This window comes from Ruegeria sp. CF4 (assembly GCF_056537345.1).
This window is the reverse complement of sequence record NZ_JBQFRJ010000006.1, coordinates 1-57,039: the sequence shown is the minus strand read 5'-3', so window position 1 is coordinate 57,039 and position 57,039 is coordinate 1. Positions and strand designations below refer to the sequence as shown.

The window sequence follows — 57,039 nt, the reverse complement described above, 5'->3', positions numbered from 1 at the left end:
CCGACTTCCGCCAGATGGCACAGGCCGAGGCCGCACACGCGGACGGCATCGACGCGGTGGCCATCGTGACCCCGAACCACATGCATGCGGACCCGGCAATTGCGTTTCTTGAAGCTGGGATTCATGTAATCTGCGATAAGCCACTGGCGTCCACAGTCAGGGACGCCGCGCGGATCAAGGCAGCGGTGGAAACGTCGCCTGCGCATTTCATTCTGACACATAATTATACCGGCTATCCCATGATCCGGCAGGCGCGTGACATGGTGCGCTCGGGTGATCTGGGCAAGCTGCGGCTGGTACAGGTGGAATACGCGCAGGACTGGCTGACCGAACCCGCCGCGTCCGATAACAAACAGGCCGATTGGCGGACCGACCCGGAGCGGTCTGGGGCCGGAGCCATCGGCGATATCGGCACCCACGCGTTCAATTTGGCGCATTTTGTGACCGGCGAAGTCCCCTCGCACCTTGCCGCCGACCTGTCCAGTATGGTTTCGGGCCGTCGGGTGGATGACAACGCCCACATCCTGTTGCGCTATGCCAGCGGCGCGCGCGGTATGCTATGGGCCAGTCAGGTGGCAGTGGGGAATGAAAACGGTCTGCGTTTACGTGTATATGGCGAATGCGGCGGCATTGAATGGTCGCAAGAACATCCAAATCACATGACGTTCACGCGATTTGGGCACCCAAGTCAGACCATGACGCGTGGTTCTGCTGCTACGTCCCAAGCATCGAGGGCAGCCACACGCGTACCCCCAGGACACCCTGAAGGCTATCTGGAGGGGTTTGCGACTTTGTATGCGGATGCCGCGGCCCTGATCCGGGGGGATCAGGGGGCGCAAAATCTGTTGCCAGGTTTGAACGATGGAATGCTGGGTATGGCCTTCATTGCCAGCGCCTTGAAATCTTCAAAACATGACGGGAGATGGATCGATATCCAATGAAAGAACCAATCTCCCACAGTTTCGGAGCTTGGCGTATCGAAGTGGTGCGATAGGAAAGATGCGCATGAAAATCAGGATGCCACAGCCAAGGTTGGGATCGCCATCAGGAAAAAGGGCCTGAATAATCGAACTGAAACCTCGCACTGGTACGCCTGCCGACGAGAGAAGATCATGAGGCACTACAGGTCTCCCAATCAGGGCACGATTTCTCTTAGCCTATGAGCAAACCACTGCTCTGCTCCGCCCAAAAAAATTTCACCGCTATTCCGTCAGATCTTAACGCTACGCCCGCGCCGATGCTTTCAATATTTGGCAAGAGTATACATCCGAAGTGATCGCATGATTATCGCTCAGGACATGCTCTTCGGCAAAAGATGAACAACCTGACAAAGCCCTTCAAAAAAGGGGGGCGTGGCCGAAAGATTGGTCGAACCAAGGGCGGCATGAACACCAAATTGTACGCGGTCTGCGACAGCCAGTGGCGTCCACTCAACTTGTTCGTCACTGCCGGACAGGTCAGTGACTACATCGGTGCACGGGCCATGCTCAGCAGCTTGCCGAATGTGGAATGGCTGCTCGGAGATCGGGGCTACGACGTCGGCTTGTACAGTAAGGCGTTGAAAGACAAAGGGATACGAGCCTGCATCCCTGGTCGGAAACAACGAAAAGCAACCGTTCAATACGACAAACGCTGCTACAAACGGCGTAGCCAAAAGCACAAGACTACTGGCGAGGACTCCGTAAAGTTTTGAATGTAGTCACTCTCGAAGATGCAGCTTTATAAGCACACTCACATTTGTTGTAGAACTGCCAATACTACAGCAATTGAACCTTTAACTCAACGCTCAGTTATGAACGACAGTCCAGACACGAGTTGCCTCAATCCAAGCGCTGCGCCTGCAAATATTGCGGCGAATGTTACGGGTGCGCTGTAGGCCAGAAGTGAGAAGGCAGATATGCCTTGCCCGACGCTGCACCCAACCGCGATGATCGCTCCTGGACCCATAATCGCCGCGCCTAGCATTTGCCGCTTGAGCTCACGCGGATCTTCGCAAGCTTCCCATCGGAAATGGCCTTTAGACCACGACCCCCAGAATGCGCCAATGAGAACGCCAGAAACTGATCCGACCGCAAAGGACAACGTGTTTCCAGACGCTGTCATAAGGTAGAGCATCGTGTCACCAAGGGGTGCAGCGAAGGTATGGGTTTGCACCGGCTCACCGTCGAAACCGTTTGTCGCAACCCAATTCGTACCAAGCCAGCCTGAGACGATCGCTAGTCCGACGACAGATCCCCAAAATACTTGCGCCGGTGTACGGCGGAAGCGCTGGTTCGCCAAAGCAAAGATCACCAAAGCGATGCCGATGACAGCGCCGATGAGCCAAGCTGGAATAGAGGTCAGCCGCTCGGTCAGGAAGCTAATGCTCTGCGGGTCACGCAGGTCCATTTCCACTGGAAAGGCCCAAACCCGCAGATATGCGAGCGGCCCGGACATCACGACGTAAGCAGACAGACCCATGATCAAAACGATGACAAATGATCTAAGGTCGCCACCTCCCAGCCGTGCCAGCGCGCCATAGCCGCAGTTTCCGCTGATGGCCATTCCGTAACCGAACATAAGGCCACCCACGATCGAACCGAGTGGGTTCCAGGTCTGCGCAAGGTACCTTGTTCCGACAGGATCAAGCCATCCCAACCCTATGGCTGCATGGCTGCCGACAATCGCAACACCGATTGCAATAGCCCACATGCGCAGCCGTCGGTCATCATCTGCGTAAAGGTAGTCTTCAATTGCACCCAACGTGCAAAAACGGCCGATGCGCGCAGCCAGCCCCAATACGATGCCACCAATCAAACCGATCAGAGCAACGGTATTTGCGTCTCCCAATGCTTCGAACATTGCCAGTCTCCTCCCAAAGCTGGCGGTTTTCTGAACGGCTTCTACTTCTCCCTGCAGAAAAGATCGTAAACGACTTCCAGAATTTGCGTCGATCGATCATCAGCCAATCTGTAGTAAATCGTTTTCCCCTCACGCCGCGTTTTCACTAAGCCTTCAAAGCGCAAGCGGGATAGTTGTTGAGACACGGCAGCCTGACGTGCCGAGAGCATTTCTTCCATCTGCGTGACAGATTTTTCCCCTGACGACAGATAACACAAAATCATCAGGCGCCCCTCGTGGCTGATTGCCTTGAGGAAACTTGACGCCGTCTGAGCATTCTCCATCATTCTGTCCATGTCTTCGGCGCACATGTCCTTGGAGAACACAGGCAGTTTCGAAGATTTGTCCAACAAGATCGCCTCGCTTTCTTGGCTTCACGCATTCAAAACAGTTTATGTAATCTGCCCCAATTTATCCAGAGGTCTCAAGCGGCGCCCCTGCGTCACGCAGCAAAACGCCCAGCAAACCCCAGAAAAAGTCTTCACCGGGATAGCCTTCGATCCGGCCGACTTCTTGACCGTTGTCCAGCAGAACAAAGGTTGGTGTGAAGTAGAGAGATCGCTCCAACGCTATGCCATCAGGTAGGGCCTCATGAATATCGACGCGCTGAAGCGGAGCGGCATTTCCTTCGGGTGTCTTGGGGTAGATCTCTGAAATTTCGGCGTCCCATCGGGCACACCACATACACCCTTCTTCTTCTGCCATCAGAAGCGCCATTTCTGCCCGTGAAATCCCGGGGCAAACAAGCAAAAAACTCGCAAGCACAAGCAGAAATAGGTGGCGCATCTCAAGCTCCGATTGACTGTAGCAATATATCTTTACTATTTTGAATGTGTGAATGATAGCGCGTCAGGACAGGTTTGACCATGCTCGACATTACATTTGCAGGAGCTTTGGTCGCAGGACTGCTATCCTTTCTGTCGCCCTGCATTCTGCCGATTGTGCCGTTCTATCTGAGTTATCTCGCAGGGGTTGGGATGGAGCAGATATCTGCGGGTTCGTCTATCTCCGCTGATGTTCGACGCAGGGCGACGCTTTCTGCAATCGCATTTGCAGCGGGGATCATAACGATCTTCATGGCGCTTGGGGCGACGGCTTCGATATTTGGACAGCTGGTACGAGATTATTTCGACATCCTGCGTTGGATCGCAGCGGCGATCATCATTGCGATGGGTCTGCATTTCCTGGGCTTCGTTCGTATCGGGTTCCTGTATCGCCAATTTCGTGCAGACGTCGGCGAAACATCAAACGTAAGTCTGATTGGGGCCTATGTCCTTGGATTGGCATTTGCTTTTGGTTGGACACCCTGTGTTGGGCCGGTCCTTGCCGCGATCCTGTTTACGGCGGCCGGAACCGAAACAGCCTGGCGTGGTGCGATGCTTCTGTTCGTATACGGGGTTGGAATGACTGCACCGTTTGTTTTAGCGGCCTTTCTGGTTCGCCCCTTCATGCAGTGGATGGCGCGGTTCAGGAAGCACTTGCCCCTCATCGAAAAGGCCATGGGTGGTTTTCTGATACTTTTCGGCGCCCTCATCGCAACCAACTCCATCAATCACATTGCACAATGGATGCTCGACCACATGCCATGGCTTGCAGCCATTGGTTAATTCGGGAGGAAGACATGAAACGAGCTTTGTCAGTTTTAATCGCTTGCCTGATAGGCGGGGTAGTTTCCGCCGCTGAGCTGGGCGACGACGGATTGCATAAGACACCGTGGATGCGCGACACGTTCAAAGACCTCCGCGAGGATCTTGAAGAGGCCTCAAGCGAGGGTAAACGGTTGGTACTATTCATTGAACAGCAGGGCTGCATTTATTGTAAAAAGATGCACGAAGAGGTGTTCCCCCAGCCTGACCTGGAGGCGTTTCTCGAAGAGAATTTCTTTGTCGTCCAACTGGATTTGCATGGAAGCACTACGGCCACCGACTTTGACGGGGAAGAGAACGAGCAAAGAGCGCTGATGCGCAAATGGGGGATTCTGTTTACTCCAACGCTTGTATTCCTGCCAGAAGAGGTGCCCGAGGGTGCCACAGCCATCGATGCCGCGGTCGCTGTAATGCCCGGAGCGTTCGCCAAGGGAACAACCTTAGATCTTTTCACCTGGGTCGATGAGAAACGATACGAACTTGATAATGGTGAAGATTTTCAGCGGTATCACGCGCGTCGCATTCAAGAGCGAAACAATGTTTCGCAAGATTGAGCGCTACTGTTATAAATAAAAAAATTCATTATAATGAATTTAATGTTGCGACAGGCGGTACTCGTCGACTACGGTACACAAAGGCTTTGGGTCGCAAGGCGCCGTCGGCGCGTTAGCAAATGGGAGGGATCATGAAGCTGAGACTCTTAATATCGGTCTGCGCAATGACGGGAGTTGCCGCATATGCGGCAGATACAGAGCCGAAAAACGTAACCTATGATGACTATGGCGCTATCGAGATCTCTTTGACCGGCGTTACAGGTGACGCGGCAAATGGCGCGCTTATCGTTGGCGACAAGTCAAAAGGCAATTGCGTGGCGTGCCACGCGGTCTCGGCCTTGGCCGACATTCCGTTCCATGGCGAAGTTGGACCGATACTGGACGGTGCCGGTGATCGTTGGACCGAAGCAGAGCTTCGCGGATTGGTCGCAAACGCAAAGATGACGTTCGAAGGCACGGTAATGCCGGCGTTCTACAAGGATGACGGCTATATCCGCCCGGGCGATGCCTACACCGGCAAAGCGCCAAGCGCGCCGTTGATGTCGATCCTGACAGCACAGGAAATCGAGGACGTGGTCGCGTTTCTTGCGACCTTGAAAGAAGAATGATCGCGCTTTCTGGCGTGAATTCTCGAAGATTCAAAGGAGATTGAAAATGGAACTCTCTCGCCGCGAGACTCTGGCCCTTGGGCTGGGCGCCGCGTTCCTGACAATTTTGCCGTTACGCGCAAATGCGGCCGCTGAAGATGCAATCGCCGCATTTACAGGCGGGGCAGATGTGGCTGACGGCGGCGTTACGCTGACAGCACCGGAAATCGCAGAAAACGGGAACACCGTACCAATCGAGGTTAACGCTCCGGGTGCTGCTGCAATTCTCATCGTGGCCGCAGGCAACCCCGAGCCGGGTGTTGCAACGTTCAATTTCGGCCCGCTGGCTGCTGAACAAGCCGCTTCAACCCGCATCCGTCTTGCCGGAACGCAAGATGTCATTGCCGTGGCGAAGATGGCAGATGGCAGCTTTGCCAAAGCGTCCGCGACCGTAAAAGTGACAATCGGCGGCTGCGGCGGCTGATCGCCACGCGCCCTGAAGAACAGGAGACTAACCAATGGCATCCGGTGTAAAACCCCGCGTCAAGGTTCCAAAGACAGCCGCTGCTGGTGAAACCATAACGATCAAGACTCTGATCAGCCACAAGATGGAAAGCGGCCAGCGTAAGGATAAAGCAGGCAACGTTATTCCGCGTTCGATTATCAACCGTTTCACCTGCGAGTTTAACGGAGAAATGGTGGTTGATGTGACTATGGAGCCGGCGATTTCGACCAATCCGTACTTTCAGTTTGAAGCAACTGTGCCTGAAGCCGGCGAGTTCGTTTTCACTTGGTACGATGATGACGGCTCGGTCTACGACGAGAAAAAAATGATCGAGATCGCCTGACGGCTCGACCACTAAGGAAGGTCAGCGCTGGTTGTGAATTCTGGCGCTGGTCCACCAAGGGAGGAACGCAATGAATACCAAGGCACTAACGGCGATCGCGGCAGTTCTGGTTTTCCCAGTGGCAGCAATGGCCGGACCGGATGACGACAATCTAGTAATCAATGACGAGCTGGACATGACCTCGATCACCGAGGCGCCAGCGCATGTCGAGAACTTCGATACGATCTACTCGGGCTGGCATTTCAGGACAGATGAAACCCAGGCGCTTCAAATTGATGATTTCGACAATCCGGCGATGATCTTCGTCGATCAGGCTGCCGATCTCTTTGAGACGGTTGATGGTGCCGCTGGGGAAAGCTGTGCCTCGTGCCATAATGGGGTGGAAAGCTTCAAAGGATTGCAGGCGTCCATGCCAAAGGTTGATGCCGAAAGCGGCAAGCTGGTGGTCATGGAAGATCTGATCAACAAGTGCCGTACGGATCGCATGGAGGCCGATGCCTGGAAATGGTCTGGCGGAGACATGCAGGGTATGGTCGCCTTGATCGGTCTGCAGTCACGCGGGATGCCTATGGATGTTGCTATTGATGGCGATGCCGCCCCGTTTTGGGAGCAGGGCAAGGAAATGTATTATACTCGCTACGGTCAGCTAGAGCTGAGCTGTGCCAACTGTCACGAAGACAATTGGGGCAATATGATCCGAGCGGATCACCTGAGCCAGGGTATGATCAATGGGTTCCCGACTTACCGTTTGAAGCAGGCCAAGCTGATCTCGCGCCACAATCGTTTCCGCGGTTGTATTCGCGATACGCGGGCGGAAACCTTTGCTGAAGGGTCGGACGAGTTCCGTGCGCTGGAGCTCTATGTTGCCTCGCGTGGCAACGGGCTTTCAGTCGAAACTCCTGCAGTACGTCAGTAACGAACGACCCGCGTGGGCGATGCCCGGCGCGGGTTTTTCATACGAATAACATTCACACATTTATATGTGTCATAGGAAAGCTGATAGATGATTTCTCGACGTGACTTCTTGCAGGTTTCAATGGCTGCATCGGCTTTGTACGGGGCGTCCGGGTTTGGCAAATGGGCCAGACTTGCTGCGCAGCAAAGCCTGACACAGGATCAACTACTGGATTTTGAGACCTTTGGTAACATCAGCCTGATCCATGTCACCGATATTCACGCGCAACTCAAGCCGATTTACTTCCGTGAACCCGAGATCAATCTTGGGATTGGCGATGCGCAGGGTCAGATGCCGCATGTTACTGGCGCCGCTTTCCGCAAGGCCTATGGCATCGAAGATGGAAGCCCGTCGGCATATGCACTGACCTACAATGATTTCTCGGCACTGGCGAAGGCTTATGGTCGGGTCGGTGGATTGGACCGGGTCTCAACGGTCATAAACGCAATTCGAGCGGACCGTCCCGATGCCCTTCTATTGGACGGTGGCGATACGTGGCATGGTTCCTATACCTGCTATCAGACGGCCGGTCAGGACATGGTCAATGTCATGAACGCGCTGAAACCCGATGCTATGACCTTCCATTGGGAGTTCACGTTGGGCAGCGACAGGGTTAACGAAATCGTCGAAGGTTTGCCCTTTGCGGCCTTGGGTCAGAACATCTTTGATGCCGAGTGGGATGAACCTGCAGAATTGTTCCAGCCCTACAAGTTCTTTGATCGGGGCGGTGCAAAGGTCGCCGTGATCGGCCAGGCATTCCCTTACATGCCAATCGCGAACCCGGGCTGGATGTTCCCAGAATATTCATTCGGTATCCGGGATGAGAACATGCAGGCAATGGTGGACGAGGTTCGCGATGCCGGTGCTGATGTCGTTGTTGTCCTCAGCCACAACGGCTTTGACGTGGACAAGAAGATGGCAGGCCGGGTGCAAGGGATCGACGTGATCCTCAGCGGCCACACTCATGATGCGCTGCCCGAGCCGGTTCTGGTGGGTAAAACGCATATCATCGCGTCTGGCTCGAACGGAAAATTCGTCAGCCGTGTGGATCTCGACGTGAGGGACGGGCAGATGATGGGGCTGAAGCACAAGCTGATCCCGATCTTCTCTGACGTCATTGCGCCCGATCCAGCGATCACTGCTCTGATCGACGAACAGCGCGCGCCATATGAAACCGCGCTGGGCGAGGTGATCGGCAAAACGGACTCGTTGCTCTACCGCCGCGGCAACTTTAACGGCACCTGGGATGACCTGATTTGCGATGCGCTGCTCAGCGAACGCGAAGCGGATATCGCGATGTCGCCCGGCGTCCGTTGGGGACCCTCAATCCTGCCGGGACAGGAGATTACGCGCGAGGACATCTGGAACGTCACATCGATGTCGTATCCCAATGCCTACCGCACAGAAATGACAGGCGAATTCATCCATGTGATCCTCGAGGATGTCGGTGACAACCTGTTCAATCCCGATCCCTACTACCAACAGGGCGGCGATATGGTTCGCGTCGGTGGGCTTGGCTACCGCATCGATGTGACCAAGCCACAAGGGCAACGGATCAGCGAAATGACCCTGCTCAAGACAGGTGAAGCGATTGATCCATCGAAAACCTACGTCGTGGCTGGTTGGGCTAGTGTCAACGAAGGCACTGAGGGTCCGCCGATCTGGGATGTCGTCGAAAACCACATTCGCAACCTTGGCACCGTCACGGTGCAAGAGAACACCAGTGTCGATGTTGTCGGCGCTTAAGAAACAGATGGAGACCTAAGAGATATGGATGACGCGTTCAAACCGTCCCGCCGGGCCTTCCTGAGAGGCAGCGCTGCGGTCGCCGCAGGATCCGTTGCAGGGGCAGCAGTGGCGGACACGCCCGACCCGCTGATAACAGAGCTTCAGGATTGGGCTTCTTACACGGGTGCCGGTGTCGATGAGTCACCTTACGGTATGCCAATCAGCTTCGAATCCCATGTCGTTCGTCGCAACGTGGAATGGCTGACCGCCTCTCCGATTTCGTCGATCAACTTCACACCGATCCACGCGCTCGATGGCACGATCACTCCGCAAGGGTGCGCCTTTGAACGTCACCATTCAGGCGCGATTGAACTGCGCAAAGAGGATTATCGCCTGATGATCAACGGGCTGGTCGATCGCCCGCTTGTGTTTACTTACGACGACATTGAGCGGTTCCCGCGCGAAAACCACGTGTATTTCTGCGAATGTGCGGCGAATACCGGTATGGAGTGGGCGGGTGCGCAACTCAATGGCGTCCAATTTACCCACGGCATGATTCACAACATGGAATACACCGGCGTTCCGCTGCGGACGCTATTGCAGGAAGCAGGCGCCGATATCTCACCAGACAAATGGGTCTATGTTGAAGGCGCTGATGCCTCATCCAATGGCCGCTCCATCCCGATGGAAAAAGCGCTGGATGACGTGTTGGTGGCTTTCAAGGCAAATGGCGAAGCGCTGCGGATGGAGCATGGATACCCCGTGCGACTGGTTGTTCCGGGTTGGGAAGGCAACATGTGGGTCAAATGGCTGCGCCGCATCGAAGTTGTCGATATGGCCGTCGAAAGCCGGGAAGAAACATCAAAATACACCGATGTTTACGCCGATGGCACAGCCCAGAAATGGACTTGGGTGATGGATGCAAAATCCGTCATCACCTCACCCAGCCCGCAAATGCCGATCAAACACGGGCCGGGCCCGCTGGTCATTTCCGGACTTGCCTGGTCAGGCCACGGGCAAATTACACGGGTCGATGTGTCCAAGGACGGTGGGATCACCTGGGAGACCGCGCGCCTTGGCAAACAGGGCGACAGCAAGGCTTTGACGCGTTTCTATCTCGATACGAACTGGGACGGAGCACCAATGCTTTTGCAGGCCCGAGCGATAGACGAGACCGGCTACGTGCAGCCAACCAAAGACCAGCTGCGCGAAAAACGCGGAGAAAACGCGGTCTATCACAACAACTGTATCCAGACTTGGTACGTAAGCGCAGAAGGGATCGCTGAGAATGTCGAAATCTCTTAGTCATGTTTTCCTGCCCGTATTTGGCGGCACGGCGTTGGTGCTTGCGGCAGCTGTGGCTTTCGCGAACCGAAACTACGGCCAGGCGAAGATAGAAACTTTGGAAACCCGGATTGGCCAGGTCGAAGCGCACGCAGCAACGGCCCAGGAAAAAGCGCAGGCAGAAGCCAATCGAGCAGCCGAGTTAGAGCTTAAGGTTGAAGAAATACAGGCTGCGGCGGCAGAACGGGCAGCGAATGGTATGAACCTGACCGCGCCCGTGCCCGACCGTGACGGTACCTTTGGGCTTGGGCGGCTCGCACTGGAAGAAGAGATCATGGCCTGGGACGTTGACGTCTTGCCTGATGGGCGTGGCCTACCCGTTGGATCAGGCGACGTCTGGACCGGTGAAGAGGTGTTTGTCGACCGCTGCGCGTCGTGCCACGGCGAATTTGCCGAAGGTGCCGACAACTGGCCTGTTCTGGCCGGTGGGTTCGATACGCTTGCGGACGACGATCCTGTAAAAACCGTCGGATCTTATTGGCCGCATTTGTCGACCGCATGGGATTACATCTCCCGCTCAATGCCCTTTGGTGAAGCGGGCACACTGACACCGGATGAGACCTACGCAATTGTCGCATACATCCTCTATTCCAATGATTTGGTGGATGACGATTTCGAGCTGAACAACGAAAACTTCGCCGATTTCGAGATGTACAACATGGACGGCTTTGTCGTCGATGTTCGACCCGAGACCGAGTACGCCGAATGGAGCGAAGAACCTTGCATGGAGAACTGCAAAGCAGAAACCGCCGTTACGATGCGCTCTGTCTTTCTGGTTGAAACCCCGCCGGAGGGTGGTTCGAACTCGGTCATGAATGATGCCAATCCGGATGAGTTGCCGACATTTACGGCAGAAGGGCCCACGTTCATTCCCGTAGCTGCGCCAAAGCCGGAAGAAGAGGCCGCCGCAACACCAGCAGTTCAGGAAGCCGCTGAGGTCGACGGGGCGGCAGAACTGGTTGCCGCTGGAGAGAAAGTCTTCAAGAAGTGCAAGTCCTGTCATCAGGTCGGAGACGGTGCAAAGCACAGCACCGGGCCTGCGCTGAATGGGGTGATCGGAGCCAATGCCGGATCGGTCGAGGGGTTCAAATATTCCAAAGCGATGAAGGCCGCTGCCGAGGCAGGGCTCGTCTGGACCGATGAAGAAATGACCGCCTTCCTCACGAAACCCAAGGAATACATGAAAGGCACTCGGATGTCTTTTGCAGGCCTTAAGAAACAAGGCGATGTCGAAGCTTTGATCCTCTATCTGAAGACGTTTGGAAGTTGACGATGCGTTGGGCGAACGCACTGGTTTGTGCCGTGTTCTTTGGGGCTATTGCCTCATCGACCTACGCGGCAGAAGACCTTGGCGATGCTGAGGCGGGGAAAGCAGTGTTCGCCCAATGCAAAGGCTGTCATCAGGTTGGGCAAGAGGCTGAAAACAAAATCGGGCCGCATCTGAATGGGGTTTTTGGGCGCAAGGCAGCAGGTCTGGATGGCTTCAACTATTCCAAGAGTCTCGTGCGTGCGGGAAACTCAGGTCTGGAATGGCATGCGGATACTCTTTCGGCCTATATCGAAAACCCACGCGCCTTTGCGTCAGGCACGAGAATGAGTTTTCGTGGCCTGAAAGATCCAGAAGACAGGGCAAATGTGATCGCCTATCTACGTGGATTCTCCGACAATCCTCAGGACATCCCCGAAGCGGATCCAACGGCGAAGGGCACGGACCATTCTGTCGACCCCGCGATCCTGGCGATTCAAGGAGATCCTGAGTACGGCGCATATCTCAGCAGCGAATGTACAACATGCCACCAGATCGAAGGTAACGATGAGGGTATTCCTTCGATCGTGTATTGGCCGGACGAGGACTTTGTCGTCGCGATGCACGCTTACAAAGAAAAACAGCGGCCACATCCGGTCATGCAAATGATCGCAGGGCGGCTGAGCAATGACGAGATCGCGGCTTTGGCCGCCTACTTCAATAATCCAAACTAACATTGCCCAACGGGAGGAAACGCGATGACACTCAACAGACGAGTATTTCTCGGAGCTGCCGGCGTAGTGGCGGCCGGGCTATCGGCACCGATGGTGTTGGCTCAAGGCAAGCCACGAGTCGTTGTAGTCGGCGGCGGTGCGGGCGGCGCAACTGCCGCTCGTTATATTGCAAAGGACAGCAAGGGTGAGATCGATGTGACGCTGATCGAGCCGTCGCGGACCTACTACACCTGTTTCTTCTCAAACCTGTATCTGGGCGGTTTTCAAGAGCTATCGGACATCGCCCACAGTTATGGCACGCTTGCCGCGAACTACGGTATCAACGTCGTGCATGATTGGGCCACAGGGGTGGATCGCGATGCCAAGACTGTGTCCTTGGCCGGTGGCGGATCCGTTCCGTATGACAAGCTGATCCTGAGCCCGGGTATCGACTTTGTTGATGGCGCAGTCGAGGGCTGGGACGTCTCAGCGCAGAACAAGATGCCGCATGCGTACAAGGCTGGTTCTCAGACTGAGCTTCTGAAAGCGCAGATCATGGCAATGCCCGAGGGCGGTACCTTCGCGATGGTCGCCCCTCCGAACCCGTACCGTTGCCCACCCGGACCGTATGAGCGGGTTTCAATGGTCGCGCATGTTCTGAAGGCGAACAACCCGACAGCGAAGATCATCGTTGCCGACCCGAAACCGAAGTTTTCCAAGATGTCGTTGTTCCAAGAGGGTTGGGCCAACCACTACGAAGGAATGGTTGACTGGATCGGCGAGGATTTCGGCGGCGGCAATGTATCCGTAAACGCGGATGCGATGACGGTGACCATCGACGGCGAAGAAACAAAGGTCGATGTCTGCAACGTGATCCCAGCGATGAAAGCCGGACGCATCGCGGAAATGGCAGGCGTGACCGATGGCAACTGGGCACCCGTGAACGCCGCGGATATGTCCTCCAAGGCCGATCCGGATATTTACGTTCTTGGTGACGCCAGCCAGCAGGGTGACATGCCGAAATCCGGTTTCTCGGCCAACAGTCAGGCAAAGGTCTGTGCGAATGCCGTGCGAGGTGCGTTGACCGGTTCCAAAGTGTTCCCGGCCAAATTCTCCAACACGTGCTGGTCTCTCATTGATACCGATGATGGCGTGAAGGTTGGTGCAACCTACGAGGCAACACCAGAAAAGATCGCCAAAGTGGACGGCTTCATCAGCCAGACCGGCGAAGATGCCGACCTGAGGAAAGCAACTTACGAAGAGTCGCTGGGTTGGTACGCCGGTATCACCTCAGACATGTTCGGTTAAGGCATTCGGGGGCTTTGGCCGGTGTCAAAACCCCCGATGAGCGATCTGAGAAAATGCGGTTCAGGAGGAGGACTAAAACCATGAAACACTTTATCGCTGCGGCCACGTTTTCAGCTGTTCTTGCGAGCCAGACATTTGCGGAAGAGGTCATCACCACCCCGTTTGATGGCAGTTTTGATGATGCAACATTCGCCGTCGAGTCCGCGATTGTGGGGCAGGGGTTGGTCATCGACTATGTGAGCCATGTTGGCGAAATGCTGAATCGAACAGGCGCTGATGTCGGTAGCGATAAACAGATATTCGCCGCCGCAGACATCTTCATTTTCTGCTCGGCGAAAATCTCGCGCGAGGTGATGGAAGCCGACCCGATGAATATCGGCTTCTGCCCCTACGGGATTTTTGTAGCCGAAAATGAAAGTGGCGTGATGGTGGGATACCGAAGCTACCCTGACGGGCCGATGCAAAAGGTCCAGTCCCTGTTGTCCGGGATCGTGGAAGAGGCTGTTGGGAACTGAAATGAACTACCAACAGTATTTTCGAGACCAATTGGAGCAGTTGAAAGAAGACGGAAACTACCGGATTTTTGCTGATCTCGAACGACAGCGTGGTGCATTTCCAACCGCACGCAGCTACGCGGAAGACGGTCCCGAAAAAGTCACTGTTTGGTGTTCGAACGATTATCTCGGTATGGGTCAGCACCCCAGTGTTCTTGCGGCAATGCATAAGGCGATTGATGAAAACGGTGCTGGGGCAGGTGGAACGCGGAATATCTCAGGAACCACTCACGCGCATGTTTTGCTGGAACAAGAGCTCGCCAACTTGCACCGCAAAGAGGCGGCATTGCTGTTTACGTCAGGTTACGTATCGAACTGGGCCGCTTTGGGAACTTTGGCATCCCGCATTCCTGGCGTCACGGTTCTGTCTGACGAGCTGAACCATGCCTCGATGATCGAGGGTATTCGCCACAGTCGTTGTCACAAGCGGATCTGGAAACACAACGATGTGGCGGATCTTGAACGGCACCTCGCTGAACTGCCTGCCAATGCCCCTAAGCTCATTGCGTTCGAAAGCGTCTATTCTATGGATGGCGATATCGCACCAATTGCCGAGATCTGTGATTTGGCGGACCGCTATGGCGCTATGACCTATTTGGATGAGGTTCACGCCGTCGGGCTTTATGGACCGCGGGGCGGTGGCATTGCGGAACGCGAAGGCCTGATGGATCGGCTAACCGTAATCGAGGGAACATTGGGCAAAGCGTTCGGCGTAGTCGGTGGATATATCGCGGCGTCGAAAGAGCTTGTCGATTTTGTCCGATCCTTCGCCAGCGGATTCATCTTTACAACTGCATTGCCTCCGGCCGTGGCCGCGGGTGCTGCTGCTTCGGTTCGGCACCTGAAGCAAAGCAATGCGGAACGACATCTACACCAGCAGCGTGTGCGTGAGGTTCGAGACAGGCTGGATGATCTGGGCATTCCGCATACGCCGAACCCAAGTCACATCATTCCGGTCATGGTCGGCGATCCGGTCAAGTGTCGCTTCATCTCTGATGTATTGATGCGTGACTACGGGATTTATATCCAGCCAATCAACTATCCAACCGTCCCCAAGGGAACGGAACGTCTGCGGATTACACCATCGCCGGTGCATTCCACCGAAGACGTGGATCGTCTGATATCTGCATTGGCTGAGTTGTGGACGCAATGCCAATTGGCGCGCAGGCCAATGGCCGCGCAATGACAACTTGACCGAAGACAAGGATTCACACGCGACGAAGTGAGGGTTTCTGTTCATGGAGAGGCTCATCGATCTGTTGGGAGACCCTGGCGCCTTGGCATTTGCCGGAGTGCTCGTCGGTGTCTTGTTCGGCGTGACTGCTCAGAAGTCTCACTTTTGTTTACGAGCATCGACCGTCGAAGTCGCCGAAGGCGAGTTTGGTCCTCGTCTTGCGGTTTGGCTGATCGCTTTTACTGCGGCGCTCACCTTAGTGCAGGCGCTTGTCTGGCTTGAATGGCTGGACCTTTCCGGGACACGTGCCATCGCGTCGACGGGCAGCCTTAGCGGTGCAATAATTGGTGGGTCGATGTTCGGCGTTGGTATGGTTCTGGCGCGCGGATGTGCATCTCGCCTTTTGGTACTGGCCTCTTGCGGTAATCTGCGCGCGCTCGTGACAGGATTGGTTTTAACCTTGGTGGCTCAGGCAGCTTACACGGGCATTCTCAGTCCTGCGCGCGAGTTGCTGTCCGGTATCTGGACCGTCTCAGGAGGCGCGCCGCGCGATCTTTCGGAAATACTTGGTTTTTCGCCAGCGACGTATACAGCCGTCGCAGCCTTGGGATTGGTGTTGGCAATTGCATTTGCATTCCACCGGAAGGTCACGCTTGCAAGGATCGTAACAGCCGCAGGAGTTGGCGTGGCTGTGGCGCTGGGCTGGATGATGACATTTGCCATCGCGCAAGCATCTTTTGAAGTTGTGCCTGTGTCGTCAGTCACGTTTACCGGGCCGGCCACGGATACGCTTATGGCGTTGGTTGCCGAGCGAAACGTCGTGTTGTCCTTCGGTATCGGTCTTGTTCCGGGTGTCGCAGTTGGTGCAGCAGGCTCGGCCTTGGTTGCAGGGGAGTGGAGGGTCGAACGGTTTGGTCCGGATACTCCGATGGAACGCTACCTCGTTGGAGCTGTCCTCATGGGGTTCGGTGCGATGCTGGCAGGAGGTTGTGCCGTAGGTGCCGGGCTTTCAGGAGGGTCCGCCCTGTCATTGACCGCATGGCTTGCCGTTTTTTTCATGTGGGTCGGGGCGATCTGCACGCATAGGTTATTGATGCGAATGCCTGTTCCGCAACGTTCCTGAGTTACTCGAATTCCATTTGTTCAAAGACGCGCCCGGCATTTTTCGTCGCCAGTTCCTCAAACGTATCCAAGTGGGCGTACGGTGACTGATCGACGTAATAAGCCTCAGCCAGATCACCGCCCGCATCCATATGCTCTTGAATCTTGCCGCGCAGATATATCAGGTAGTCGCGGGTATAGCGGCGCACCTGATCCATGTTTGTCGGATGGCCGTGCCCGGGAATGACATATGTAGCTTCCAAAGCCTCGAATTCGTTGTCCCAGCTTTCCAGCCAATCTGCGGTGTAGGTCTCCTGAAAAATCGGCAACATACGCTCGTGAAAGGCCATATCACCCGCGATGACAAGGCTCTGGTTCGGCAACCAGATCGAGATATCGCCGGGACTGTGTGCAGGCCCGAGATATTTTGCCTCAATCCGAAACTCACCCATTTCAACCACGTACTCATCATCGAATGTCTCGGTTGGGCCAGCCAGGAATGTCCCTTCTGCCTTGTCCTGATTGTATCGCTGCATTCCTTCGAGGATCTGAGGGCCGTATTCCTCGAATTCGGCTGCTGCATCCGAATGAGCGATGATAGGAATGCCGAGTTCTGACCAGTACGCGTTGCCCAGCATCGCGTGCCCCTGACCATTCTCGTTGAAGACAAGCTTGACCGGTTGATCTGTGATTGCCTGAATTTCCTTGTGAAGCGCTTCGGCAAGGACATAGGCAGCGCCGCCGTTAATAACCACCACGCCTTCACCGGTTACAATGAAACTGAGGTTGTTGTTGTGGCCAGAGTTTTCATAAGTGGGCGGAGCCGTCGCGCCAATGGCGGAATAGACGCCGGGGATGTACTCGACCGGCTTGGAATACAGCATGCTTTGCGGGTATTGGTCCGCAATATCCTCGCTTGCCCAAGCTGGTGTGGCGAAGGTCAAGGCAACTATGAGCGATCGCATCATGAAGGCTCTCCAATAAATCGATATGCGGAGTCGGTCTTTTCGACCCGGCCAACCCCTCCGTTCGGCAGGTGGAAGCCAATGATTTTCATTTGTTCCTGAGATATCTGATCCAGCAGCGAGTTCCGCGTGGATGCGGCGGCTTGGGGATCCTGATCAGTGCCACTGTGCCAATCGGGACGTTCAAAAGCCACGTGCGGATTTCCGAGCGCGTCGCCGACGATCATCGCAGAGTCACTGCCATTTCGAATTTCAAAGGCCATGTGACCGGGCGTGTGCCCAAAGCTTGCATGGGCGGCAATACCGGGAAGAATCTCTTGCCCATCATCAAAGAACGCGACCTGATGCTCAATTGCTTCCATACGCCGTTTTGCGCCCACGGCGAACGCAGCGCGATCTTCCCCGACCGAAGCCACTGTTGAAGGGTTCCACCAATAATCCCATTCATTGCGGCCAATATGATGCGTGGCGTTGGTGAAAAGCAGATCGTCGAAGTCATCCAGAACACCCCAGATGTGATCGGGGTGCGCATGGGTGAAGATCACGTGCGTGACGTCTTCGGGCGACAAGCCGATTGTTTCAAGAGTTTCCAAAAGCTTGCCGGATGTGGGTATGAAATCCGGGCCAGCTCCAACATCGAACAGGACCGTGTTTTCATCATCGCGATAGAGCGCCACGTTGCACTCTGGTTCGTACGTGGTCACGTCCACTTGTTTGCTGTTCAGAAGCAACTCGAGTTCTTCCTTCGGCATCGAGCCGAAGACCATTTCCGGCGGCAACGACAGGTACCCGTCTGACAATGTAGTAATCCGGGCCGAAGAACCGAGCTGAAACTCCGCCCGAACGATTTTGGATTGAGCGCCAAGCGCCGCGAGGCACGCGGCGCTGTACAAGAAAGTGCGTCGAGAAATTGCATTTCCACTCATATACAATCAATAAAATGAATATTATAATTTGTAAATGACGAAAGATGGAAATGGATGCGACGCGCGCCCTTCTGGATCGGCGTGTCACGGTTAGGAAACCGCAGGTGAGATCAGGGTCTCACTTCAATGCAGCGAACTATTCAGTTTCTACGCGGCCCTCCGCTCTGCAATTGATATCGCCAAATCAGTGAGCATTTCTGCAGCGTCCCTCAGAGTAAGCGGCAGTGCACGCGCTGTTATCGAATACGATCTCAAACATACCAATGAGATCGCGCCTCGATATGCAGCGCTTGGGCGGAAACCCGTGTAGCTGATCTGGGGCGCGATTCTGGGTTCAGAGCTTCATGTTCTAGAGAGCTGCCATTTCTCAATGGAAGACCAACTTGAAAAGATCGCAAGCTTATTGGTTGACTTCCTGAAGATGAATACATGACGCAGGACACCAAAAGCCGTCGCTAATGAATAGATCATGGGTGGATGTTTTGTCCCGCTTTCCTGACTTCCAATGATCCTTCGATCTATCAACCAGAGGCGACGAACCTTCTCAGCACGTTGTTCGTGATACGTTCGACCTGTTGATCCTTACGAACCAAGCCCGTGACCCATTCGCAGGTGCCGGCAGTAAAGACCTCTCCTTTACCGCGGTGCCAATGCAAGATTACGCCGTTTCCGCGCGCACTGCGATCTAATGTGACTTCCGTAACGGTTCCAAACAGGGCTTTTGCTTTAAACTTGGCCTCATCGTCGCCGATATACGCTGTCTCACCCCATGCCCCGTGGTCAGGTTCGATATTGGTCGCCAGCCCCATCGCCAGTATTTCCATGTTCGGGTCTGCACCGTCTGTTCCTGTGGCATAGGGCAGTCCATCCTGCATTCGATAGTCCACCCCGTCGACCTCATAGCCGAATATGCGCGACCCGGCCCCCAGCTGATCGCCATATCCGAGCTCGGTTCCTGCCATCGCCCAGTGACCGGGGCGGTAGACAGTGAAGCCACCGCTACCTTGCCCTACGCAGCGGCCCAAACACGCGTAAATTCCTTTTAGTCCATTCGCCCCAAAGGTTTTCGCACCGGGCCAGTTGACTGGTGGGACATCCCATGCGGCTGTCACCAGATGCTCCTGATCGGTTCCCAAAAGCGGATCTTGTTCGGCCTTGTATTTGTAACAGACCTGAGTACGGCCTTCGTCTTCAATGCGTGTCTGCCAAAGGAAGTTCCCGGCAAACCGTGCCACCTTGCCTCCGCCTTCGGTAAACCGGTCGACCGAATGTCGCATATTGGCTGACCAATATTCGTCATGCCCCACGAAAACTGCGCATTTATAGCGGTTCAGAAGATCCGGTTCGTCTTCAAGATCGTGCTGAGTGGCGATTTCGAATTCGAACCCCTCAGACTCAAGCCAGCGCGCGAAATGACGTTCGTAACTGGCCCAGCCTGCAGACGCATATTTCTTGGAATAGCCATAGGCATAAGCCCATTCCATATAGGGATAGCGCACCATAGTCCCGGGTGTGTGTGGCGTCTCGGGGACTGCACGAGGGGCGCCGTTGGGAAGCCTGCAGAAGCCCCGGCTCCATGGCCGTTGGGTAGAAACGACAGCTGAAAATTCGTTGCCGCCGGGTCCAGTGATTCCTTCGTAGTGGTTTGAGCCTCCCCAGCAATTGTAGGCAAGCCAGGTGCCCGTCGCGCAGATCAACACCATGCTCGGCGCAGTATTGCTGGAGGCACCACGTACGAGGATCAGGTGATGTTCCTCAACGCGATCACCGTTGCGCTCGGCGCTAAACGTAATCAGGTAGCCACCCGGTCGCCAGTTGGCTGGGATGGTGAACTTGTGACTAATCTGCCAATTGCATCCCTTGACCGAGCAATCGACAGGGGTTTCCTGATGCGAGCCCGCCAATCCTTGTTCACGTAACACAGGTTCATAATTTAACCCGTCGCGACCTACTTCCAGGTCCCATGTCTTAGCCGTAGTCGAAACATGCAGCGCCACTGTGTCACCCGGCGCATAGCTCATGCGGGGGGTATAGCCCCAGATTTCCAACACCGCATCATCCCGGGCCGGTCCGATGAAATAGTTATCGAGGATATGCCGCGCCTTGCTGCGGGTGCGGGGTGCGGTGGCTGGCGATGGCCCTTCTGAATTCGTCATTTTCCTATTCCGGTAGGTATTTTTCTGACCAGTCTTCGCTGGCCGCGCCGGATGCAATCATCGTTGCGATCCGCTCCTCGGGAAAGCCCAAATCCGAAAGAACACGGCGAGTGTCCGCGCCGTATTTCGGCATTGGGTCAGGAATGGTGATCTTTGCCCGGGATGGACGCACCGCGTTGGGAGCGACCAGATCGCACCAGCGCCCCATCGGATGCAAATCATGGCGGATGGCGCTGAACGTACTTCGGTTCAAATCAACCGCGCCTGCACTCTCCATCTGCAAAACCGCATCGCGCGTGTCGTGCAAAGAGCCCAACGGCATGACAGTGGACGAGGAACCTGCAAATGCGTCTGCCCAATGTGTGGCAGAGCGGATAGCGAAACGCTCAACCAAGGCATTCGACAACTGACATTCGGGCGTTTCCGCCAAATCCGCCAATTCGGCAATCATACGCAAAGCATTCTGCCGTTCTGTTGGCGCGGCAAAGAACATCCAACCGTCCGCGGCCCGGTAACAGTGATAGAATGGACCCCAGCCCAGCGCCTCTCGGCCAGTTGGTTCGTCAAAGGGTGCGCGGCCGTCAAAATCGTACATCAGCTGAGCCTGAATTAGATTGCCAGCTCCAGCTAGCGCAGCACGTGCGATGCCACCTTTGCCGGTCTGTTCTAGACGCAGCAGCGCCGCCCCTAACGCTACGCAGGCGCAATATCCGGTCAGTACGTCAATCGTGCCAAAATGGGCGTGTTCCTCAGGCGTTTGCATTCCGCCACCAAATCGTACCATGACCCCTGTCGCCGCCTGCGCAAGATCGTCATAGCCCAGATGGTCTGATTTCGGGCCGCGCGCGGGGCCGCCAAAGGCATCGAGCTGTACCAGGATCAGGCGCGGATTGATTGCGGCCAACTGTGCCTCGCCCAGCCCCAGCGCATCGCGTTGCTCATCCGTGCCATTCATGGTGATGACGTCACTGTCTGCAATCAGACGGCGCAGGGCGTCCTGCCCATCTTCACTGCGTAGGTTCAGAAGAATGCTATCTTTACCGCGATGGGCGTGCAGACCAAATACCACCGTATTCCAGGGATCCACTGAGGGCTCGACCGGTTGAACGGACGTCACCTTGGCTCCGAACCGGGCAAGGGTGGAGCCAATGGTCGGCCCTGCGATAACATTTGTCAGATCCAGAACTTTCAGACCATCAAGCCAGCCTCTGGATTCTGTACCGACACCTCCTGATCGCTTTGGCTCAGCAAGAATATCAGAGAGGGGTGCGCTGTCAGGCTCTGGGCCGGGACGTTTGTCCATGGCGTTCGTGTCACCTGCCAGCCAGGCCACATTACCCATTTGCCGCATCTTGCCATGGCGTGGGTCATCTACCTCAATAACCAGGCCAGAGGCCAGCGCGTGGGGATCGGCCATCCACTCCTGGCTGAACCGCTGCGCGGTGGCTGGCGCTTTTGCGGCGCCAAACAATGCCTCCCACTCATGCGAGGATCGCGTCAGAAACGCCGCTTTCATTGCGGAAGACACCTTTTCGCGGTCCCGGTCGCCGACAGGGTAATTGCGAAGCGACCATTCATCTGGCCAGTCCGCTTTATCCAGATAGGCATCGAAGTCGGGCAGTTCGTCGGCCAACTCTTCCAAGCCCAAGATCTTCAGCACCCTGCGGGGGTGCGTCTTCACGCTGCCCGCCACGACGTAGAATCCGCGCCCATCCGCACAGGTATAGGTGCGGTAAAACGGGTCGAGAAACTCCTCCAGTTCAGCAAAACTCAGGTCCAGCGGCAGCCCCTCCGCGGCACGCCGGTCCAGTTCTACCTCGCGCGGGGATTTGTAACGCTCAGGGTAATCCTCAATCTGTTCACAATTGTAGACGAGCCCTTCGAGCAACGCAGACGCAAGCGGAACCTCGATATGCTCGCCGCCATTGTCACCGCGCGCGAGCAGAGCGAATTGTACCGCCATAGCTCCGAAGTCTGCCCCGTAGGCTGACGCCAGCGTCAAAGGTGTAAACGACGGGTTGATCCCCATCAGACGGCGGTTCAATCCCATGTCGGTAAATTGCCCTGTGCGGGCGGCGATGACCGCTTCCCAAGCAGGCAGGTCGGCCAATGCGGGGTCCGTAGATGCGAAGCCCGGTAGTGAAAGCGAAATTATCCGTGGGTTGATCGCAATTAAATCCCGTGGCCCCAGCCCCAGCCGTTTCATAACTCCGGGGCGAAAATTCTCGATCACCACGTCCGAGCGGGCTATGAGATCGCGTGCCGTGGCAAGGCCCGTGCGCGATTTCAGATCAAGTGTCACCGCAGTTTTCCCACGTGAAAGCATATCTGTCGCGGGTTCTTTCAGCCTCGGCCCACCGGGCGGATCTATGCGGATCACTTCAGCCCCCAGATCGGCCAGCATCATACCAACGAGTGGTCCAGCCAAGTATTGGCCGAAATCGAGCACCCGGATGTGTTCCAGCGGACGAGTGGTCATGTCAAATTCTCCAGTCGTGGGAGCAACTCTCCCCGTTTTGAACGAGTTTAGGAGTGTGGGTGTCACCAATACTGCGCCGATCCCGACAAAAACTGCGCGAGTTTTGGCATGAGGCCGACCTGATCGTCTTCGCTACTGCGGTGTAGCTTGCGCTTTTGCGGTGCACTTTGCGGCCAATGATTGAGTGAATTGAAGACGTCGACAGGCGGCAGATCAGCGTCCGTGGTTCGAACCATGTGCCGGACATGTTTATACAATGCACAGAGGCTGAGGGCTCAAGAGGATGCCAGTTGTCGTGGGTGGATGACCTGATCTGCCCCTTGTCCGTGATAAGATAACGTGCCTCTGAATGACCAGTATATCCGCGCGATTGAGCCTATTTCGTAGGAACTGATGAATGAAAGGCATCGCAGCATCGGAATCTGCTTTGCACTTGTTGACCTAGTTTGGCGGTTTGTGCTCCAACAGGATCACTTCGTTCGGATATTGCGCGCCTTTGAAAGAGATCGTTAGGGCTTGCTTTAGTCAACTTTGAGCAAGCGGCCACCAGAATTGCCTTTTCGCCTGACAGATCGTCAAATCTCTGTAACAGATACCAAAGCAGTGATCAGCAAACGTGTCACTATCACCGTTGGCATCAAGGTCATCGGAAGAAATTTTCCGTTGACTCATTAACTCCGCAATTATATCCGCCGCTCAGCTTTCTAAAGAGAGCTTGACTTGGAGTATACGCAGATGAAATGGCTTCATCTTCATAACGCCGGACAGATAGAACCTGCGTAGTGCTACTCGGCAATTACGCTGAGCTGCTGTACTCTTATCTTCAATACATCTCAGAAAAGGTTTGTTCGAATGCCTGATGAACAGCCCGTTTCCGACTCCATTTACGGTATCGACCGTTGGGGCAAAGGTCTGCTCACCGTCCTTGCGAACGGTGATGTTGCTCTGTGTGATCCTGCCAATCCCGAGGCTGCGGCAGTAAGCCTGCCGGCGATCCTGCATGACTTGCAACAGCGCGGCATCGCCAGCCCGATGGTGTTGCGCGTCAAAAGTTTCCTTGAAGCGGAAATCCGGCATTTGAACGAGAGCTTCGCGCAAGCCATTTCAAGGACTGGATACCGTGCACCTTATCGCGGGGTTTTCCCGATCAAGGTAAACCAACAAGCACAGGTCGTGGATCGGATCATCGAATTTGGCCGCCAGTATGACTATGGCCTTGAGGCGGGATCCAAACCCGAACTTGTTATTGCCCTGGCTCATCGCTTGTCGAAAGAGGCGCTTATTGTTTGCAACGGGGTCAAGGATGCAGAATTCGTACGCTTGGCGATCCTGTCACGCCGTTTGGGATTTAATACAGTAATCGTCCTGGAGAGCCCAAAGGAAGCAGAGATCGTCATCGAAGTCGCGAAAGAGCTGGGGATCGATCCGTTGCTGGGGGTTCGCGTGAAGCTGACCAACCAGATCAGCGGCAAATGGCAAAGCAGTTCGGGGGATCGATCAGCTTTTGGCATGAACACCGACCAGTTGTTGCGCGTTGTGGATCGCCTGCGAGACGAAGGTTTGTTGCATTGTCTGAAGCTGCAGCATTCCCATCTGGGCAGTCAGGTCCCGGACGTGAACGATGTGCGCCGCGCCGCGACCGAAGCTTGCCGCTATTTCACCGAACTGACCCGCGAAGGTGCGCCCTTGACCCATCTGGATCTGGGCGGGGGTCTTGGCGTGGATTACACCGGTGAAAAACGAGCGACCGAAAACTCGATCAACTACTCGATGTCAGAGTACTGCGCCAATGTGGTGGAAACCGTGGCCTATGCCATGGATGAGGCCGAGATCGATCACCCAATTCTGGTGACGGAAAGCGGCCGGGCGGTCACGGCGACGTCGTCCATGCTCGTCTTCGACGTGCTGGAGAGTACGCTTTATGACGCGCCGGACGCACCGGCGGTTGAACCGGATGATAACCACCTGGTGTCGGATCTGGCCGCAATTTCGGGATATCTTGTGCCTGAACGGGTGCAGGAATGCTGGAACGATGCTCGGTTCTATCGGGACGAACTGCGTGCCTTGTTCCGCCGCGGCTACGTGGATCTGCGCCAGATGGCGCGGGCCGAACGCATCTATCTGAACCTCATGGCACGGATCAAAACGATCACCCCCGAGGCCGAGCAAAGCGGTGATCTGGAAAAGGAACTGCAGAAGATTGCGGATGTGTATCACTGCAACTTTTCGGTTTTCCAGTCGCTCCCCGATGTTTGGGCGATTGATCAGCTACACCCGATCGTGCCCCTCCAGATGCTGAACCAAGAGCCTGACCGGCGCGTGGTCTTGTCGGATATCACGTGCGACAGCGACGGAAAGCTGGATCAGTTCATACTGGCAGGCTCAACCTCGCCGTCCTTGCCTGTGCATTCTCTACCTGAAGCCAAGCCCTATTATCTTGGGGTCTTCTTCGTGGGCGCCTATCAGGAAACGCTGGGGGATCTGCACAATCTCTTTGGAGACACGAATGTGGTAACAATCGACTTGCGGGCCGACGGCGGGTTCGATCTGCTCCACGAACAGGAGGGCGATACCATTGCCGAAGTGCTTTCGTATGTTGAGTATGATCCGGCCGATTGTATCGCCGCCTTCCGCAAGATGGTGGACGAAGCGATCTCGGCAGGGAAGATCAGGGCTGATGAACGCAAGACGCTGATCGGGTCCTATCGCGACTCGATGAATGGATACACCTATTTTGAATAACCACGATCAGGAGAAACCCATGGGAAAGACACTTGTCGTAGGCGCCGGCGGCGTCAGCCATGCCGCAGTGCACAAGATGGCAATGAATGCCGATATCTTCACGGATATCACTCTGGCCAGCCGGACCAAGTCGAAATGCGATGCCATCGCGGCCAGCGTCAAGGAACGCGTGGGTGTGGATATCAAGACGGCACAATTGGATGCGATGGATGTCGCGTCCACCGTGGCGCTTATCCGTGAAACCGGGGCCGAGATTCTGGTGAACCTCGCGCTGCCCTATCAGGATCTGAAACTGATGGACGCGTGCCTGGAAGCCGGGTGCCATTATTTGGATACCGCAAACTATGAGCCCGAGGATGAAGCCAAGTTCGAATATCATTGGCAGTGGGCGTATCAGGACAAGTTCAAAGAAGCCGGGCTTATGGCGATCCTGGGTTCAGGATTTGATCCGGGCGTAACGTCTGTTTTTGCGACCTGGTTGAAAAAGCACAAGCTGGACACCATTCGTCAGATTGATGTGCTCGATGCGAATGGCGGGTCGAATGATCAAGCCTTCGCCACCAACTTCAACCCCGAGATCAATCTGCGCGAAGTGCTGCAGGAAGCACGCCACTGGGAAAACGGCGATTGGCGGACCACACCTGCCATGTCCCACAAGGTTGAGTTCGACTTTCCGGGCATTGGTCCGAAGAATATGTACCTGATGTATCATGAGGAACTGGAGTCGCTTTCGACTCACTTCCCCGAAATCGAGCGTGCCCGTTTCTGGATGACCTTCGGCGACGCTTACATCATGCACGCCAAGGTTCTGGAAAACGTCGGTATGACCCGCATTGACCCAGTGATGCATGACGGTAAGGAAATCATCCCGATCCAGTTCCTGAAAACACTGCTTCCCGATCCCGGTGATCTGGGCGAGCAAACCAAGGGCAAAGCCTGCATCGGCGACATTGCCACCGGACAGGCAAAGGATGGTTCGGGCGAGAAGACCTATTACATCTACAACATCTGCGACCACGAGGAATGTTACGCCGAAGTGGGCTCGCAGGCAGTGTCTTACACCACCGGCGTTCCGGCGATGATCGGCGCGGCGCAGGTTCTCAAAGGCAACTGGGTCGAACCCGGCGTCTGGAATATGGAGCAGCTGGATCCCGACAATTTCATGGATATGCTGAATGACCATGGTTTGCCCTGGCAAGTGCATGAACTGGACGGCCCGGTTGCGTTCTGATCCATAACAAGACCGCGCGGGAGGGACACCCTTCCTGCGCCCTGACCAGGTGGGACCCATGTCCGAGATGATGACGACACAGGCCGGCGATGCTGGTGCCTTTCGCGATTTTGACCTGAGCCGCGTTCCTTCGCCCTGTTTTGTCGTTGACGAAAAGGCTGTCGAGCGGAACCTGTCGATCCTAAAAGATGTCTCAGACCGATCCGGCGCGCATGTTCTGAGCGCACTCAAGGCCTTTTCCATGTATTCTCTGGCGCCTCTGGTGCAGAGATATCTCGGCGGCACCTGTGCCAGTGGTATCTTCGAGGCGCGATTGGGGCGCGAAGAATACGGGGGTGAGGTTGCAACGTTCTGCGCGGGCTACAAAGCACAGGACATGGCCGAGATATTGGCACTCTCTGATCATATCATCTTCAATAGCCCCGCGCAGAAAGACCGTTTCCTCGATCAGGCCCGGAACGCCAGTGTGCAGGTTGGGCTGCGGATCAACCCCGAGCACTCGGAGGGTGAAATTCCGAAATACGATCCTTGCGCGCCATGTTCCCGGCTCGGCACGCCTGTCAGTTCTCTGACGGACGAAAACATGGCAGGCGTGGATGGCGTTCACATGCACACACTATGTGAGCAGGGTTTTGAACCGTTGGCCCGGACATGGGCCGCAGTTGAACCTCAGCTGGCCCCCTATCTGCCTAACCTGAAATGGGTGAACTTCGGAGGAGGGCATCACATAACCCGTGCGGATTATGATCGTGACGCATTGGTTGCATTCCTTCAGGAGGTTCGAACCAAACATCAGGTTGACGTTTATCTAGAACCGGGTGAGGCCGTGGCGCTGGATGCGGGTATTTTGGTGGGTGAAATCCTCGATTTACCTGTCAACGGCATGAATCTCGCGATCACAGACATCTCGGCAACATGTCATATGCCAGATGTGATCGAAGCCCCGTATCGTCCCGCGCTGATGAATGAATCCGAGGCGGGAACAACCTATCGGCTGGGCGGTCCGTCCTGCCTCGCGGGGGATGTGATCGGAGATTACACATGGCCCGCTTCGCTGACCATCGGGCAGCGCTTTGCGTTTCTCGATCAGGCTCATTATTCGATGGTCAAAACCAACACCTTCAATGGTGTCCCGTTGCCTGCCATCGCTCTGTGGAATAGCGAGACCGACGCGCTGAAAATCGTGAAACAGTTTGGCTATGAAGATTTTAAGGAGAGGCTCTCATGAGTGTTTTTCTGGACAGTGAGCTTACCCAGGCGGAACGGGATGCAGCCGGACGTTTTCATGTCATTCCCGTACCGTTGGAGCGCACCGTCTCATACGGCTCTGGCACGGCATCCGGACCAGACGCAATCATCGAGGCATCCAACGAGCTTGAACGCCTGTGCAAAGGCAAGGAACCCTGCGGCGCAGGCATCTATACACACCAACCGATAGATTGCGAAGGGCCACTGCCTGAGGTGATGGAGCGCATCGCCGCCGCGACCGAAGCCGTCGCGAAAGCCGGCAAAATCCCCGTGACTTTGGGCGGCGAACACTCCCTGAGTTACGGCGCAGTATCCGGAGTAGCGCGTGCATTGGGCCAGCCCATCGGCATTGTGCAGATTGACGCCCATGCTGATCTGCGGATTGCCTATCAGGGTGAAAAACACTCCCACGCGTCGGTGATGCACCTGCTGGTCGAAGATGGCATTCGTCTGGCTCAGTTCGGTGTGCGCGCGCTTTGCCCACAGGAAGCAGAAAGTCGTTTGGCCAACAAGGTCTTTCACGTGGACGCCGAGGAACTGGTGACGGGAAACATCTTATCGGTGGAATTACCGGAAGACTTCCCCGAACTGATCTATGTGAGCTTTGATGTGGATGGTTTAGACCCCAGTCAGATGCCTGCAACGGGAACACCGGTTCCAGGCGGATTATCGTTCTATCAGGCATTGCACCTTGTAGAAAATGCGCTGAAAGGCCGACGCTGTGTCGGTTTCGACGTTGTCGAACTTGCGCCCAACGGCGAAGCGGCGTGGGATTTTACCGCGGCCCAGATCACCTATCGCCTAATGGCGGCGTGCGACGGTTGAGAACGGTCGCACGTAAGATCTGTTGGACCTGAATTCTGCTATGCACGGTGAAGCACTGGCGCTCGCAACCTGTTCAGGAAACGAGCTGGATTTCAGAGCGTAGCTTTCAGCCAACAGTTCAGCCACGCCCGCGATAAGGCGGAACACCCTGATCAGGAACCCAAACATTCTCGGGCAAGGGTCCGGTTTGCCAGAACACGTCGATCGGGATGCCACCACGCGGATACCAGTAGCCGCCTATGCGCAGCCAGCGCGGTTTCATAAACTCTTGCAGGCGGCGGGCAATCGAAATCGTGCAATCCTCGTGAAACGCCCCGTGGTTGCGGAAAGAACCCAGAAACAGTTTCAGCGATTTGCTTTCTACCAGCCAGTCGCCGGGTACATAGTCGATGACCAGATGGGCAAAGTCCGGCTGCCCGGTCATCGGGCAAAGCGATGTGAATTCGGGCGCAGTGAAACGCACATTGTAATACACGTCAGATTGCGGGTTTTGCACCCGCTCCAAAACGGCTTCGTCAGGATTGGTCGGCAGGACGGTGTCGCCGCCCAGTTGGGTAAGGTTGCTGTAGATATCGCTCATAGCCGTCTCCGTTCGTTATACGCCGCGTTTGTTGCCCCAGACCAGCACGTGCAACTGGGGCAAGATACGCGGGGTGAACCACCCAACGCTCAGGGTTTTGTCAATCAGCCATTCCAGCCGTCCGGTTGCCTGAGTCAGATCGACCGGCAGATCGGGGTCGGTTTCCGGGTTGCCGGGCTGCAGGTACAAGGGCAGATGCGGATAGCGGTTGGCTACATCCTGCGCCCAGGTGAAATCGGTCTCATCGAAGATTACGATCTTCAGAACGGTGTTTTCGGGGCGGACCGCCAGACAAGCCTCGAACATGGCCCAGTCCATCTGCTCACCGCTGCTGGGCGGTTTCGGGCTGAGCACCAGATTGGCCAGATCCGTGAACCAAGGTTTTGCGACCGAGCCTTGTGTCTCGCAGGCAAAGAGGTAACCCGCATCCGAACCGTGCCGGATCAGCGGTCCGAAGTCCTGAATGGCGGGGTTGCCGCCCGACAGGGACACGGTCAAAGGCTGCCCGCCGGACAGGTGTTGAACTTCGGTCCAGATATCCTCGGTGCTCATGGCCTTCCAATCGTGGCGAAAGGCGCTGTCGACCGCGTGCAGGCTATCGCACCACGCGCAACGGAAGTCGCAGCCACCGCTGCGCACAAAGACAGTGGGTTGTCCGATCAGTGCGCCCTCGCCCTGAACGGTGGGGCCAAAGATTTCTGCGATGCGCAGGGTCATGGCCGGTACTCGGCCCAGGTCTTGGGCGTCTCGGATACTTTCACTGCAGCCGTTTCCGGCCAGCGTGCGGTGCACCAATCATAGAAATGCCGCGCCATGTTTTCGGCGGTGGTCACGCAGTTCAGTACATCATTCAGGTGCTGATGATCGAACGTTTCGTCAATATAACTCTTGAGTGGTTTCAGTTCATGATAGTCCCGCACGAACCCGTCGTTATTCAGATCGCGCGAGGCCAGTTCGACCACGACGATATAATTATGCCCATGTAGTCTCGCGCATTGGTGATCGTCAGGCAGGTGGGTTAGTTGATGTGAAGCGGAGAAGTGAAATTCCTTGGTGATCCTGTACATCAGGCGCGTTTCCTCTCGACCGCCTGACGCCAGAACTCTGGGTCTGCATAGAGGGTTGGATCGGGAACGCCCGCCAGATCGAATGCTTCGCGCCGTTCAACGCAAGTGCCACAGCGCCCGCAATGCAGATCGCCGCCTTTGTAGCAGGACCACGTCTGGTCAAATGGCGTGTTAACCCGCGCGCCGTCCGCTACGATATCGGCTTTCGCGCGATGCACGAATGGTACATGCAAAGCGACCTGCGCGTAGCCGTCCAGAGCTGCACGTTGCATGGTATCGAAAGCATCGGTGAAATCAGGGCGGCAATCGGGATAGATAAAATGATCCCCTCCATGCACCGCAGTCGCCACCGTATCATCCCCCTGTGCCGATGCGATGCCGTATGCAATCGTCAGCATGATGGCGTTGCGATTTGGGACCACGGTTACCTTCATGGTCTCTTCTTCATAATGACCGTCGGGCACGTCCAGATCATCGGTCAATGCCGATCCGGTCAACGTCGCCCCGACCGAGCGCAGATCGATCAGATGATGGGGGACGCCCAGCCGTGTGGCACAGGCGGCGGCAAAGTCGAGCTCTTTTGTATGTCGTTGGCCATAGTCGAATGAGACCAGGCGCGATAGGTGTCCCTGGCCCGCCAGCACATGTGCCAGAGACACAGAATCCAGTCCGCCAGAGCAGACCAAAGTCGTTTTCATGATGTCAGTCCTTGTTTTGATAACCGGGTAGGCTGCGACCGGCGCGGGGACCGCTACTGTATTTCACAGTCAGGCTCAATGCCGTTTTGATCTCACGTATCGTGCTGTCGGTATCGTGATCATTTTCGACATGAGCGGTAGGATCCCCGGGCGACAAGTTCCAGATCGCCCAGGGCTGGGGGGAATTAGCTCACAAGTGCATTGTGACCAAAGTAGAGAAATTCGCGATCCATTCCTGCCACTTCACCGGCTTCAAGCGACAGGCTGGCCGAGTCCAGCATCTTGTAGCTTCTTTGCGATTTTACCCAATCGTCTGCATGCTGCAGAGTTGTCAGGGTATAGCTGGTCGTTTCGTTCAGGTAGTGGGTTGGAATAATGACTTTGGGTTTGAGACGCGCGACAATGTCATCTCCCTGCTTATAGTCCAGAATATGCTGTGATCCGTCCACTGGCAGAGTCAGTACGTCGACCTGTCCGATGGCATCCCAGAACTCCTGTGGCGGGTTGTGCCGATTGTCACCCCAGATCAGGGTTCGAATTCCTCCCGTTTCGACGAGATAGACCACCATATCCATATGGCTGACGTTGTCCGGTGGGCAGGCCTGAACGCCGAATTCACCCAAGGCGTTGGTCCAGTCATACCAGCCCGGAGCCCGGCAGACATGTTTGTCAGCAAAGCCTGTAATCTTGATGTCTGCGAATTCAAAATTTCCAACCATCCGGTCCAGCACCATGGTCGAGATTGGGCGATGAATGGCGTCGTGATCGAAATGCGTGTGCGTTGACATGCAGATGTCGACCGGGGTTTCCGGGAATTCATTCTTGAACCATAGACCCCATGCGCCCGAGGGATCATCGCGCCAGGGATCGAACAGAACGGTTGCCCCGCCCGGCGAAGTTATTTTGATTGCGCAATGGCCGAAATAGTCGATTCCGACTGCGCCATCTACCGACTGCCCGGTGGTCTTCTGCAACTCGATGACACCATTGTTGTTGCCGGGTTGAGTCCAATCGGTGGATTGCGCCTTGGCAGATGTGGTTGTCAGAAGTGAGGCCGCACCACCTACGCCAGCAGCACCGGCAGCCATAAAAAAGGAGCGTCGCGACAAGCCCGGCGCCAAGTCATCCTCGTTGCCGCGCAATAGTGTCGGTTTCAGGTTCAGATCGTCTTTTTCCATCGTTTAGATTTCCCTGTTGTCATCCGATCCGGTTCTGACCCGGACCTGACTTAGGGTAACCATCGGATGTCTTAGCCTTCGCATCGGAAAAACACGGGGAAAACATGGGGGTCATCCCCATGTTTTACTGCGCGGCCAACAACAGGCTACGCAGGTTCTTGCCGCTGCGCTTTAATCCAAGCTTGGCGCGAATGTTGTTTCGATGAAACTCGATCGTGCTGGGCTCGCGCGATAGCGTTCGCGCGATATCCTTTGTGGTTTGCCCGCGCATGATCAACTGCGCGATTTCCTGTTCGACAGGTGTCAAAGCTTCGAAGATCGTGGTCAGATGATCGCTCATCTCTGAAGTGATCGATTTGAGGTTTTCTTCAGCAAGTTCGAGATAAGCCTGCCCGGCAGGGTCGTGATCCAGCCGCCCGCGCAGTTTGGAGAGATATGGGACAACGAGACCTTTGATCTGGCGCAATATTTTTTCGTCATAGTCTTCGCGTGAGGTTTCCACGCTATTGAGCAATACGCGCAACGCAGCGTTCGCCTCTTCAAGATCCTTGGTGCGATTGGCGACACGTTGCTCCAACTGGTCCAACGTTGCCTGCAACTCTTTCTCAAGCTCGGTGCGCCGCTGGATCTCTATCAACAGCGCAAGGTCGTCTTCGATAACCCTGGCGAATTCCTGTAGCCCCTCTCGGAATAGCAAGGCGCGCCGATTTCGACGTGAATCCAGAACGCAGATTGTACCGAATATCGATCCATCCGGCCATTTCAGCGGATATCCGATATAGAATCGCATCCCAAGTTCCATATCATCATTGTCCTGCCATCTCGGATTGCTGGCGGCATCCTCGACAGTAAGCTCACCGTTGCATTCCAGAACGCCATAGCAATAGAGCTTTTCGTTTAGCGTGAAACGGCGACCGATCGCATAAGGGTTTCCTTCGTTGTGGCTGGTGACAAAGACCGAATGGTGCGGTTCATGCGTGCGCATGACAAGACTTGCGGGTACGTCCGCAACGCGTGCGATCAGATCGACGATCCGCTGCCATTTGGCGATGGTTTCCGGTGATATGATAGGGCGCACGATGTAGCTTCGATCAAATGGAACTCACTTGATCATAGACTAGCGGCAAAGCCCGAGAATCCAAACACCGTTGAAGATAATCCAAGGCGACGGTTAGTGGGTGGCCGATACGCCTAGTCCACCCTGCTGGACAAGCAGATCGACAATCGCATCAACGCCTTTCCTGTGACGAAGCGACGTCAGCAGAAAGGGCCGTCCATTTCGCATGGTTTGCGCATCGCGTTCCATGACTTCCAATGACGCACCGACATGGGGTGCCAAATCGGTTTTGTTTATGATCAGGATGTCTGACTTCTTGATCGCGGGACCTCCTTTGCGCGGGATCTCTTCACCAGCGGCGACATCAATCACGTAGATGGTCAGATCCGCCAATTCCGGGCTGAAGGTCGCGGACAGATTGTCGCCACCGCTTTCGATCAGAATAACATCAAGGTCTGGATGGCGGGCCTGCATTTCGGCGACGGCCGCCAGATTGATCGAGGCGTCCTCTCGGATCGCAGTATGCGGACAACCGCCCGTTTCCACCCCGATGATACGATCCCGAGGCAAGATCTGCATGCGCATTAGGGCTTCGGCATCTTCCTGAGTATAGATATCGTTTGTAATCACTCCAACCGACAGCTTGTCCCGCAGCGCCTCGGACAAGGCTGCCGTCAGCGTGGTTTTGCCCGCGCCCACGGGGCCGCCGATACCAACGCGAAGCGGGCCGTTCATGTTGCTCATGTTCTGAAGATCCTCGAATGTTGTGTTTCGTGTTTCATCGATGCGATGTCGGCCAGAAAACTGGTTGCGCTCAGGTCGTCCAGGCTGGCTGTCTGAGCGTCCGAGGCAACACGGGCGCAAACGGGCGTCATTTCGTGTACGACGCGCTGACTTTGTGTCTGCCCCAACGGTATCAGACGCGTCGCGCAAGCGGTGAGGTTGGACATGAAACTGTGCAGAAACATCTGAGTGGTTAGCTCGACCGGCAATCCCCGCAAACGCGCCGCACAACCAACAGCAACCGGGTAGGTCAGAGCGGCGAGATCCAGCGCCCAAACCGCTGCGGTCACTTCACAGAAGGCCTGACCCAGAAGGTGCGTTTCCTGCAATCGCTCGCATGAGGCACAGTACGCGCGCGCCTGCACGTCGACCTCGTGCAATGCTTCGGCCGATTGAGCTTTGTATGCCGATACCAGAAACACGCAGTCGGACCAGCCCGCGCCGAAGCTGATCACGTCCGCAATCCAGGCTTTGGTGTCGTCGGCCGTCTGAACATCACCGCAATCGATTGCCCATTCCAAACCATGGGAATAGGCGAAGCCACCCACCGGATAAGCGGGCGACAACCACTGGGTCAGCGTCAGGATATCTGCGTTAGTGGGCGTGACCATGGGTCCTACCATGACCATATGCGCCGCCCTCGGGTGTGAAGGGTTCAACCACTTCGCGGGTGGTCGCCCCCAATTTACCAAGCATATCCCGGATGACATGGTCACGCTGGATCAGCAGACGATCCTGTTCAATCTGACAAGGCGTATGGCGGTTGCCGATATGCCAAGCCAGGCGAAGAAGGTTACCTCCGGTCACTTCCAGCAATTGTTCCGGTGCAGCGATCACTTCGACCTTGCGACCGTCCTCCAGTATCAGGACACCGCCGTGATCCAGCGACAAGGTTTGGGCCAGGTCGACCAGAAACGCCTCTCCATCGTCGGTGGCAAGCATTTTTCGACGCAGGAAGCGCCCGTCATAGTCCAGCGAGACCTGCGCATGAGCCGGGGCATGTGAGTGATCGTGATAGATGCGGGCAGTTTTGATTTCAGGAGTCATCGGGGGCCTCTTGGGGTCTCAGAACATGAAATAGCGCTGCGCCATGGGCAGAACTTCGGCGGGCTGACAGGTCAGCAGCTCATCGTCGGCGCGGACCTCATAGGTTTCGGGGTCGACTTCGACATGCGGAGTCGCGTTGTTCAGCAACAAATCTTTCTTGCCGATATTCCGCGTGTTGCGGACCGCGACGGTCTGCTTGGCCAGTCCCAGTGTATCACCAATCCCCTCGGCTTGCGCGGCCTTAGAGATAAATGTGATCGCCGAGTGTTCGACCGAGCGCCCATAAGCGCCAAACATCGGACGGCTATAGACCGGCTGCGGGGTTGGTATCGAGGCGTTTGGATCGCCCATTTGTGCACAGGCGATTGTACCACCTAACAGAACCATCTCGGGCTTCACTCCGAAAAAGGCTGGGTTCCACAGGACCAGATCAGCGCGCTTGCCCTCTTCGATACTGCCGATCTCATGGCTGAGGCCGTGGGCAATGGCAGGGTTGATCGTGTATTTAGCGATATAGCGGCGAACGCGGAAGTTGTCGTTCTCGCCGGTTTCCTCGGGCAGGCGGCCGCGTTGTTTCTTCATCTTGTCAGCGGTTTGCCAGGTGCGGATCAGTACCTCCCCCACGCGTCCCATCGCCTGGCTGTCAGAGGCGATGATCGAGAATGCGCCCATGTCATGCAGGATGTCCTCGGCCGCAATCGTCTCGCGCCGGATGCGGCTTTCTGCAAAGGCTACGTCCTCGGGGATGGATTTGTCGAGGTGGTGGCAGACCATCAGCATATCGAGGTGCTCTTCGACCGTATTGACCGTGAAGGGCCGCGTGGGATTGGTCGATGAGGGCAGTACATGGTTCTCGCCGCAGATCTTGATGATATCCGGGGCGTGACCTCCGCCCGCGCCTTCGGTGTGGAAGGCATGGATGGTACGCCCTTTCATGGCGGCCACGGTGTTTTCCACAAAGCCGGATTCATTGAGCGTATCGGTGTGGATCATCACCTGAACGTCCATCGCATCAGCCACCGAGAGGCAGCAATCGATAGCAGCGGGTGTGGTGCCCCAATCCTCATGCAGTTTCAGAGCGCAAGCTCCGGCTTTTACCTGTTCCTCTAGTGCCGCAGGCAATGAGGCGTTGCCCTTGCCCGCAAAGGCAAGGTTCATGGGGAAGGCATCCGCCGCCTGCAGCATCCGCCCGATATGCCAGGGGCCGGGGGTGCAGGTCGTGGCGAGAGTGCCATGCGCGGGACCGGTTCCGCCGCCCAGCATGGTTGTGAGGCCGGAATGCAGAGCGTCCTCGATCTGTTGCGGGCAGATGAAGTGGATATGGCTGTCGAACCCACCTGCGGTCAGGATACGCCCTTCGCCCGCGATGGCCTCGGTGCCGGGTCCGATGATGATGTCGACCCCGGGCTGGGTGTCGGGGTTGCCAGCCTTGCCGATCTTGGCAATGCGTCCGTCCTTCAAGCCCACATCTGCCTTGTAGATACCAGAATGATCCACGATCAGCGCGTTGGTGATCACCGTATCCACAGCACCTGCGGCGCGAGTAACCTGTGACTGTCCCATCCCATCGCGAATGACTTTGCCGCCGCCGAACTTGACCTCTTCCCCATAGACGTCTTCGCGATGACCCGTTTCACTGAAGCGCGCGGCGGTCGCGCGATCCACGATCAGGTCCTTTTCAACCTCGATGATGAGGTCAGTGTCGGCCAGACGTACCTTGTCGCCGACCGTGGGACCGAACATCGAGGCATAGTCACTCCGACTTATCTTGCCCGGCATCTTTCAAAGCCCCCATGATGTGCATGTTAAAGCCATAGATGTGCCGACGCCCCTCATACGGCACCAGCATGACCTCGCGGATCTGTCCCGGTTCAAAGCGGACAGCAGTGCCAGCGGGTATGTCCGCGCGCATCCCCAAGGCAGCGTAACGATCAAAGTCCAAAGCCGAGTTTGCTTCGGCAAAATGGTAATGGCTGCCGACCTGCACCGGTCGATCACCGGTATTGGCGACAACGACATGGCGACTGCGTCGTCCGGCATTGAGCGTCAGAGAGCCTTCGGCCGGAATGATTTCTCCGGGGATCATTTGTTCAGCTTGATCATCAGCGCCACCATGGCCAGCGCTGCCGCCGCCAGACCAATACCAAGTGTGGCATAGTCGGTGCCGTGGGCGTGTATATGTGCGTCGGTATGGGCGGCGGCAGGACCGGCCAGGATCAGGGCAGGGAAGAGCATACGGGTCATATCAGAGTTCCTTCGTTAGCGAATGGGATTGTGAACGGTCACCAGCTTGGTGCCATCCGGAAAGGTGGCTTCGACCTGAACCTCGTGGATCATCTCGGGCACACCTTCCATGCATTGTGCACGGGTGATCACCTCGGCCCCCGCCTGCATCATGTCAGCCACGGACCGGCCATCGCGCGCGCCTTCGACCACCGCGTCGGAGATCAGAGCAATCGCCTCGGGGTGGTTCAGTTTGACGCCTCTTGCCAGCCGCTTACGGGCAACTTCGGCAGCCATGGCGACCAACAGTTTGTCTTTCTCGCGTGGGGTCAGGTTCATGTCAGAGCATCCAGCATCGTGGTAAGGTATCGTTGTTCAACCGGCGCAGAACCGGCAGCAGAGCCTTGCGCAGAGTGAAGCTGTTCTGGGCCAGCATCCGGATGACCAGAAGATCATTTCCGATCAGGCTGGCTCCGGCAGTATCGGGCAGCATCCGGCGCACAGTGTCTAACTGACCCTCGGCCGAGGGCCCGGCAAAGATGACCAACGCCATCGCAAGGGAGCCATTGGCTATGTTCTGCCCCGAGAGATGGCTGTGCAGGTCACCTGAGAACCGTATGGAATCCAGAAAGATAGGCATGCCATCGCGCCGGATTTCGATCCGGTCACGCAGGCGGATATCAGTCAGGGTCTCTCCCATCGCAGCGCGCCCGAAGACCAATGGCTCGACCAACAGCGTTGTTGTATCGGGTGCCATCTCGATAAGCAGTCGGCGGTCGAGAGCACAGCCGTTGAACAGGATCGTTTCCTGAGGTAACCAGTTCACCCGTGCACCTGACCCAACCGTCAGATGGTTGGTGACCTGGCCGGAGGGGCCGGGCTTGGCTTTGTAGATGCGTTCGCAGGCCTGAGTGGTCAGCGTAAGTGTCGTTCCCGTGGCAACTGTGCCACTGAACCGAAATGAGTCACCTCCCGTAACGCCACCGGCAGTATTCAGCAGAACCGTGTCCAATTCAGGCGAGAGCGCGCGGGGAAACAGACACTTAAACGAGCCGGATTGGTGCAGGACATCCAACACCGTTCTGTCACCCAGCCGCTTGGTGCTGAGGCTCACTGAGCCTTTCGCACGTGGCTGCACCCTTTCCGATGTGGGCAATATGGAGGCAAGTTGAGTAATATCGCACCCGCAACGCGTTGGTTCGAGTCCCGTGTTTCCGCGTTAGCGCGTTTGGAAACCACTCCTCGACAACGCTGGTGGCCACCAACCTGGAGTGCGTGGTTATTCGTTAAGCGCTTTTCGGTGGATCGCCTAAGAAATGGGCAAATTGCGCTTTAGCTACCGTCGTCTTACCTGCAATCCGGATTCAGGACCAATCGCATTCCGATTGCTGGCAGGTGACTAGAGCGGATGCAGACCAAGTTTGGACAGCAGCCGCTCTCGCTTCATCAGCCACCAGCCCGCCTCGACCGGCCAGCGGGCGTGACCGGTGTCCTCCCCCAGCTCCGCAGCACAGTGCAGGGGCCAGTTGGGGTCGGCCAACAGCTCACGTGCGAGGGCGATCATGTCGGCGTCGCCCCGTTCTATGACAGCGTTGCAAACCTTCGGGTCCCAAAGGAATCCGACAGCCATGGTGGGAATATCTGCCTGCGCCTTGATCTGCGCGGCGAAAGCCACCTGAAACCCTTGTGCAATGGTCATCCGCTGCGGCCTCTCTTTGCCGCCGATCCCGCCCGAGCTGCAATCGATCAGGTCGACTCCCACCGATTTGAGCGCTGCCGCGACCTCAACTGTGTTCTCGACGGTCAGTCCCGACTCCAGCCAATCGGTCGCCGACAGGCGAAAGGCCAGTGGCAAACCCTCGGGCCAGTTTCTGCGGATTTCGCGTGCGACCTCGACGGCAAACCGCATTCGATTCTCTGCATTGCCGCCCCATCTGTCCTGTCTCTGATTGGTCACCGGTGACAAAAACTGATGCACCAGAAAGCCGTGGGCCGCATAGATTTCGATCACCTTGAAACCGGCGGAATGGGCACGTCTCGCAGCGGAACCAAATGCGGAAATGACGGCTTCGATATCGCTTTGCGTCATTTCCCGCGGCGTCGGCCAACCTTCGGCATAGGGGAGGGCAGATGGCGCAATGGCCGGCCACGCCTCTTCGTTGCGTGCGCTTACATCCTCCTCATCCAGTGGCGTTTCGCCGTGCCAAGGCCGTCGCTCGGATGCTTTGCGCCCCGCATGGCTCAGCTGGATGCCCGGTACCGCACCTTCGCGCGTGATAAACTCAGCGATACGCCTCAGTGGTTCAATCTGGCTGTCGTCCCAAAGGCCCAGATCCCCTGGCGTGCGACGCCCGTCGCGGGTCACCGCCGTCGCCTCAGCATAGACCAGCGACGCTCCGCCCATGGCAAACCGTCCCAGATGCACAAGATGCCAGTCATTGGCCCGGCCTTCCACGGCGCGATACTGGCTCATCGGTGAGACAGCGATACGGTTTTTGAACGTCACATCACGAAGGTGAAAGCTGCTGAATAGTGTGGGCATCTTTCTCTGTCTCTGTCTTGTATTAGGAGGGTGGACGAGAGGGGGTCATCCAAACCTGATGGAAGACGCCAAGGTCATGCTAACCTTCTGGCTGCTCGGTGAGGTTCTCGGCTTGCGCATATGTCCTGTCTCGTAGCATGGCGTTTGATACCGAAAGCAGATGCGATTGCATGACCTCTGCGGCGGCCTGGCTGTCGCGTGATGCGATGTTGCTGAACAACAGTTCGTGCTGTTCGCCGAGGCGTACCAGAGTCGCGGACGAATATTGTGTCTCGCGCTGACGTGTCCATTCAGATTGCTTCCGTACAGCGCGGATCGAGTCATATACCGTCAGGAACAACGGATTGTGAGCCAGTTCCGCGATTTTGTAGTGAAACACATCATCGGCAACCCCGTAAGCCTGCGTATCGGCAGCATCCAGTGTGGCCCTCATGAGTTGTTCAAGCGTTCGCAATTCTTTGATCGAGGCGCGTTGTGCCGCTAATGCCGCCAATGCCGGTTCAATCTCCAGACGTACTTCCATGACATCACGGGGCATAACCTTGGCTGCAACGGCGCGGAACGGGCTTGCGCCAACGGCCGGGGGTGGTGACACGAACGTGCCTTGTCCGTGCCTGCGAAACACGGTGCCTTCTTCCTCGAGCTGATCCAGAATCCGACGCATACGGGCGCGGGTAACGGTTAGCGCTTCGGCCAGTGCGCGTTCGGGCAGCAACTTGCCGTTCTTCAGGAAATCGCCGGTTTCGATCCCAGCGCGCAGGGCGGCGGTCAGCTCAGTATCTGTTGGACAATTTCCCAAGTTCAGAACGCTCCGGTCAGGTCGTAAAACATGCGCAAAGACGTAAGCATCAGGAATGCACCAAAGGCAAGGCGTAAGGCACGTTGCGAAATCGTGTGCGCGATGCGGACGCCCACATGGGCAAAGCTGGTTGTCAGCGGGATGATCAGCGCTGCGGCGACCAGATTGACGTAACCGATGGAGAAAGGCGGCAAGCCGGATTGCCCCAGACCTGTTCCGGCATAGATCAGCGCGCCCGGCAGGCCGATGACAAAGCCGATTGCCGCCGAGGTGCCCACCGCGCGTCGGATGTCGTAGCCCAGAAAGTTGAGAACCGGTACGCAGACAGTACCGCCACCGATGCCCATCATCGCGGAAATCGCACCGGCAAACACACCGGTCGTAGCCCAGACGCGCGGAGAAAAACTGCGCGGCGGGCCGCTATTGCCGGGTTTGCGAAAGATCATGTCCAGCGCCACTAGAGCAGCAACCGTCGCGAAGACGGCGACCAGAATATAGCCGCTGACCACGCCGCCAAGCAGGCCGCCAATGATCACTCCAACCAGAATGGCCGGGGCCCAGCGTTTCAGCAGCGCCATGTCCAACGCCCCACGCTTGTAGTGCCCCCAGCTTGAGGACAGCGCCGTGAACACGATGGTTGCCAGCGACGTACCCACTGCAACCTGCATCGTCAGTGCAGGATTGCTGCCGGTCAATGACAAGGCAAAGTAAAGCGCCGGAACGATAACGATCCCTCCGCCAACGCCCAGCAAACCGGCCAGAATACCACCAAACACTCCGGCCGCACCTGCGATGGCGATCAGCGTTGCCAGAGTGGAAAGGTCAATCCCGCCCATATCTCACGCGGGGTCGCTGGCCAGCGAGCGGCTTACCCGCCCTTCGGCCTGACGTTTCGCGTCCGCGCGGGCAATCGCCTCTTCCAGCGCGCCCCGGTCGGGATTGCCCGAGAAATTCTGCTCGCTGGGCATCGCCTCCGCAAAATGTAGATACCGCTCAGCAGCCACATCATAAAGCCTGCGCAGTTCGGCCAGAGGGTCAGCGTGGTCGTCGCTGCGCATATCCAGCCATGCATGCGATTGCCCGCGATGAATGACAAGACCGGCGGCCTGTTTGCCGCGTTTGTCGCCCCCCGCGCGCTCGCCAGCCTCCATGGCCGCCATCAGGCGTTCTGGAAAGGGCAGGCCGGTTTCCGAGGCGTAGGTTTCGAAAGTGGCGTCCACGACATCCGGCCCAGCCAGCATGTTGCCTGCAACCGAATGTGCCTCACCGAGCCGATGCCCGGCCCAGTCGACGCAATCAGCCCCGGTATAGGCCGCAAAGTTGCCCTGTGCGTCCATTAGGTGGGCTTGTCGCGCGTCCCGACCTGAATCCCGGGTGACGAGATCATCCAGAACCGCCTGCGCAGCTTCGCCCGCCTCAAGCCGCCTGAGCCCTTCGGTTCCCCAGACCGGGTTCGAGAACGCCTGAGAGGCAATCGCACTGCGCGCACCAACGCACGGAACGCGCGCGCCGCAAGCGAAGAAGCGGCTGGCCACGATCAGGCCGATGGCTCCGGTCTCGGGGTCTTTTGCGATCAGGGAATACGTCATGTCAGCGTCCTATTGCATAAGCCTGCATCAGCCGCGGCGTTGCCGCCGCGCGCAAGGTTCCATCTTTTTCCCGAAGGGCTGCGGTGAGGCGCCCAACTGTCCAGGGCTCGGCCACGGTGATCTTGTGACCGCGCGCGCGCAGGTCCTCGATCACGGTCTCGCCAAAGGTTTCCTCGATCATCATCTCGCCGGGCGCTGTGGCGCGGGGATAGAACGAGCCCTGAAAATGCATCGAATGGAACAGTGGCGCGTCCATGCATTCCTGCAGCCCCAGCCCGAAATGCACGAAACGCAAGAACCAGATCAATTGCCATTGGTCCTGCTGATCTCCTCCGGGAGTGCCGAAGACCAGCTGGACCCCGTCCTTTTCCGCAAGGCTGGGTGTCAGTGTCGTACGTGGCCTGCGTCCGGGTGCCAGCGAGGTCGGCAAGCCAGGTTCCAACCAGAACATCTGTGCCCGGCTGTTGAGCGGAAATCCCAGCCCCGGGATGACGGGTGAGCTTTGCAACCACCCCCCGGACGGCGTTGCCGACACCATGTTCCCCCAGCGGTCGATCACGTCCAGATGCACGGTGTCACCGCGTTTCTCGGTCAGATGCGACATGGTCGGTTCACCCGCGCTGGCCCCGGTTCTGGCCGAGAAATCACGCGCTGCGCGAGCGACATAGGCGTCTGCCAAGTGTTCAAAACCGGGCACCCGGCCCGGGCGTTGATCCTGTGATGCATCCGGGCCGATCATGGCGCGGCGCTGGGCGGCGTATTCGTCGCTTAGCATATAGTCCATCGGGATTTCGCTATACGCCGGATCACCATAGTAAGCCTCGCGATCTGCATAGGCGAGTTTCATCGCCTCAATCACCGTGTGCACGAACTCGGCCCCGTTCGGGTCCATTGCGCCCAGATCAATCCCCTTGAGGATGGCCAAAGCTTGCAACAAGACCGGCCCCTGACTCCAGGCGTGAGTCTTATGAACGGTCCATCCGTGGTAGTTGTAGGTGAGTGTCTCTTCGTAGGTTGCTTGCCAGTCGGCCATGTCCTTACGCGCCATGACCCCGCTGTTGCGCTGGCCTGACACGTCCATGACCTTGGCATCGGCCAGATATTCGAAGATGCGATCCGCGACAAAGCCTTCGCGCCACACGCGCCGCGCCGCATCGATCTGCTCCAGACGATCTTTATGCGCAGCTTCGGCATCTGTCACAAGGCGTTCATAGGTCGCCGCCAGCGCCGGATTGGCAAAGTTGCTGTGCGGCTCGGGGGCTTTGCCGTCCGGCATCCAGGTTTCTGCGGATGTAGGCCATTCGTCTTCAAAGAAATCTGAAAGACCGTTGATGGTATGCGCCACGCGCGGAAGCACAGGGTGCCCGTCGCGCGCGTAGGCGATAGCGGGCGCCATCACATCGCGTAGCGGCAGTGAGCCATGATCGCGCAGCATCAGCATCCAACCATCGAAGGCTCCGGGGATCACTGTGGCCAACAGACCAGAACCGGGGATCAGATTCAGACCCAACCCGGTATAGTGTTCGATTGTCGCAGCAGCGGGGGCGGGACCTTGCGCACACAGCACCTCGGTCTTGCCGGTTTTGGCCGAGTGGAAAATCGCGGGCATGTCGCCTGCCGGGCCGTTCAGATGCGGCTCAACCACTTGCAAGGTCATTGCCGTGGCAACTGCGGCGTCAAAGGCGTTGCCACCCTTTTCCAGAATGCCAAAGCCCACAGCCGAGGCGATCCAATGGGTCGAGGTGACGACTCCGAAGGTGCCTCGGATCTCGGGGCGGGTGGTGAAATCTGACATGTTCTTTGTCTCCGAAATTCAGTGTTCGCGCGGGTCAAGCGCATCGCGCAGCCCGTCGCCCAGAAGGTTGAACCCCAGCACAACGAGGAAGATCGCGATGCCCGGCCACATGGCCATCCATGGGGCCTGGTTGAGGAAGTTCTTGGCCGTATTCAGCATCGATCCCCAGCTGGGTGCTGGAGGTTGTTGGCCGAGGCCGAGGAAGGACAACGACGCCTCCGCGATGATCGCGGTGGCGATGGTGAGCGTGGCCTGCACCAGCACCGGTGGCTGCACGTTGGGAAAGATGTAGCGGCTGAGGATCTTCGCCGTGGGCAATCCGATGGCGCGGGCCGAGGTCACATAATCCTCAGCCCGGACCGATAACACTTGTCCGCGGGTCAGCCGGATGAAGATCGGGGTCGCTGACAGACCGATGGCAATCATCGCGTTGGTCAGTGATGGCCCTAGAAAGGCCGCCAATGCGATCGCAAGGATCAGGAAAGGCGCAGCCAGCAGCGCCTCGGTGCAGCGTGAGATGATGGTGTCGGCCCATCCACCGAAATACCCGGCGATGATGCCCAGAGGTACGCCCAGCATCACCGCGATCCCAACGGAAACCACCCCAGCCAGAAGCGAGGCTTGCGCCCCCCAGATCATCCGGGCCAGCACGTCGCGCCCGATTTCATCTGTACCAAACGGATGAGCGGCGGTTGGTGGTTTGCGCACCGCGCCCCAATCGGTGGCCGCCGGATCAGGCACCGGCAGTATCGGGGCCAGTAGGGCAATCAACACAAAGAAGGTGACAAGAAAGCCGCCCAGCATGGCGCTTTTGTGGGTGCGGAATTTCTTCCACACACGGTTTTCGGGACGACGAGACAGGATAGGATCGGCAACGGTCATGTCAGGCAGCCCTCAGGCGTGGGTTGAGCAGCACATAGGTCACGTCTGCGAGCAGGTTCATCACGATGAAACCTACGGCGGTGACCAGTACGATGCCTTGCACCACGGCATAGTCGCGGTTGAACACGGCATCGACGACCATCTTGCCGAAACCTGGGATGGTGAAGATTTGTTCGGTCAGCACCGCTCCGGCGATCAGCTCGCCGAACAGCAGTGCGGTCAGGGTCACGATCGGCGTCAGCGCATTGCGGAAGGCGTGTTTCAGGACGACCCGGCGTTCATGCAAACCCTTGGCGCGGGCAGTACGCACGTAGTCAGATTTCAGCACGCCCAGCATGGCCGACCGCGTATGTCGCATCAGCGTTGCCGCCAGTGCGGTACCCAGCACAAAGGCGGGCATCAGCATGGTGGTGATGGATTTCACCGGATCCTCAGACAAGGGCACGTAACCCGAGGCGGGCAACAGGTCGAGCTTTACCGAAACAAGCAGGATCAGCATGATCCCCAGCCAGAAATTCGGAATGGATAGTCCGGACAGCGCCACGATGTTGGCCACGTAATCCGTGACGGTCCCCTTTTTCACCGCTGACAAGATGCCCGCCGGGATGCCGATCACCAGCGCAAACAAGATTGCCATAATGGCAAGCTGGATCGTCACCGGCAGCTTTTCTGCAATCAGTTCGGTCACTGGCTGATTGGTGCGCAGCGAAATCCCCAGATCGCCCTGCAACGCGTTGCCAACCCAGGTCAGGTATTGCACTGGGATTGGATCGTTCAGGCGATATTTCTCGCGCAGGAATTCCAGTACTTCCGGGTCACGCTCTTCGCCTGCCATCGCCAGCACGGGATCGCCGGGCAGCAGCTTTTGCAGGCTGAAAACGAAGATCGAGATCAGCAGGATCGTCGGTATCGCAATCAGGATGCGGCGCAGAATGAAAGACAACATGGCTTGGGCTTTCGATCAAAGGAACCCGCCCGGCCAAAGGACCGGGCAGGCCGTGAGCGGCTTATTTCTCCAGCTTCACGCCTTCCAGACGGATCATGCCGTCAGGATAGGGGGTGAAGCCTTTGAGCCCATCATCCAGTGCCCAGATCCATGTCTGGTGATAGAGGTAAACGATGGGCATATCCGAGGCCAGAATGTCCCGCGCGGCGTCATATTCAGCCTTGCGTGCGTCAAAGTCTGTCGAGGCACGGGCATTGTTCAGCATCTCGTCCACTTTCGGGTCCGAATAGTGGCTGTCATTGATGCCTCCGCCGGTGGTCATGAACTGATGGATATTGCCATCCGGGTCCACACGGCCCGACCACCCGATCTGGCTGGCCTGATAGTCACCTGCGCTCTGATCGGCGAGCAGTGTGGCGAACTCTTTGGACGTGATCTCGATATTGATCCCGGCCTCGGCGGCCATGGCCTGAACGACCTGCATCAGTTGCAGAGGGACGGTGGTGTTGGGGACCTGAACCTCAAGGTCGATCCCATCAGGATAGCCCGCCTCGGTCAGCAGCGCTTTGGCTTTGTCTATATCGCGTGCAGGCACCGGATGGTCGGCGTCATACCACGGCGATGTGGGCGGGAAAGGCTGATTGCCCGGCGCAAAGGCGCCTTCAAACACGACCTGATTGATCGCGTCACGATCCAACGCATAGCTTAGCGCCTGACGGAGACGTTTGTCGTTGCCCCAGGGATTATCGCCCTTGTCTCCGTTGTTCACGTTGATTGTTATGCCCTGATAGCCAAGCGAAACAGCGCTTTCGACATTAATGCCAGCGTCGCCCTCGGCCTGCGTCAGATCAGTCGCGGCCAGACGCTCCAGCATGTCGATGTCACCGGATTGCAGGTTGGCCAGACGTACGGTGGTGTCGGGGATCGGCAGGAAAGTGACACTGTCAAAGTGGATCTGATCCGCGTTCCAGTAATCCGGGAAACGCTCCAGCGCGATCCGGTCCTGGGCCACACGCTCCTTGAACTTGAATGGGCCAGAGCACACTGGGTTCAGCCCGAAATCTGCACCCGCAGCCTTCGCCGCGGTTGGAGAGACCATCATGCCCGAGCGGTCGGCGAATTGCGCCAGCAGAGTTGCATCAGGCGCGGCCATGTTGAAGCGAACCGTATAGTCATCGACCACATCAACTCCGGTCACCGACTTCAGTTCTGACTTGCGGCGCGATTCCTCAAGGTTCTGCGAGCGGTCGATATTGTCGGCCACGGCTTGTGCGTTGAAGGGCGTGCCGTCATGGAACACCACGCCTTCGCGTAAGGTCATGGTCAGGGACGTGCCGTCCTCGCTCCATTCCCAACCGGTGGCGAGTTGTGGGATCAGTTCCAGATCGGGGGTGATGTCGACCAGCTTGTCGCAGAGCGAGGCGTAGACGATGCGTCCCACGAACGTACGGGACTGATCTGGGTCGAGCACATCGGCGTCCGATTGCAGGGCGATGCGCAGATCGGCGGCCTGTGCGCTGAGGGCAGTCGCGCCGAGTAATCCGGCCACAAGACCGGTTTTCAAGACATTCATGATATTTCCTCTCTGTTTTTGGCAGAAGCCTGGGGAGATTGGACAGCCGCGCGATACAGCGCGAACCGCTCTTCTGCTCCGGCGCTGCGGCGTCGGGGCGGGGCCGGTTTTCCGGCCTCTGGTATGGTTTTCCAGTGATGGCAGGCGACGTGATGATCCGAATCCGCATCGTCAAGAACCGGGCTCTGGGCTCGGCAATCGTCCTGCGCAAAGGGGCAACGGGTGTGATACCGGCAACCCGATGGTGGAGACGATGGACTGGGCGTTTCACCTCTAAGCGCCATGTGATCACGGTCGCGGCCCGGCTCGGGTTCCGGTATCGCGGACAATAGGGCATGCGTATAGGGATGGCGTGGTTGTTCGAAAACCTGATCGGCAGGGCCGGTTTCGACCAACTGACCCAGATACATCACGGCGATGCGATCGCTCATATGTCGGATCACGGCCAAATCATGGGCGATGATTACAAGGGTCAGATCCAGATCCTGTTTCAGGTCATTCAACAGATTGATCACCTGCGCCTGTACCGACACATCCAATGCCGAGACCGGTTCATCCCCGATCAACAACCTTGGTCCTGAAGCCAGCGCGCGGGCGATGCCGATCCGCTGTCTTTGACCGCCTGAGAATTCGTGCGGATAGCGGTTGGCGTGGTCCGGCAACAACCCAACCTGAGCCAGCAACGTAGCCACCTTTTCACGGCGCGCGGTCTCGTCCAATTCAGGCGCATGCACCTCCAGCGGTTCGCCCACCAGCTTGCCGACGGTCATGCGCGGATTCAGCGACGAGAATGGGTCCTGGAAGACGAACTGCATCTGCTGGCGCAAAGGGGCCATTTCGCGACGGGCGAGGTCCTGAACCTCCCGCCCCTCAAACAGGACCTGGCCAGAGGTCGGCCGATCCAGCCGCATCAAAAGGCGCGCAAGCGTCGATTTTCCGCACCCCGATTCACCGACAATCGCAAAGGTTTCACCCTTGCGCACCGACAGCGAAACGCCATCGACCGCGCGCACTCTGGTTTTGCGTTCGAACAGCCCGGCACCCAGTGTGAAATGGCGTGTGAGGTTCCGCGCCTCAAGGATTACATCGCGCATCTGACCCCCTTGAGCTGTTCCAGTGGGGCGTAGTGGCAGGCAACCGCATGTTCGGAACCCATCTCTGACAAGATCGGGCGGTCTGCACACTCGCCAGTGGCAAAGGGGCAGCGCGTGCGAAACCGGCATCCAGTAGGCATATCGGCCAGAGACGGCACGGTTCCGGGCACGGTGATCAGCCGATCCCGCGATCCTGCCATCCGCGGGACCGAGCTCATAAGGCCGATGGTATAGGGGTGCTGCGGATCGTCGAATACCGCGTCGACAGGGCCGCTCTCGACGATCTGGCCCCCATACATGACAGCCACATTCGTCGCGATTTCAGCCACCACACCCAGATCGTGGGTGATGAACAAGGTTCCCATTCCGGTTTCTGTTTGAAGCTCTCGGACAAGATCGAGGATCTGCGCCTGGATGGTGACATCCAACGCCGTTGTCGGTTCGTCCGCGATCAGCAGCGAGGGGTTATTGATCAGCGCCATCGCGATCATCACACGCTGCCGCATGCCACCGGAAAGCTGGTGAGGGTATTCGTTCAACCGCTGTTCCGGGGCTGGGATGCCAACGCGGCGCAGCATGGCCAAAGCGCTTGCGTCAGCTTCGTCTCGGTTGCAGTTGCGGTGATGTAAAACGGCCTCGGTGATCTGATCGCCTATCCTGAAGGCGGGGTTGAGCGAGGTCATCGGTTCCTGAAAGATCATCGCCATGCGATCGCCTCGTGTCGCGCCGTCCAGCTGTTCGGTGCGCAGGTCATATGACCGACCTTCAAACTCCAGAAGGCCAGACGGAATATCGATGACGTCACGCTGCAGCAGCCCCATCAGGGCCATGGCGGTGACGGATTTTCCGCATCCGGATTCACCCACGATGCACAAAGTCTCGCCAGCAGATACCGACAGGTCCAAACCATCCACGGCTGATGCGGGTTGGCCGCGAAACGAGAGGCTGAAGTCAGACAGCTTCAGGATCTCGACTGACGAGTCAGACTTGGCGTTGGGGTTTTGGTTGGGCACAGCTCGCAACCTTTATAATAAACCAATATGTAATTGGTTGCAATTTTGGAGCGCAGTTGTCAATGCATCATTGCTGCTTTTTCACCATCAGGATCATATCTCGCCGATAGCGTCGGATGACCTTCGCTTTCGACTTATTCCTTCGGCAGATGCAGTTGCCCTTTCGAAAACCGGTTTTCTATATGCAGGTCGTCGCGCGCTCCCGGCTCTCTTTTTGGCAGGCAAAAACAGGTTCTGTCCGAAGCTCAGGCGCGGGTCTTTTTAGGGCGATGCCCAAGTTTGTCGGTTCTGAAATGGATTCTGTCCGAAACAGCATCTGCAACACAAGCCGAGTTGGGTGCAAACCAAAGACTGCAACGAACAGGAGCCTTCATGCGTTTTTCAGCTCTGCGACTTTTCAAGGAGGCTATGACCGGCCACAAGGGTTGGGGTCCGCAATGGCGTGACCCGGCGCCTGCGGATGCTTACGACTATATCATCGTCGGAGGTGGCGGACATGGTCTGGCGACTGCCTACTATCTTGCCAAGGAATTCGGTGGGGCCCGTATCGCGGTTCTGGAAAAAGGCTGGATCGGTGGGGGAAATGTCGGTCGGAACACGACGATTGTCCGGTCGAACTATTTGCTGGACGGCAATGAACCGTTCTATGAGTTTTCGCTGAAACTGTGGGAAAACCTCGAGCAGGATTTCAATTACAACGCGATGGTCAGCCAACGCGGTATTCTGAACCTCGTGCATTCCGACGCGCAGCGGGATGCGGCGCGGCGTCGGGGCAATGCGATGATCCTGAATGGATCCGATGCCGAGCTGTTGGATACCGAAGGCGTCCGCGCGATGTATCCGTTCCTGAACTTCAACGACGCGCGGTTCCCGATCAAAGGCGGATTGCTTCATCGTCGGGGCGGCACGGTGCGTCACGATGCGGTGGCCTGGGGGTATGCGCGTGGCGCGGATATGCGCGGCGTCGACATTATCCAGAATTGTGAAGTCACGGGCTTCCGTATCGAAAACGGTAAGGTCCTTGGGGTCGACACGTCCCGCGGCTTCATCGGTGCCAAGAAGGTCGGCGTCGCCGTGGCAGGCAGTTCCAGCCGCGTGATGGAGAAGGCCGGGATGCGCCTGCCGATCGAAAGCCACGTGTTGCAGGCTTTTGTCTCAGAGGGGCTCAAGCCCTTCATCCCCGGCGTGATCACCTATGGGGCGGGTCACTTCTATTGCAGCCAGTCCGACAAGGGCGGTCTGGTGTTCGGTGGCGATCTGGATATGTACAATTCATATGCGCAACGGGGCAATCTGCCGGTGGTCGAGGACGTGATCGAAAGCGGCATGTCGCTGATCCCTGCTTTGGGTCGCGCGCGCCTGCTGCGCAGCTGGGGTGGTATCATGGATATGTCCATGGATGGCTCGCCCTTTATCGACAAGACGCATATCGATGGGCTCTATTTCAATGGTGGCTGGTGCTACGGCGGCTTCAAGGCAACGCCGGCGTCCGGCTATTGCTTTGCCCATCTTCTGAAAACCGACCGTCCGCACGAAACCGCGACCGCCTATCGGTTGGACCGGTTCATGACCGGGCACATGATCGATGAAAAAGGGCAGGGCGCCCAACCGAACCTGCACTGAGGGGCTTATCAGATGATTATCAACCATCCTTTGCTTGGCCCGCGCGACGCGCAGGAGTTCACTTATCTGGGCGATGCGTCCCTCATCAACCGGCCCGACTGGCAGGCTGAGAATGCGGCGCAGGCGTTTCACGATTACCTCTACCTGCGCGACAACCCCGCGGGCGAACATCGTGAATTGTGGTTCCACGAACAGGGCGACCGGTCGTGGCTGGTGGTGACCCGCAACACGGTGACCCATGAAATTCTGAACGTCGAGCTGGCGCGCGATGTCGCCAAAACCGCAAGGAAGGCTGCCCAATGACACAACGCAATCGTCTGAACGGTGGCCTGATCAACCGTGACGCCAGCCTGAGTTTCAAATTCGACGGCAAGTCTTATCAGGGGTTTGAAGGCGACACATTGGCCTCGGCCTTGCTCGCCAATGGCGTGCGGCTGATGGGGCGGTCGTTCAAATACCACCGTCCGCGCGGGCCGCTGACCTCGGGTAGTGAAGAACCTAATGCGCTGGTCGAGCTGCGCTCGGGCGGACGGCAGGAGCCCAACACCCGCGCGACCGTGGTCGAGCTCTATGACGGGCTGAGTGCCAATTCGCAAAACCGCTGGCCGTCGCTGGAACGCGACTTCATGGCGATCAACGACCGGTTCTCGAACTTCCTGACCGCGGGTTTCTACTACAAGACGTTTATGTGGCCCAAGGCGTTCTGGGAAAAGCTGTATGAACCGATCATCCGCAAAGCCGCCGGTCTGGGTAGCCTGACCGGAGAAGATGACCCGGATCATTATGACAAGGGCTTTCTGCACTGCGATCTGTTGATCGTCGGCGCGGGTCCGGCGGGTCTGGCAGCGGCGCTGACTGCTGGACGTGCGGGTGCCCAGGTCATTCTGGCGGATGAGGATTTCCGTATGGGCGGGCGTCTGATTGCCGAGACTGGGGCTCTAGCCGATATCTCTGGAACCGACTGGGTTGCGCAGACTCTGGCAGAGCTGGCGTCGATGAAGAATGTACGGGTGATGCCGCGCACGACTGTCTTTGGTGCCTATGATCACGGCATCTATGGCGCGGTCGAACGCAACGCAGATCACCTGATTGCGCCTGAGGCGGACAAGCCGCGTCAGACCCTGTGGCGGATCTATTCCAAGCGCGCGTTGATTGCGACCGGAGCAATCGAGCGCCCGATTGCGTTCGAGAACAACGATCGGCCCGGCATTCTACTGGCCGGAGCGGTACGGGCCTACGCCAACCGCTGGGCTGCGACGCCCGCACAATCGGTTGTGGTGTTTGCAAACAACGATGATGCGCATCAGACGGCGCGCGATCTGATGGCGCGGGGCGTCAAGGTGCCGGCCATTGTCGATACGCGTCCCGACGCGCCCGATGTCGAGGGCACCGAAGTTCTGAAAGGGGCCGAGATCATCAACACATCGGGCCGCCTTGGATTGACCTCGGTGCAGGTGCGCACCGACAAAGGTTACACCCGCGATCTGCATTGCGAGGCGCTGGCGATGTCCGGCGGTTGGAACCCGAACCTGGGCCTGACCTGCCATCAGCGCGGTCGCCCGGTCTGGAACGATGATATCCATGCCTTTGTTCCCGGTGACGGCCTGCCCGTCGGCCAAATCGTTGCTGGCGCGGCCAAGGGCGATCTGACCACCGATGCGGCGCTGCAAGGCGGCGCGGCGGCGGCGGTAACCGCTCTGAGCGATTTGGGAATCACAGCATCCCCTGCCGATCTGCCCGCTGCGGCAGATGCACCAGTTTCGATCAGCCCGTTCTGGCACGTCAAAGGCTCAAAACGCGCTTGGCTGGATTACCAGAACGATGTCACCGTCAAGGACGTCAAGCTGGCGCAACAGGAGAACTTTACCTCGGTCGAGCACCTGAAGCGCTATACTACGCTAGGTATGGCGACCGATCAGGGCAAAACCTCGAACGTGGGGGCGCTTGCGGTAATGGCCGAGCTGACCGGCAAGTCCATCCCCGAAACCGGCACGACCATCTTCCGCCCGCCGTATACGCCTGTTGCGATGGGGGCCTTTGGTGGCCGCGCGGTCGGTAAGGAATTCCACCCGACCCGCCTGACGCCCAGCCACAAATGGGCCGAGGAACAGGGCGCGGTGTTTGTCGAAGTCGGCAACTGGCTGCGCGCCCAATGGTTCCCCCGCAAGGGCGAAACCCATTGGCGGCAATCAGTGGACCGCGAAGTTCTGCAGACCCGCAATTCTGTCGGTGTGTGCGATGTAACCACGCTGGGCAAGATCGATGTTCAGGGCGCGGATGCCGCGGCTTTCCTGAACACGATCTACGCCAATGGCTTCGCCAAGCTGCCTGTGGGCAAGGTGCGTTATGGTCTGATGTTGCGCGAAGATGGCGTGGCCTATGACGACGGCACCGCCGCGCGTCTGGCCGAGGACCATTTTGTCGTGACTACGACCACCGCCAACGCGGTTCTGGTCTATCGCAACATGGAATTCGTGCGCCAGTGTTTGTACCCGGATATGGATGTTCAGCTGATCTCGACCACCGAGGCCTGGGCGCAGTATGCTGTAGCCGGACCGAACAGCCGCAAGCTGCTGCAAAAGATCGTGGATCCTGAGTTTGACCTTTCGAACGAGGCGTTCCCCTTCATGGCCTGTGGTGAGATCACTGTCTGCGGCGGTTGTCGTGCCCGGCTGTTCCGGATCTCGTTCTCGGGCGAGCTGGCTTATGAGATCGCTGTACCCACGCGCTATGGCGACGCGCTGATGCGCGCGCTGATGGAGGCGGGCGAAGAATTCGACGTCGTGCCTTACGGCACTGAGGCGCTGGGTGTCATGCGGATCGAAAAGGGTCACGCTGCGGGCAACGAACTGAACGGCACAACCACCGCGCTGAACCTTGGGCTGGGCCGTATGGTCAGCACCAAGAAAGACTGCATCGGCAATGTGCTCAGCCGTCGTGAGGGGATGAACGCCCCGGAGGCGCTTGCGCTGGTCGGACTGAAGCCAGTGGATGCCAAGGACACCGTGCCAGCGGGCGGGCATCTGATGAACGCCACCGGGCCGGTCGATGCTGCCCATGATCAGGGCTATGTGACCTCGGCGGCCTATTCGCCGATCCTTGAAAGCTCGATCGGGTTGGGCTTCGTCAAAGGCGGTTTCGATCGCAAGGGCGAAAAGCTGCGCCTTGTGAACCCGTTGGAAGGACAAGAGATCATGGTCGAAATCGTCAGCGCTCATTTCGTGGACCCGGAAGGGGAGAAGCTTCGTGCATAAACTGAAACCCATCACCCCGCTGGGCAGCGACGCACCGCGCGTCGATACCATCGGCACGATCACCATCACCGAAGTAGTGGATCAAGCGCTGGCCTCGGTCGCCGCACGGACGGATCAGGCAGGTGCCGTGCAAAATGCACTGGCCGACAAGATTGGTGTGACATTGCCCGAAGTTGGTCAATCCACCGTGGCGGCACCCTATGCCGTGTTTTGGATGGGGCCGGATCAGTGGATGGTCACTGCACCGCATGACAGCCACGAGCTGCTGGCATCTGAGCTGAAACAAATCACCGGCGATGCAGCCTCGATTGCCGAGCAGACCGACGGATGGTGCCGGTTCGATGTGCAAGGTGCTGCCCTGTCCGACTTGTTCGAACGGCTGAGCAATGCCCCGGTTCGCACGATGGAACAGGGCGCGGCGATCCGTACCACGGCTGAGCATCTGGGCGTCTTCCTGTGGAAGCTGGCAGACGATCATGTGGCTGTCATCGGTCCCAGATCTTCAGCAGGATCCCTTCATCATGGTCTGCTGGCGGCGGCGAAATCCATCGCCTGAGCGTCAGCCCGAGGGCAGCGTATCGTCGCTGCCCGCCCGCGTCGAGTTTTTCGCGCGCCGGTCACTGATCGGCGCAAGTCCAAACGTTGCACGATTCAGTATGTGATCGACGACGGTATTGCTTTGGATGGGCTCGAAAACACGGTTCAGGCCGGTGGCAAAGAGCAACTGGTCCAGCTCTCTCGCCTTGATGGGCTTAACCGATAGCGCCGGCCCGAAGAACCGGTCTGCGCGGCCAAATTCAATCTCTTTTTTGTGGGTTCAACAGGTGTTTTTCAATCAGTTGAAAAGCATAGCCTATGTAGATTCTCTGTAGAAACCCGACGGCGACAATGTCTTCACGCTCTAGCGCTTTCGCCAGATCAAAGGTTTCCTGAACCACAGCGTCATAAGCGACGATGCCAACAATCTGTTCCATGCGATGCCAGACGCTGGACGACTGGAAATATGCCTGGTTCCAGAACTCGCGCAGCGAGCGGTTTCCAATCAGAGATGCGATCAGTGCCTGCAGCCGTTGATTCAGTTTTACATATTCCTGAGAGTCCAGCCGCTCTCGCAGCGCAACAGCATCTTCGTAAATCGCGCGCGCTTCTTCCCGATGATGCGCTGTAACAGTGATCGGCGACAATGTTCCGATCATCTGGGCCAGCTCCATCCTCATCTCATAGAGATGGCGGACACGTTCTGCCGAAAGCTCAATGACAACTGTACCAACCCCGTTGCGGGTTTCGATCAGTCCAAGATGTCCGATTCGCGCAATGGCATCTCTGACAGGTGTTCTGCTGACGCCGAATTCCTTGGCAAGCGCGGCCTCTTTCAACTGAGCGCCCGGTGGGTAATACGCAAAGCAAATGCGCTCCAGGATTTGCTCTTGGATCTCGTCTACAGTCACCTTTGGGGGCGCCGCGATTTCCGGATCTGCAATAGTCACTGTTCTGATCCCTCCTCGTGTTCTTAACCATTTCTGACCGCCAATCAGTAATCTCTCAACAACCGTCCGTATCCTGAAATCTGATCCTTGATGCCCGCTTGGCGCAACACATCCCAGGCCATGGCTTGATTCGAACAGACGACCGGCTTGCCAAGTTCGGCCTCAAGCTGATCGACGATTTCGACCGCACGCAATGCGCCACAGCTGATGAAGACGGCCTCTGCCTCGAGCGAATCCACGGATCGTGCCAATTCCATGATGGCATCGGGACGGACGCGGATCATGTCGCTGTCTTTTTCGAGGTTCAGACCGCGGATCGTGGTCACTTCAAAGCCGCGTTCTTCCATATATGTCTGTTCCTGGCGGTTTACTTCATCCAGGTAAGGTGTGCACACCGCGACCTTTTTTACGGACAGTGCATTCAGGGCATTGATCACGGCCGTGATCAGCGAGCTTGCCACTGCGTTCGGGGCGCCTTTTTGCAATTCAGCGAACACCTTGTCTTCGCCCAGAACAAGACTGCCCGAAGTGCAGGCATAGCTGATGACATCCAGGCTGCCATCCGGCAGCAGGGTTTCGGCGGCACGCGCCAAATCCTG

General features: G+C 57.2%; 56 protein-coding genes and 1 pseudogene (1 of these 57 only partly in view). 24 read left to right on the top strand and 33 right to left on the bottom strand.

All coding sequences use genetic code 11. The annotated features are described in order from the left end of the window. Window positions 1–941 carry the 3' portion of a Gfo/Idh/MocA family protein gene (locus tag ACR0NF_RS13890; RefSeq protein ID WP_480472246.1) on the top strand. Its footprint begins 172 nt before the window's first position, so the window shows 941 of its 1,113 coding nt (coding positions 173–1,113); its start codon lies off the left edge, out of view; it ends in the stop codon at window positions 939–941. A gap of 398 nt (window positions 942–1,339) precedes the next feature. After that, window positions 1,340–1,654 (top strand): annotated as a pseudogene (locus tag ACR0NF_RS13885) (transposase); the annotation flags it as partial. Between the two features lie 125 nt (window positions 1,655–1,779). On the opposite strand, the gene ACR0NF_RS13880 reads toward ACR0NF_RS13885, so the two are convergent. The 3 genes from ACR0NF_RS13880 to ACR0NF_RS13870 form a co-directional block, all read right to left on the bottom strand. Next, entirely contained in the window at window positions 1,780–2,841 is a 1,062-nt protein-coding gene (locus ACR0NF_RS13880) for a YeeE/YedE family protein (protein ID WP_480472247.1), read from the bottom strand. Window positions 2,842–2,882: 41 nt separating this feature from the next. Then, on the bottom strand, window positions 2,883–3,191 hold the full coding sequence (locus tag ACR0NF_RS13875; RefSeq protein WP_170543314.1) for an ArsR/SmtB family transcription factor: 309 nt from the start codon (window positions 3,189–3,191) through the stop codon (window positions 2,883–2,885). Between the two features lie 100 nt (window positions 3,192–3,291). After that, complete coding sequence (locus ACR0NF_RS13870; protein WP_480667633.1) at window positions 3,292–3,585, bottom strand: hypothetical protein; 294 nt, start codon at window positions 3,583–3,585, stop codon at window positions 3,292–3,294. A 161-nt stretch (window positions 3,586–3,746) separates the two neighbouring features. On the opposite strand from ACR0NF_RS13870, the gene ACR0NF_RS13865 reads away from it, so the two are divergent. From ACR0NF_RS13865 to ACR0NF_RS13800, 14 genes are all read left to right on the top strand, one after another. Beyond that, a complete protein-coding gene (locus ACR0NF_RS13865) occupies window positions 3,747–4,487 on the top strand; it encodes a cytochrome c biogenesis CcdA family protein (protein WP_480472249.1) in 741 nt (246 codons plus the stop codon). Between the two features lie 14 nt (window positions 4,488–4,501). Further along, window positions 4,502–5,080, top strand: coding sequence for a thioredoxin family protein (locus tag ACR0NF_RS13860; protein ID WP_480472250.1), 579 nt, complete (start codon window positions 4,502–4,504; stop codon window positions 5,078–5,080). Between the two features lie 131 nt (window positions 5,081–5,211). Beyond that, a complete protein-coding gene (soxX, locus tag ACR0NF_RS13855; protein ID WP_480472251.1) occupies window positions 5,212–5,688 on the top strand; it encodes a sulfur oxidation c-type cytochrome SoxX in 477 nt (158 codons plus the stop codon). A 46-nt stretch (window positions 5,689–5,734) separates the two neighbouring features. Further along, window positions 5,735–6,151 carry a thiosulfate oxidation carrier protein SoxY gene (gene soxY, locus ACR0NF_RS13850; RefSeq protein WP_480472252.1) on the top strand — a complete coding sequence of 139 codons (417 nt, stop codon included), beginning with the start codon at window positions 5,735–5,737 and terminating at the stop codon, window positions 6,149–6,151. Window positions 6,152–6,185: 34 nt separating this feature from the next. Beyond that, window positions 6,186–6,515: a thiosulfate oxidation carrier complex protein SoxZ gene (soxZ, locus tag ACR0NF_RS13845; RefSeq protein ID WP_480472253.1), complete on the top strand. Its 330-nt coding sequence runs from the start codon at window positions 6,186–6,188 to the stop codon at window positions 6,513–6,515. Window positions 6,516–6,585: 70 nt separating this feature from the next. Continuing rightward, the gene (gene soxA / locus ACR0NF_RS13840; protein WP_480472254.1) at window positions 6,586–7,431 is read left to right on the top strand and encodes a sulfur oxidation c-type cytochrome SoxA; all 846 of its coding nucleotides are present in this window, start codon (window positions 6,586–6,588) and stop codon (window positions 7,429–7,431) included. An 87-nt stretch (window positions 7,432–7,518) separates the two neighbouring features. Further along, window positions 7,519–9,216, top strand: a complete 1,698-nt coding sequence (gene soxB / locus ACR0NF_RS13835) for a thiosulfohydrolase SoxB (protein ID WP_480778436.1) — start codon at window positions 7,519–7,521, stop codon at window positions 9,214–9,216. 24 nt (window positions 9,217–9,240) lie between these two features. Further along, window positions 9,241–10,503, top strand: a complete 1,263-nt coding sequence (soxC, locus tag ACR0NF_RS13830; protein WP_480778435.1) for a sulfite dehydrogenase — start codon at window positions 9,241–9,243, stop codon at window positions 10,501–10,503. After that, the gene (locus ACR0NF_RS13825) at window positions 10,487–11,812 is read left to right on the top strand and encodes a c-type cytochrome (protein ID WP_480472257.1); all 1,326 of its coding nucleotides are present in this window, start codon (window positions 10,487–10,489) and stop codon (window positions 11,810–11,812) included. Before soxC ends, ACR0NF_RS13825 begins: the two co-directional genes overlap by 17 nt. Before the next feature lie 2 nt (window positions 11,813–11,814). Continuing rightward, the gene (locus ACR0NF_RS13820) at window positions 11,815–12,522 is read left to right on the top strand and encodes a c-type cytochrome (RefSeq protein WP_480472258.1); all 708 of its coding nucleotides are present in this window, start codon (window positions 11,815–11,817) and stop codon (window positions 12,520–12,522) included. Between the two features lie 24 nt (window positions 12,523–12,546). Continuing rightward, entirely contained in the window at window positions 12,547–13,809 is a 1,263-nt protein-coding gene (locus ACR0NF_RS13815) for an FCSD flavin-binding domain-containing protein (protein ID WP_480778434.1), read from the top strand. Window positions 13,810–13,889: 80 nt separating this feature from the next. Further along, window positions 13,890–14,324, top strand: coding sequence for a DUF302 domain-containing protein (locus tag ACR0NF_RS13810; RefSeq protein ID WP_480472260.1), 435 nt, complete (start codon window positions 13,890–13,892; stop codon window positions 14,322–14,324). A gap of 1 nt (window position 14,325) precedes the next feature. Next, window positions 14,326–15,549, top strand: a complete 1,224-nt coding sequence (gene hemA, locus ACR0NF_RS13805; protein ID WP_480778433.1) for a 5-aminolevulinate synthase — start codon at window positions 14,326–14,328, stop codon at window positions 15,547–15,549. Window positions 15,550–15,601: 52 nt separating this feature from the next. Next, window positions 15,602–16,660, top strand: a complete 1,059-nt coding sequence (locus ACR0NF_RS13800; RefSeq protein ID WP_480472262.1) for a YeeE/YedE family protein — start codon at window positions 15,602–15,604, stop codon at window positions 16,658–16,660. Between the two features lies 1 nt (window position 16,661). On the opposite strand, the gene ACR0NF_RS13795 is transcribed toward ACR0NF_RS13800, so the two are convergent. The 4 genes from ACR0NF_RS13795 to ACR0NF_RS13780 form a co-directional block, all read right to left on the bottom strand. Next, window positions 16,662–17,603, bottom strand: a complete 942-nt coding sequence (locus tag ACR0NF_RS13795; protein WP_480472908.1) for an MBL fold metallo-hydrolase — start codon at window positions 17,601–17,603, stop codon at window positions 16,662–16,664. Next, window positions 17,603–18,529, bottom strand: coding sequence for an MBL fold metallo-hydrolase (locus ACR0NF_RS13790; RefSeq protein ID WP_480472263.1), 927 nt, complete (start codon window positions 18,527–18,529; stop codon window positions 17,603–17,605). Before ACR0NF_RS13790 ends, ACR0NF_RS13795 begins: the two co-directional genes overlap by 1 nt. Before the next feature lie 521 nt (window positions 18,530–19,050). After that, window positions 19,051–20,685: a N,N-dimethylformamidase beta subunit family domain-containing protein gene (locus tag ACR0NF_RS13785; RefSeq protein WP_480472264.1), complete on the bottom strand. Its 1,635-nt coding sequence runs from the start codon at window positions 20,683–20,685 to the stop codon at window positions 19,051–19,053. A 4-nt stretch (window positions 20,686–20,689) separates the two neighbouring features. Next, entirely contained in the window at window positions 20,690–23,164 is a 2,475-nt protein-coding gene (locus ACR0NF_RS13780) for a CoA transferase (RefSeq protein ID WP_480778432.1), read from the bottom strand. 852 nt (window positions 23,165–24,016) lie between these two features. Here ACR0NF_RS13780 and speA point away from each other — a divergent pair. From speA to speB, 4 genes are read left to right on the top strand one after another with little or no spacing between them, the layout of a single operon-like run. Then, on the top strand, window positions 24,017–25,906 hold the full coding sequence (speA, locus tag ACR0NF_RS13775; RefSeq protein ID WP_480667621.1) for a biosynthetic arginine decarboxylase: 1,890 nt from the start codon (window positions 24,017–24,019) through the stop codon (window positions 25,904–25,906). Window positions 25,907–25,925: 19 nt separating this feature from the next. Next, window positions 25,926–27,137, top strand: coding sequence for a saccharopine dehydrogenase family protein (locus ACR0NF_RS13770; protein WP_480778431.1), 1,212 nt, complete (start codon window positions 25,926–25,928; stop codon window positions 27,135–27,137). Between the two features lie 58 nt (window positions 27,138–27,195). Further along, window positions 27,196–28,365, top strand: a complete 1,170-nt coding sequence (gene nspC / locus ACR0NF_RS13765; protein ID WP_480659483.1) for a carboxynorspermidine decarboxylase — start codon at window positions 27,196–27,198, stop codon at window positions 28,363–28,365. Further along, the gene (gene speB / locus ACR0NF_RS13760) at window positions 28,362–29,210 is read left to right on the top strand and encodes an agmatinase (RefSeq protein WP_480659484.1); all 849 of its coding nucleotides are present in this window, start codon (window positions 28,362–28,364) and stop codon (window positions 29,208–29,210) included. Before nspC ends, speB begins: the two co-directional genes overlap by 4 nt. 118 nt (window positions 29,211–29,328) lie before the next feature. On the opposite strand, the gene queF is transcribed toward speB, so the two are convergent. The 24 genes from queF to ACR0NF_RS13640 all read right to left on the bottom strand — a co-directional run bounded on the left by queF (window position 29,329) and on the right by ACR0NF_RS13640 (window position 50,076). Then, entirely contained in the window at window positions 29,329–29,790 is a 462-nt protein-coding gene (gene queF, locus ACR0NF_RS13755) for a preQ(1) synthase (RefSeq protein ID WP_480472270.1), read from the bottom strand. A 15-nt stretch (window positions 29,791–29,805) separates the two neighbouring features. Further along, a complete protein-coding gene (gene queE, locus ACR0NF_RS13750; protein WP_480472271.1) occupies window positions 29,806–30,507 on the bottom strand; it encodes a 7-carboxy-7-deazaguanine synthase QueE in 702 nt (233 codons plus the stop codon). Next, window positions 30,504–30,857: a 6-carboxytetrahydropterin synthase QueD gene (gene queD, locus ACR0NF_RS13745; RefSeq protein WP_480472272.1), complete on the bottom strand. Its 354-nt coding sequence runs from the start codon at window positions 30,855–30,857 to the stop codon at window positions 30,504–30,506. Before queD ends, queE begins: the two co-directional genes overlap by 4 nt. After that, on the bottom strand, window positions 30,857–31,555 hold the full coding sequence (gene queC, locus ACR0NF_RS13740) for a 7-cyano-7-deazaguanine synthase QueC (protein WP_480472273.1): 699 nt from the start codon (window positions 31,553–31,555) through the stop codon (window positions 30,857–30,859). Before queC ends, queD begins: the two co-directional genes overlap by 1 nt. Before the next feature lie 185 nt (window positions 31,556–31,740). Beyond that, window positions 31,741–32,733 (bottom strand): MBL fold metallo-hydrolase, encoded by a 993-nt coding sequence (locus ACR0NF_RS13735; RefSeq protein ID WP_480472274.1) that lies wholly within the window; start codon window positions 32,731–32,733, stop codon window positions 31,741–31,743. Window positions 32,734–32,857: 124 nt separating this feature from the next. Further along, window positions 32,858–33,811: a LuxR C-terminal-related transcriptional regulator gene (locus ACR0NF_RS13730; protein ID WP_480778430.1), complete on the bottom strand. Its 954-nt coding sequence runs from the start codon at window positions 33,809–33,811 to the stop codon at window positions 32,858–32,860. Between the two features lie 93 nt (window positions 33,812–33,904). After that, window positions 33,905–34,534 (bottom strand): urease accessory protein UreG, encoded by a 630-nt coding sequence (gene ureG, locus ACR0NF_RS13725; protein ID WP_480778429.1) that lies wholly within the window; start codon window positions 34,532–34,534, stop codon window positions 33,905–33,907. Next, window positions 34,531–35,184, bottom strand: a complete 654-nt coding sequence (locus tag ACR0NF_RS13720) for an urease accessory protein UreF (RefSeq protein ID WP_480561653.1) — start codon at window positions 35,182–35,184, stop codon at window positions 34,531–34,533. The genes ureG and ACR0NF_RS13720 overlap by 4 nt, the downstream gene beginning before the upstream one ends. Then, complete coding sequence (gene ureE, locus ACR0NF_RS13715) at window positions 35,168–35,620, bottom strand: urease accessory protein UreE (RefSeq protein WP_480472278.1); 453 nt, start codon at window positions 35,618–35,620, stop codon at window positions 35,168–35,170. Before ureE ends, ACR0NF_RS13720 begins: the two co-directional genes overlap by 17 nt. Before the next feature lie 18 nt (window positions 35,621–35,638). Beyond that, on the bottom strand, window positions 35,639–37,399 hold the full coding sequence (gene ureC / locus ACR0NF_RS13710) for an urease subunit alpha (RefSeq protein ID WP_480472279.1): 1,761 nt from the start codon (window positions 37,397–37,399) through the stop codon (window positions 35,639–35,641). Beyond that, the gene (locus ACR0NF_RS13705) at window positions 37,374–37,706 is read right to left on the bottom strand and encodes an urease subunit beta (RefSeq protein ID WP_480778428.1); all 333 of its coding nucleotides are present in this window, start codon (window positions 37,704–37,706) and stop codon (window positions 37,374–37,376) included. The genes ureC and ACR0NF_RS13705 overlap by 26 nt, the downstream gene beginning before the upstream one ends. Further along, window positions 37,703–37,864, bottom strand: coding sequence for a hypothetical protein (locus ACR0NF_RS13700; protein ID WP_480472281.1), 162 nt, complete (start codon window positions 37,862–37,864; stop codon window positions 37,703–37,705). Before ACR0NF_RS13700 ends, ACR0NF_RS13705 begins: the two co-directional genes overlap by 4 nt. A 15-nt stretch (window positions 37,865–37,879) precedes the next feature. Next, a complete protein-coding gene (locus ACR0NF_RS13695; protein WP_480472282.1) occupies window positions 37,880–38,182 on the bottom strand; it encodes an urease subunit gamma in 303 nt (100 codons plus the stop codon). Window position 38,183: 1 nt separating this feature from the next. Then, window positions 38,184–38,957: an urease accessory protein UreD gene (locus ACR0NF_RS13690; protein ID WP_480472283.1), complete on the bottom strand. Its 774-nt coding sequence runs from the start codon at window positions 38,955–38,957 to the stop codon at window positions 38,184–38,186. 285 nt (window positions 38,958–39,242) lie between these two features. Next, window positions 39,243–40,385, bottom strand: coding sequence for an NADH:flavin oxidoreductase/NADH oxidase (locus ACR0NF_RS13685; RefSeq protein WP_480778427.1), 1,143 nt, complete (start codon window positions 40,383–40,385; stop codon window positions 39,243–39,245). 79 nt (window positions 40,386–40,464) lie between these two features. Further along, a complete protein-coding gene (locus ACR0NF_RS13680) occupies window positions 40,465–41,184 on the bottom strand; it encodes a FadR/GntR family transcriptional regulator (protein WP_480472285.1) in 720 nt (239 codons plus the stop codon). A gap of 2 nt (window positions 41,185–41,186) precedes the next feature. Further along, window positions 41,187–42,020 carry a sulfite exporter TauE/SafE family protein gene (locus tag ACR0NF_RS13675; RefSeq protein WP_480472286.1) on the bottom strand — a complete coding sequence of 278 codons (834 nt, stop codon included), beginning with the start codon at window positions 42,018–42,020 and terminating at the stop codon, window positions 41,187–41,189. 3 nt (window positions 42,021–42,023) lie between these two features. Further along, complete coding sequence (locus tag ACR0NF_RS13670) at window positions 42,024–42,773, bottom strand: DUF1028 domain-containing protein (RefSeq protein WP_480472287.1); 750 nt, start codon at window positions 42,771–42,773, stop codon at window positions 42,024–42,026. 1 nt (window position 42,774) lies between these two features. After that, complete coding sequence (locus ACR0NF_RS13665) at window positions 42,775–44,568, bottom strand: gamma-glutamyltransferase family protein (RefSeq protein ID WP_480472288.1); 1,794 nt, start codon at window positions 44,566–44,568, stop codon at window positions 42,775–42,777. A gap of 18 nt (window positions 44,569–44,586) precedes the next feature. Beyond that, window positions 44,587–45,450, bottom strand: coding sequence for an ABC transporter permease (locus ACR0NF_RS13660; protein WP_480778426.1), 864 nt, complete (start codon window positions 45,448–45,450; stop codon window positions 44,587–44,589). Between the two features lies 1 nt (window position 45,451). Then, window positions 45,452–46,396 carry an ABC transporter permease gene (locus ACR0NF_RS13655; RefSeq protein ID WP_480778425.1) on the bottom strand — a complete coding sequence of 315 codons (945 nt, stop codon included), beginning with the start codon at window positions 46,394–46,396 and terminating at the stop codon, window positions 45,452–45,454. Between the two features lie 61 nt (window positions 46,397–46,457). After that, window positions 46,458–47,969 (bottom strand): ABC transporter substrate-binding protein, encoded by a 1,512-nt coding sequence (locus ACR0NF_RS13650; protein WP_480778424.1) that lies wholly within the window; start codon window positions 47,967–47,969, stop codon window positions 46,458–46,460. Then, window positions 47,966–49,063 carry an ABC transporter ATP-binding protein gene (locus ACR0NF_RS13645; protein ID WP_480778423.1) on the bottom strand — a complete coding sequence of 366 codons (1,098 nt, stop codon included), beginning with the start codon at window positions 49,061–49,063 and terminating at the stop codon, window positions 47,966–47,968. The genes ACR0NF_RS13650 and ACR0NF_RS13645 overlap by 4 nt, the downstream gene beginning before the upstream one ends. Continuing rightward, window positions 49,051–50,076 (bottom strand): ABC transporter ATP-binding protein, encoded by a 1,026-nt coding sequence (locus ACR0NF_RS13640; protein WP_480472293.1) that lies wholly within the window; start codon window positions 50,074–50,076, stop codon window positions 49,051–49,053. Before ACR0NF_RS13640 ends, ACR0NF_RS13645 begins: the two co-directional genes overlap by 13 nt. 372 nt (window positions 50,077–50,448) lie before the next feature. On the opposite strand from ACR0NF_RS13640, the gene ACR0NF_RS13635 reads away from it, so the two are divergent. Genes ACR0NF_RS13635 through ACR0NF_RS13620 form a run of 4 tightly spaced genes read left to right on the top strand, consistent with a single transcriptional unit; the run spans window position 50,449 to window position 55,509 of the window. Next, window positions 50,449–51,699, top strand: a complete 1,251-nt coding sequence (locus tag ACR0NF_RS13635) for a sarcosine oxidase subunit beta family protein (RefSeq protein ID WP_480472294.1) — start codon at window positions 50,449–50,451, stop codon at window positions 51,697–51,699. 12 nt (window positions 51,700–51,711) lie between these two features. Continuing rightward, window positions 51,712–52,002 (top strand): sarcosine oxidase subunit delta, encoded by a 291-nt coding sequence (locus tag ACR0NF_RS13630; RefSeq protein ID WP_480472295.1) that lies wholly within the window; start codon window positions 51,712–51,714, stop codon window positions 52,000–52,002. Further along, window positions 51,999–54,953, top strand: a complete 2,955-nt coding sequence (locus ACR0NF_RS13625; RefSeq protein ID WP_480778422.1) for a sarcosine oxidase subunit alpha family protein — start codon at window positions 51,999–52,001, stop codon at window positions 54,951–54,953. Before ACR0NF_RS13630 ends, ACR0NF_RS13625 begins: the two co-directional genes overlap by 4 nt. After that, entirely contained in the window at window positions 54,946–55,509 is a 564-nt protein-coding gene (locus ACR0NF_RS13620; RefSeq protein ID WP_480778421.1) for a sarcosine oxidase subunit gamma, read from the top strand. Before ACR0NF_RS13625 ends, ACR0NF_RS13620 begins: the two co-directional genes overlap by 8 nt. A 241-nt stretch (window positions 55,510–55,750) precedes the next feature. On the opposite strand, the gene ACR0NF_RS13615 is transcribed toward ACR0NF_RS13620, so the two are convergent. Continuing rightward, on the bottom strand, window positions 55,751–56,440 hold the full coding sequence (locus ACR0NF_RS13615) for a GntR family transcriptional regulator (RefSeq protein ID WP_480778420.1): 690 nt from the start codon (window positions 56,438–56,440) through the stop codon (window positions 55,751–55,753). 44 nt (window positions 56,441–56,484) lie between these two features. Further along, on the bottom strand, window positions 56,485–57,039 hold a 555-nt coding region (locus tag ACR0NF_RS13610), incomplete at its 5' end, for a maleate cis-trans isomerase family protein (protein WP_480667614.1).

Coding starts and splice junctions, on each gene's coding strand:
- ACR0NF_RS13660 (WP_480778426.1), bottom strand. CDS start 45,450: ATGACCGTTGCCGATCCTATCCTGTCTCGTCGTCCCGAAAACCGTGTG.
- speA (WP_480667621.1), top strand. CDS start 24,017: ATGCCTGATGAACAGCCCGTTTCCGACTCCATTTACGGTATCGACCGT.
- ureG (WP_480778429.1), bottom strand. CDS start 34,534: ATGAGCAACATGAACGGCCCGCTTCGCGTTGGTATCGGCGGCCCCGTG.
- ACR0NF_RS13875 (WP_170543314.1), bottom strand. CDS start 3,191: ATGTGCGCCGAAGACATGGACAGAATGATGGAGAATGCTCAGACGGCG.
- ACR0NF_RS13865 (WP_480472249.1), top strand. CDS start 3,747: ATGCTCGACATTACATTTGCAGGAGCTTTGGTCGCAGGACTGCTATCC.
- ACR0NF_RS13675 (WP_480472286.1), bottom strand. CDS start 42,020: ATGGGCGGGATTGACCTTTCCACTCTGGCAACGCTGATCGCCATCGCA.
- queE (WP_480472271.1), bottom strand. CDS start 30,507: ATGACCCTGCGCATCGCAGAAATCTTTGGCCCCACCGTTCAGGGCGAG.
- soxX (WP_480472251.1), top strand. CDS start 5,212: ATGAAGCTGAGACTCTTAATATCGGTCTGCGCAATGACGGGAGTTGCC.
- ACR0NF_RS13800 (WP_480472262.1), top strand. CDS start 15,602: ATGGAGAGGCTCATCGATCTGTTGGGAGACCCTGGCGCCTTGGCATTT.
- ACR0NF_RS13700 (WP_480472281.1), bottom strand. CDS start 37,864: ATGACCCGTATGCTCTTCCCTGCCCTGATCCTGGCCGGTCCTGCCGCC.
- ACR0NF_RS13780 (WP_480778432.1), bottom strand. CDS start 23,164: ATGACCACTCGTCCGCTGGAACACATCCGGGTGCTCGATTTCGGCCAA.
- soxB (WP_480778436.1), top strand. CDS start 7,519: ATGATTTCTCGACGTGACTTCTTGCAGGTTTCAATGGCTGCATCGGCT.
- ACR0NF_RS13790 (WP_480472263.1), bottom strand. CDS start 18,529: ATGAGTGGAAATGCAATTTCTCGACGCACTTTCTTGTACAGCGCCGCG.
- soxY (WP_480472252.1), top strand. CDS start 5,735: ATGGAACTCTCTCGCCGCGAGACTCTGGCCCTTGGGCTGGGCGCCGCG.
- speB (WP_480659484.1), top strand. CDS start 28,362: ATGAGTGTTTTTCTGGACAGTGAGCTTACCCAGGCGGAACGGGATGCA.
- soxA (WP_480472254.1), top strand. CDS start 6,586: ATGAATACCAAGGCACTAACGGCGATCGCGGCAGTTCTGGTTTTCCCA.
- ACR0NF_RS13825 (WP_480472257.1), top strand. CDS start 10,487: ATGTCGAAATCTCTTAGTCATGTTTTCCTGCCCGTATTTGGCGGCACG.
- ureC (WP_480472279.1), bottom strand. CDS start 37,399: ATGCCGGGCAAGATAAGTCGGAGTGACTATGCCTCGATGTTCGGTCCC.
- nspC (WP_480659483.1), top strand. CDS start 27,196: ATGTCCGAGATGATGACGACACAGGCCGGCGATGCTGGTGCCTTTCGC.
- ACR0NF_RS13720 (WP_480561653.1), bottom strand. CDS start 35,184: ATGGTCACGCCCACTAACGCAGATATCCTGACGCTGACCCAGTGGTTG.
- ACR0NF_RS13880 (WP_480472247.1), bottom strand. CDS start 2,841: ATGTTCGAAGCATTGGGAGACGCAAATACCGTTGCTCTGATCGGTTTG.
- ACR0NF_RS13685 (WP_480778427.1), bottom strand. CDS start 40,385: ATGCCCACACTATTCAGCAGCTTTCACCTTCGTGATGTGACGTTCAAA.
- ACR0NF_RS13655 (WP_480778425.1), bottom strand. CDS start 46,396: ATGTTGTCTTTCATTCTGCGCCGCATCCTGATTGCGATACCGACGATC.
- ACR0NF_RS13665 (WP_480472288.1), bottom strand. CDS start 44,568: ATGTCAGATTTCACCACCCGCCCCGAGATCCGAGGCACCTTCGGAGTC.
- ACR0NF_RS13645 (WP_480778423.1), bottom strand. CDS start 49,063: ATGCGCGATGTAATCCTTGAGGCGCGGAACCTCACACGCCATTTCACA.
- queC (WP_480472273.1), bottom strand. CDS start 31,555: ATGAAAACGACTTTGGTCTGCTCTGGCGGACTGGATTCTGTGTCTCTG.
- hemA (WP_480778433.1), top strand. CDS start 14,326: ATGAACTACCAACAGTATTTTCGAGACCAATTGGAGCAGTTGAAAGAA.
- ACR0NF_RS13795 (WP_480472908.1), bottom strand. CDS start 17,603: ATGCGATCGCTCATAGTTGCCTTGACCTTCGCCACACCAGCTTGGGCA.
- queD (WP_480472272.1), bottom strand. CDS start 30,857: ATGTACAGGATCACCAAGGAATTTCACTTCTCCGCTTCACATCAACTA.
- soxZ (WP_480472253.1), top strand. CDS start 6,186: ATGGCATCCGGTGTAAAACCCCGCGTCAAGGTTCCAAAGACAGCCGCT.
- ACR0NF_RS13670 (WP_480472287.1), bottom strand. CDS start 42,773: ATGACGTATTCCCTGATCGCAAAAGACCCCGAGACCGGAGCCATCGGC.
- ACR0NF_RS13785 (WP_480472264.1), bottom strand. CDS start 20,685: ATGACGAATTCAGAAGGGCCATCGCCAGCCACCGCACCCCGCACCCGC.
- soxC (WP_480778435.1), top strand. CDS start 9,241: ATGGATGACGCGTTCAAACCGTCCCGCCGGGCCTTCCTGAGAGGCAGC.
- ACR0NF_RS13810 (WP_480472260.1), top strand. CDS start 13,890: ATGAAACACTTTATCGCTGCGGCCACGTTTTCAGCTGTTCTTGCGAGC.
- ACR0NF_RS13860 (WP_480472250.1), top strand. CDS start 4,502: ATGAAACGAGCTTTGTCAGTTTTAATCGCTTGCCTGATAGGCGGGGTA.
- ACR0NF_RS13650 (WP_480778424.1), bottom strand. CDS start 47,969: ATGAATGTCTTGAAAACCGGTCTTGTGGCCGGATTACTCGGCGCGACT.
- ureE (WP_480472278.1), bottom strand. CDS start 35,620: ATGACTCCTGAAATCAAAACTGCCCGCATCTATCACGATCACTCACAT.
- ACR0NF_RS13630 (WP_480472295.1), top strand. CDS start 51,712: ATGATTATCAACCATCCTTTGCTTGGCCCGCGCGACGCGCAGGAGTTC.
- ACR0NF_RS13625 (WP_480778422.1), top strand. CDS start 51,999: ATGACACAACGCAATCGTCTGAACGGTGGCCTGATCAACCGTGACGCC.
- ACR0NF_RS13705 (WP_480778428.1), bottom strand. CDS start 37,706: ATGATCCCCGGAGAAATCATTCCGGCCGAAGGCTCTCTGACGCTCAAT.
- ACR0NF_RS13770 (WP_480778431.1), top strand. CDS start 25,926: ATGGGAAAGACACTTGTCGTAGGCGCCGGCGGCGTCAGCCATGCCGCA.
- ACR0NF_RS13735 (WP_480472274.1), bottom strand. CDS start 32,733: ATGGAAAAAGACGATCTGAACCTGAAACCGACACTATTGCGCGGCAAC.
- queF (WP_480472270.1), bottom strand. CDS start 29,790: ATGAGCGATATCTACAGCAACCTTACCCAACTGGGCGGCGACACCGTC.
- ACR0NF_RS13820 (WP_480472258.1), top strand. CDS start 11,815: ATGCGTTGGGCGAACGCACTGGTTTGTGCCGTGTTCTTTGGGGCTATT.
- ACR0NF_RS13635 (WP_480472294.1), top strand. CDS start 50,449: ATGCGTTTTTCAGCTCTGCGACTTTTCAAGGAGGCTATGACCGGCCAC.
- ACR0NF_RS13815 (WP_480778434.1), top strand. CDS start 12,547: ATGACACTCAACAGACGAGTATTTCTCGGAGCTGCCGGCGTAGTGGCG.
- ACR0NF_RS13870 (WP_480667633.1), bottom strand. CDS start 3,585: ATGGCAGAAGAAGAAGGGTGTATGTGGTGTGCCCGATGGGACGCCGAA.
- ACR0NF_RS13695 (WP_480472282.1), bottom strand. CDS start 38,182: ATGAACCTGACCCCACGCGAGAAAGACAAACTGTTGGTCGCCATGGCT.